The following is a 56,585-nucleotide window of genomic DNA, read 5'->3' on the forward strand; positions in this document are numbered from 1 at the left end:
ACCGGCTACCGGGAACGCCCCCTCGACCGCATCCTCGCCGGCCTCGACCCCTACATGCGCCGCGACGCCTCCGCACGCCCCAGGATCGACGACCACCACCGCCTCGTCCTCGACCCCTCCGTCACCGGATCCGTCCACGTCCAGAACGCCGAGACACACACCCACGGCGTAGGCGCCCCCGACCTCGGCCTCACCGCCTGGCGCAGCGCGAGCATCCTCAACTCCCTGACCGGCAAGGACCCCTACCCCCTGCCCGGCCGAACCGCCTTCACCAGCTTCGGACTCACCCCACAGCCCCAGATCCCGCCCGCCAGGCGACCGAAGACCCTCACACCACTGGTGGCCGACTGAAAAATCAGCCGGCCACCAGAAGCCACCAGAAGAAGGAGACGCGCGCGAACCGCTCTAGAAGACCGGCGTGCCCTCACGCGTCAGCTTCCAGTCCACCGACGCGAACTCCTTCGGATCCAGCGAACCCTTCGCCGTCACCCACTCCGCGATCCGCGTACGGATCTCCGTCGACTCCGCCCACAGTTCCTTCGCCGACGCCACATGCGGGAACGCGCCCCCACCGTTCGCCCGGTAGTTGTTCACCGCGAACACGAACTGCTGCGCGTCGTCCAACGCCGCACCATTGAACGAGAGGTTCTTGATCCGCGACCCCGCCGCCTGCGCGATGTCGATGTCGTACGACAGCCCCGACACGTAGTCGTAGTTGTAGTCCGGCCGGTTGCCCGCGTTCGTCAGCTTCTCCACGTCGACCGCCGCACCGGCCGCCGTCCGCACGAAGTACTCCGCCGAGAACTCCAGATACGCCCGCACCTGCGCACCCGTCAGCAACTTCGCGACCAACGTGTTGTCATACACGTACAGACTCGACAGATCCCGGATCGTCACATCCCCCGCCGGGATCTCCGACGTCCGCGAGAACGGCGACGCCTGCGACAACACCGGCAACGACGCGTACTCCGTACCCGCCAGCGCCGCCTTGACCACGTCCTCCTGGACCTTCGTGATCAGGTCGATGATCGGCGCGTCCTTGTACCGCGCCTCCACCGTCGTCAACGTCTCCGTCGCCGTCCCCACCACCTGGTTCACGTACGCCACGACCACATCGTGCTCGTCCTTCAGCAACTTCGTGATCCGCGGATCGTCCACCACCGCGTTCGAGTTACGGACCGACGCCGCCACCGACTCGACCGACCAGCGGCCCTTCTCGAAAACCAGCTCGAAGTCGAACAGCGAAAGCCGCTCCGCATACGCCAACGGCTCCGACAGCACGACCGTCTTCCCCGACTTCGTGTTCGTCACCTTCAGCTCGGGAATCTCCACATGCGCGTGCCCGACCAGAATCGCGTCGATCCCCGGCACCTGCTGCGCCACCAGAGCCGCCGAATTCTCCACGTACGGCAACTGGTCGCCGTACGACGACGTGCCCGAGGAACCGGAATGCGCGGACACGACCACCACGTCCGCGCCCATCGACCGCAGCTTCGGCACCCACTTCGCCGCCTGCTCCTCAAGCCCCGGGAACACCAGCTTCCCCTGCACATACGCCTTGTCCCAGATCGCGATACCCGGATTGGTCAGACCGAGAACCGCGACCTTGACCGGCGGAGCACCCTTCACATGGAACTTCTTCATGAAATACGGAGGAAAAGCCGGCTTCAGCGTCTTCGCGTCCAGCGCGTTCGCACCCAGCAGCGGGAAACGGCACTGCTGCTCGAACTTCCGCAGCGTCTCGATGCCGTAATTGAACTCGTGATTGCCCAGCGCCACAGCGTCATAGCCGATCGCGTTCATCGCCTGCGCCATCGGGTGCACCGGACCGCCCTTGGCGGTGATCGGATCCACCTTCGCGTAGTAGTACGTCAGCGGCGTGCCCTGAATCGTGTCACCCGCGTCCAGGAGCAGCGTGTTCCCACGGCCCTTCTCCTTGCGCACCGCGTTCACCAGCGTCGAGATACGCGCCAGACCCTGCGCGTTGCCCGCCGCGTCCGTGTACTCCGCGTCCTTGAAGTAGTCCCAGTTGAAGACATGACCGTGCAGATCCGTCGTCCCCATCACCGTCAGCGAGTACCGCTTCGGCTTCGGCTTCCCGTGACCGTGCCCCGTCGCCACCGCGGCCTCCGCGCTCGGCGCCGCGGCCGCACCGGCCAGAGCGACCCCGGCCCCGGTCACAGCGGACTTCTTCAGGAACTTCCGACGGTTCAACGGCATGACGGGCTACTCCTCGGAGGAACGATCAACGACGCGCGTAGATGTGGATACGGCTGTCCACCTGAACTTCAACAACGCGCGTAGATTCTGACCCGAGCACGCCACACAGCAACACCCCCCGCAGGTTTCGATCTGATGACCGGCAGACACCAAGGCATGCACCACGGCAGCTGCCACGGCCGACCCACCGGTGACAGAGTGGTACGCATGACCTCCGCAGCCGAGCAGCCAGGGCACCCCGCGCCCGCCACCCCCTACGGCACCCCCGCGGCCCCCCGCATCGCCGTCCGCGGCGAAGCCCACCTCGAAGTCGACCCCGAGATAGCCCGCATCGGCATCACCGTCAGCGCCCGCGGCACCGACCGCGCAGACGCCCTGAACGACCTCACCCGCCGCAACGCCACCGCCCTCGACCTCATCAAAACCTACGGCGACGCCGTCGAAAAACTCGAAACCGGCGCCTTCTCCATCACCCCCGAACTCACCAAACACGGCCGCGGCGAACGCATCCGCGCCTACCACGGCCGCGTCCACATCACCGCCGAACTCACCGACTTCACCGCCCTCGGCGAACTCACCACCCGCCTCGCCGACCTCGACCTCACCGGCATCGACGGCCCCTGGTGGGCCCTGCGCCCCGACTCACCCGCCCACCGCCAGGCCCGACAGCAAGCGGTACGCGAAGCGGTCCAACGCGCCCGCGAATACGCCGAAGCCCTCGGCACCACCCTCGCCGCGCTCGTCGAACTCGCCGACACCGAAGCCGAGAGCGCGCAGCCCTACGCCATGGCGGCCCCCCAGTTCGCCATGCGCTCCAAAGGCTTCGACGCCGGCACCCCCGAACAGGCCCCCGCCCTCGATCTCGAACCCGAAAGGCAACACGTGTACGCACAGGTCAACGCCCGCTTCACCATGTCACCACCAGCACTCTGAAAGCCCTCCAACGAACTCCCGAAATGCTCATCGGAGCACCCCCGCGCACAATCCAACCCTTGTCAATATCCCTTCACGCAAAGGTTGTTGAGTAGTCATGCAGCGCCAATTCCCTACCCACTGGTAAGCCCTAGGCTCACACCATGCGCCGAGCAAAGATCGTCTGTACATTGGGCCCCGCCACCGACTCCTACGACCAGATCAAAGCACTGGTCGAAGCCGGAATGGACGTAGCCCGCTTCAACCTCAGCCACGGCGGCTACGCCGACCACGAGGAGCGGTACCAGCACGTACGCAAGGCCTCTGACGAGACCGGCCGCAGCGTCGGCATCCTCGCCGACCTCCAAGGCCCCAAGATCCGCCTCGGCCGCTTCACCGAAGGACCCGTACTCCTCGAACGAGGCGACTCCTTCACCATCACCGTCGAAGACGGCGCCCAGGGCGACCGCCAGACCTGCGGGACCACATACGCCGGACTCGCCGCCGACGTCACCACCGGCGAACGCATCCTCGTCGACGACGGAAAAGTCTGCCTCGAAGTCACCTCCGTCGACGGACCCCGCGTCCACACCACCGTCGTCGAAGGCGGCATGGTCTCCGACAACAAAGGCCTCAACCTCCCCGGCGTCGCCGTCTCCGTCCCCGCCCTCTCCGAAAAGGACGAGAACGACCTCCGCTGGGCGCTGCGCACCGGCTGTGACGTCATCGCCCTCTCCTTCGTCCGCAGCGGACGCGACATCGAGGACGTCCACCGGATCATGGACGAGGAGGGCCGCCGCCTCCCCGTGATCGCCAAGGTCGAGAAGCCGCAGGCCGTCGAGAACATCGACGACATCGTCGCCGCCTTCGACGGCATCATGGTCGCCCGCGGCGACCTCGGCGTCGAGATGCCTCTGGAGCAGGTCCCGATCGTCCAGAAGCGCGCGATCAAACTGGCCAAGCGCAACGCCAAGCCGGTCATCGTCGCAACCCAGATGCTCGACTCGATGATCGAGAACTCCCGCCCCACCAGGGCCGAGGCGTCGGACGTGGCCAACGCCGTCATCGACGGCACGGACGCCGTGATGCTGTCGGGCGAGACGAGCGTCGGCAAGTACCCCGTCGAGACAGTCGCCACGATGGCCCGCATCGTCGAAGCGGCGGAGGAGGACATCCTGGCCAAGGGCCTGCCGCCCCTCACCGACCGCAACAAGCCCCGCACCCAGGGCGGCGCGGTCGCCCGGGCCGCCGCCGAGATGGGCGACTTCCTGGGCGCGAAGTTCCTCGTCGCCTTCACGCAGTCCGGCGACACGGTCCGCCGCCTGTCCCGCTACCGCTCGCCGATCCCGCTCCTGGCGTTCACCCCGGACGAGGCGACGCGCTCGCAGCTGAACCTCACATGGGGTGTGGAGACCCTCCTCGGCCCGCACGTCGACTCCACGGACGCGATGGTCGACCAGGTCGACGAACTCCTCCTGAAGCACGGCCGCTGCAAGAAGGGCGACATCGTCGTCATCACGGCCGGCTCCCCGCCCGGAGTCTCCGGCTCGACAAACCTGGTCCGAGTCCACCACATCGGAGAGGACGACAGCCCGAAGTAGGGGGCGGGGGCTCAGTACTTGGGCCCTACGTGGGCGTCCATGAGGGCGACGGAGGCGCGGCGGGCGACGGAGATGTTGAAGGGGTCCACGCCGCGGGCAAGGGTGGTCCATTTGACGCCGACCTTGTCGAGGGTGTCGCTGAAGAGCTTCCGGATGTCGTCCGACTTGTTGGCGAACAGGTAGCGCGGATACTCGTAGCGCTTGCGCTCGCCCGCCACGATTCGGGTCGTCCAGTTGATGATCCGGCATCCGTCGGAGTGGACAAGCCCTCGTACGAACGCCCACGGGTGGGCGTCGACGATGTCCTGCTGCCAGGGTTCGAGGGCGATCCGGCGGTCGTGCTTCTTGCCCGGGCCGTGTTGGGGGAAGAGGCAGGGCAAATGCTTCGAGTAGACCTTCACGTTGCGGCACCCGGTCTTGCGGACGCGGCAGACCGAGTTGTCGGGGAAGACCGTGCGCATGGCCTGCTCGCAGTCGTCAATGAGTCCGGGCCATGATTCGCCGCAGGTGATCATGAGATTGGGTACGCGGTGCGCTGAGTAGCGGCTGATGTGGCCGTCGCCCAGGTACAGACCGAGCAGGTAGCTGTACGCGGACTCGTTCAGCTCCCTGCCATCGCACCGGGGACACGGTGGGTCGTGCTTCCCCGGGCACTCGCCGCGTCTCGCCCGGTCCAGATGCTTCCAGTAACTGATGGTGCCGGGAGGGATGCCGAACGTCCGCGCCACGTCCGCGTTGCTCACGCCGTCCCGCAGGAGCGTGACTGCCTTTTGTCGCACTTCTGTGCTGTGGAGGTTCATGCGGCCACTCTGTGTGACGGATCGCAACCGCACGCAGCAAAAAGCGGATGTTCACGAGAATGGGAACATCCGCTTTACAGTGCTGACCTTGGAATCAAAGGAAAAGTGCCCCAGGTGGGATTCGAACCCACACTGTCCGCTGTTTGAGAGCGGCCTCTCTAACCAGTTGGAGTACTGGGGCCTTGGAAAGGAAGGGTTGCGACCACCCCTCGGCCCACTACCTTACCGTAGCTAGGTAGGCTCTTGGGAGCAGTACCTGCCCCATAAAGAGGAGCCCCCGTGACCGCCCCCGAGTCGCCCCAGCCCGTAGACGCGCCCGACGACGACAAGTCGCACGTGCCTCCGCTGACGACCCGTGTCGTCATCGCCGAGGACGAGGCGTTGATCCGTCTCGACCTCAAGGAGATGCTCGAAGAAGAGGGGTACTCGGTCGTCGGCGAGGCCGGTGACGGTGAGGAAGCCGTCGAGCTCGCCCGGGAGCACCGCCCTGACCTGGTCATTCTCGATGTGAAGATGCCCAAGTTGGATGGGATCTCGGCGGCCGAGAAGATCGCGGAGGAGTCCATCGCCCCCGTGCTGATGCTGACCGCGTTCTCGCAGCGCGACCTCGTCGAGCGGGCGAGGGACGCCGGCGCGATGGCGTACCTCGTGAAGCCGTTCAGCAAGAGTGACGTCGTTCCGGCCATCGAGATGGCTGTCTCGCGGTTCACGGAGCTGAAGGCGCTGGAGAAGGAGATCGAGGATCTCACCCAGCGGCTGGAGACGCGGAAGCTGGTGGACCGCGCGAAGTCGGTGCTGCAGACGGAGTACGGCCTCACCGAGCCGGCCGCGTTCCGGTGGATCCAGAAGACGTCGATGGACCGTCGTATGTCGATGCAGCAGGTCGCCGAGGCGGTCATTCTCGACGCCGACGAGAAGAAAGCCGACAAGAAGGCGTCCAAGGGCTGAGCTGCCCACCCTGCTCGTCGTACGGCTGAGGCCCGCACCCCGGATTCACGGGTGCGGGCCTCAGCCGTACAGCAAGCGAGATCCAGGGACCTCAGTCCTCGCCGAGGTACGCCTTGCGGACGGATTCGTCGGTGAGGAGGTCGCGGCCGGTGCCGGAGAGCACGATGGAGCCGACTTCCATGACGTGTCCGTGGTCGGCGAGGGAGAGCGCCGCCTGGGCGTTCTGCTCGACGAGGAGGATCGTCGTGCCCTGGGACTTCAGTTCCGCGATGGTCGCCATGATCTTCTGCATCATGATCGGCGAGAGGCCCATGGAGGGTTCGTCGAGCATGAGCAGTTTCGGCTGGGACATCAGGGCGCGGCCCATGGCGAGCATCTGCTGCTCACCGCCGGAGAGGGTGCCCGCGGCCTGCTTGCGGCGTTCTCCGAGGATGGCGAAGAGGTCGTACGCGCGCTGGATGTCCTTCTCGATGCCTGCCTTGTCGTTGCGCAGGAAGGCGCCGAGGCGGAGGTTGTCCTCGATCGTCATGCGGGGGAAGATGTGCCGCCCCTCGGGGGAGTGCGCGAGTCCGAGGGAGACGATCTGGTGGGCCGGGGTCTTCTTGAGGGACTTGCCCTGGAACTTGATCTGGCCGCCGATGGGCTTGAGGAGGCCGGAGAGGGTGCGCAGGGTGGTGGTCTTGCCGGCGCCGTTGGTGCCGATGAGGGTGACGACCTGGCCGGCGTCGACCTTGAAGGAGATGCCCTTGACGGCTTCGATCTTGCCGTAGGCGACCCGGAGGTCTTCGACTTCGAGGAGTGCGGTCATCGGTCGGTCTCCTTGCGGGGCGCGGCGTCGGCCTGTGCTTCGGCCGCTTCGACCTCCGCGACTTCGGCTTGGCCGGGTGCGTCTTCGTAGGGTTCGCCGAGGTAGGCGGCGACGACGCGTTCGTCTCCCTGGACGGTTGCGCTGTCGCCTTCGACGAGTTTTTCGCCTTGGACGAGGACGGCGACGCGGTCGCAGAGGTTGAAGATGAAGCGCATGTCGTGCTCGATGACGAGGACGGCGATGCCCATGTCGCGGATGGCGAAGACGAGTTCTTCGGTGGCGCGGGTTTCTTGCGGGTTCATTCCGGCGGTGGGCTCGTCGAGGAGCAGGAGGCCGGGTTCGCTGGCGAGTGCGCGGGCGATTTCGAGCTTGCGCTGTTCGCCGTAGGGGAGGTTCCTGGCGAGGTGGTCCCGTTTGGCGGCGAGGCCGATGAACTCCAGGAGTTCCATGGCGCGTTCTTCGGAGGCTTTTTCGGCTTTCTTGAAGCCGGGGCCGCGTAGGAGTGCGGACCAGAGGCCTTCTTTGGTGCGGGTGTGGCGGCCGACGAGGACGTTTTCCAGGACGGTCATGTTGGCGAAGAGCCGGATGTTCTGGAAGGTGCGGGCGACGCCGGCGGCGGTGACTTTGAAGGATTGTGAGGGGAGGATCTTGCCTTTGTAGCGGACCTCGCCCTCGGTGGGGGTGTAGAGGCCGGTGAGGCAGTTGAAGAAGGTCGTCTTGCCGGCGCCGTTGGGGCCGATGAGTCCGACGATTTCTCCGCTGTTGACGGTGAGGTCGACGTTGCGTACGGCGGTGAGTCCGCCGAAGCGCATGGTGACGCCGCGGGCGTCGAGGACGGTTTCGCCGGGGGCGTGGGGGCCCGGGGCGGTGTCCTTGGTGGTGGTGTCGGTTGTCATGGTGGTCAGGCCCCTGCCTTGCTGAGGACTGTGGGCGCTTCCGCTTCCTCGTGGAATTCGAGCTGGCGCCGCCGGTTGGGGATGAGGCCTTCCGGGCGGAAGCGCATCAGCAGGACGAGCGCGAGGCCGAAGGCGAGGAGCTGGTAGTTGCCGAGGAACTGGAGCTTGGCGGGGATGAGGTAGAGCAGTGCGGCGCCGACGAGGGGGCCGCTGATGGTGCCCATGCCGCCGAGGACGACCGCTGCGAGCAGGAAGGCCGAGTTGGGCGGGACGACGTGGGCGAACTGGTACTGCTCGGGTGTCACGGTGTAGGTGACGTGTGCCTGTACGGATCCGGCGAGGCCGGCGAGTGCGGCGCCGAGGGCGAAGGCGATGAGCTTGACGCGGAAGCCGTTGATGCCCATGGCGAGTGCGGCTGTCTCGTCCTCGCGGATGGCGACCCAGGCGCGGCCGATGCGGGAGTCGCCGCTGCGGCGGAACACGACGACGACGACCAGCGTGATGAGGAGCATCAGCAGGAAGTAGTTGGCGAATCGCGCGATGGTGAAGCCGGCGATGGTGTGTTCCTGGCCGAAGTCGAAGCCGAGGATGTTGAGGTTCGGGATCGAGGAGATGCCGTTGGAGCCGTTGGTGATGTCGGGTCCGCTGGTGCCGTCCGCGTTGAGGACGGTGATCCGGAAGATCTCTCCGAAGCCGAGGGTGACGATGGCGAGGTAGTCGCCGCGCAGTCGCAGGGTGGGGGCGCCGATGAGGACGCCGAAGACCATGGCGACGGCTGCGCCGAGGAGGGCCGCGGCCCAGAACGGCAGGTGGATGTCGAAGGGTGAGGAGGGGGAGCCGGAGACCATGGCCGCGGTGTAGGCGCCGACGCCGAGGAAGGCGACGTATCCGAGGTCGAGGAGGCCGGCGAGTCCGACGACGATGTTGAGGCCGAGGGCGACGGTGGCGAAGATCAGGATGTAGACGCCGATGGTCGCGTACTGGTCGTTGGACTGGGTGAAGGGGAAGGCGGCCGCGGCGACGAACGCGCCGAGCATGGTGACGTTGCGGTGTTTGCCGGTGAGTGCGGAGACCCGGTTGACGAGTCCGGCTTTGGCCGCGGCGGCGAAGCCGAAGCCGGTGGTGATGAGGAAGCCGACGAAGAGTTCGTCGTACTCGGTGCCGATGCCGTAGGTGAAGACGGTCAGGCCGAGGGCGAGTGCCGCGACGATGATGAGTATCTCGGCGTACGCGGGCAGCTTGCGGGCCGGCTTGGTGGTGCCGGAGGCGAAGGCTGCCTTGATGACGGTGCCCGTGTGCCGTGCCTTGTGGCGGAACTGCTCCCAGGCGGTGTCTTCGGGGTCGAAGGGGTCGGGCGCGGGTCGCTCGAAGGGCAGGGAGAGCGCGCCGAGGAGGGCCGCGAGGGTGGCCACGGCCGCGACCCAGCCGCCGGGTTCGAGGTTGGCGAGGCCGCCGAGCTGGGCGCTGATCGCGATGACCGTGTACCAGGTGGTGGCGAAGGCGGCGAGTGCGGCGAGTTTGATGGCGCTGTCGGCGCCGGCGGGTGTCAGCCAGCGCAGGCCCTTGATGCCGTAGGAGGCGAGGGCGAAGAGCGTGGTGAGGAGGCCGCCGATGAGGACGAGGACCTGGAGGCCGCCGGGGTAGCCGTAGTAGGTGAGGTCGCCGGGGAACTCGTCGGTCCAGGTCCAGGCGAGGAAGGTGGAGATGAGGGTGAGGATGCCGCCGCCGGTGGCGAGGGCGCGTCCGATGTGGGGCGGGATGCCGATGAGGCCGGTGGTGTTGCCGGTGGGCTCGTCGGCGGGAGCCTGGGGCGTGTTGGTCTGTGTGGTCATCGGTGTCACGCCCTGTCCGCGACGCGCTCGCCGAGCAGGCCTTGTGGCCTGAAGAGGAGCACGAGGATGAGGAGTACGAAGGCCCAGACGTTGGCCCAGGTCTGGCCGCCGAGCTGTTCCATGCCGGGGACGTCGGCGATGTAGGCGGTGGCGAGGGTCTCGGCGAGGCCGAGGACGAGGCCGCCGATCATGGCTCCGTAGATGTTGCCGATGCCGCCGAGGACTGCGGCGGTGAAGGCCTTGAGGCCGAGGATGAAGCCCATACGGAAGTTGATCTCGCCGTATTTGAGGCCGTAGGCGACGCCTCCGACGGCGGCGAACGCGGCGCCGAGGGCGAACGCGACCACGATGATGCGGTCGGTGTTGATGCCCATGAGCTTGGCCGTGTCGGGGTCCTGTGCGGTGGCCTGCATGCCGCGGCCGGTGCGGGTCTTCATGACGAAGTAGGCGAGGATCGCCATGCTGATGGGTGCGGCGATCAGCAGGAAGACGTCACCGGTCTGGATGGTGACGCTGCCGATTTCGAAGGGGCCTCCGTCGATCTCCGGGAAGGTGATCGGGGAGTCGGCTTCGGGGTACCAGGCCCACACCGCCTGCTGGAGGGCGAGGGAGAGGCCGATGGCGGTGATGAGCGGGGCGAGTCGTGGCGCGGTGCGCAGAGGGCGGTAGGCGAACCGCTCCGCTCCTACGGCGACGGTGACCGAGACCATGACGGCGCCGACGAGCATCAGTGGCAGGGCGAGCCACATGCTGGTGCCGTCGGGCAAAATGTACAGATAGACCGTGAGAGCGCCGAAGGCACCGGTCATGAAGATCTCGCCGTGGGCGAAGTTGATGAGCTGGACGATGCCATAGACCATCGTGTAGCCGATGGCGACCAGCCCGTACATGGATCCCAGTAGCAGGCCGTTGACCAGCTGCTGCGGCAGTTCGTTCACCGCATGTCCTCCGAGCGTTCGGATAGTCGAGGGATGTGACCGGATGTGGGTCCGCGCGGGGCGCCTGTGGTGCGGCGCCCCGCGCGGCTCAGGTGATGCGGGGTGTGGGTCAGCCGGTGTAGGTGCCGGACTTCACCGGCTTCCAGGCACCGCCCTCGACCGAGTAGACGGTGAGCTGCTTGTTGGTGGTGTCGCCGAACTCGTCGAAGGAGACCTTGCCGGTCACGCCGTCGAACGAGACGCCCTGGACGGCTTCGGTGATCTTCGCGCGGGCGTCGTCCGGGAGCTTGCCGTCGTTGTCCTCGACGACCTTCTTCACGGCTTCGATGATCGCCCAGGCGGAGTCGTAGGAGTAACCGCCGTATGCGGCGAAGTCCTCCTTGTAGCCGGCCGCCTTGTAGTTGGCGACGAACTCCTTGGCGGAGGGCAGGTCCTCGACGGGCGCACCGACCGAGGTGGCGAGGTCGCCGGTGCTGTCCTTCCCGGCCAGCTGGATGAAGGTCGGGTCGAAGATGCCGTCGCCACCGACGACGGGGATCTTGGAACCGGCGGCCTTGATCTGCTTGCTCAGCGGGCCGGCCTGCGGGTACTCGCCGCCGTAGTAGACGACGTCCGCGCCGGAGCTCTTGACCTGGGTGGCGACCGCGGAGAAGTCCTTGGAGTCCGGGTCGATGTGCTGGGTTCCGACGACCTTGCCGCCGAGCTTCTTGAACTCGCCGGTGAAGGTGGCGGCCAGGCCGGCGCCGTAGGTCTTCTTGTCGTCGATGACGAAGACCTTCTTCTTCTTCGCGTCGTTGTAGACGTACTGCGCGGCGAACGGGCCCTGGATGGCGTCCGTGGTCGCGGTGCGGAAGTACGACTTGTACGTGCGGACCTTCTTGTTCTGCCAGTCCGTGCCCTGCGTCAGGGTCGGGCCCGTGTTGGCGGGGGAGACCTGGACGAGCTTGGCGTCGTCGAAGACCTTCTGCATGGACTCGGCGACCGAGGAGTTCAGCGGGCCGACGGCGCCGACGACGTCCTTGTCGGCGACGAACTTGACGGCGTTCTGCTGGCCCGAGGAGGGCTGCGCCTGGTCGTCGAGGGCTTCGACCTTGAAGGTGATGCCTTCGACGGTCTTTTCCTTGTTGGCCGTCTTGGCGGCGAGGTCCACGGAGTTCTTGATTCCGAGGCCCAGCGCGGAGAGGTCGCCGGTCAGCGGGGCGTCGACGCCGATGACGACAGTTTTGCCGTCGCTGCCGGAGTCCGAGCCGCCGTCGTCGTCGCGCGAGCCACAGGCGGTGAGGGTGAGTGCTCCCGCCGCCAGCGCGGCGGTGATGGCGATGAGCGAACGTTGACGCACGATCAGCAGTCCTTTCCCTGGCACGGCCGTTCCTCGTGGAACGGGCCGAGTCGAGCGCTGGGCCGAAAATTCTTCGAATCCGATGGCGCGGTGACTGGCCGTGACTCTAAGGGGGTGGGGGGAACGTGGAGGAGAGTCTGAAGAAGGATGTGACGCTCTTGTTATGACACGAGGTAATGCAGAGCGGTACTCGGTGGGTGGATGGGTGGAATTACGGCCGATTCGTCCGGTCCACATTGTGAGAACCCGCAGATCGCGCGACGGTGTTTTCAGTAGCGTTCTAGCGTTTTGCTAGTGACGACGGGTCGTTGCTGCAGGCTACTTGCAGGGCTTCGGACAGGTCGTGCGCATAACGCTCACCCAAGATGTAGCTGTGGTCTTCTATTGCGCGCGTATTACGCAGAGTTACGTCCAGGAAAGGAAGTCCGGCGTTCCGCGGCGTATTCGCGCATTCCGTGACATTCATAGTGACAACGATCTTGTGGCCGAAACCCGTCCTTGTGCGGAACGGCGGTTTGGGCACCGAGGTCAGATTGAGCCCGGCGTAGGGCTGGGAGATCTCCACGACGGTGATGGTGGGGCCGGACAGCGCGGTGACCCGCACCGCGAAGGTGAAGCTGCCCTTCGGCGCGCGCCTGGGGGAGCCCTCCTCGCCCAGGTAGGTGACGTCGACGACCTGGGACGGAAACGGCCCGACGGCGGGCGGCGGTGGCTGCGGCCGGGTCGCGTAGAGGTAGCCGCCGCCCGCGAGGACGGCGGTGGCCGCCGCGGACGCGAGGACCGCGCGGCGGTGGCGGGCGTAGTAGAGGGCCGCCGGGTGTCCCCGGGGCAGGCCGTGGCCGGTCGGCGGGGGAGCTTCGACGTCGTCCCACGCGCGTGTTCCCTCGCCCGGTTCGACCGGACCGACGCCACTCAACTCCAGGGCCCTTCCGTCGGGTTGCCGTTGCGGTACCGCTCCTCGCAGCGCTCGCGCGCGGTGCGGTCGATCAGTTCTCCTGCCGCCTGTGCGCCCTCGCGCCTCTTCTCGGCCCGGGCGGCGTCCACGACGTCCAGCAGGATCTCGTACTGCCTGTTGGACAGGCCCATCGACTGGTAGTCGCCGTAGGTGTCGCCGTCCAGGACCTTGCGCGACCAGTGCGCGACGAGGCGCGCGCACAGGTCCTCGGGCCGGGTCGCAGGGGGTGACGACCGCGTGCCGGGGGCCGTGCGCGTGACCTCCGGCGCGCCGGTCGTGCCGCTCTGTGTGCCGGACCCGCCGCACCCGGTCGCGCCGGTGGCCAGGGCGCCGGTCAGGAGCGCCAGTCCGAGCACCCGCCCCCGCCAGGGGGCCCCACCCGTTCCCATGCCCTGACGCTAGGCCGCCGGGTGCCCGGGATCAACGCCCGCGTCGGACAACGGTTTTCGGACGGGCCCGGCCGGCGGTTCAGCCGGTGGCGCCGACCCGCTCCGCGTCGCTCGGCCGCACATCGCGCAGCAGGCAGGTCAGCCGGGCGCTGCACACCCGCCTGCCGTCCTCGTCGCTGATCACGATCTCGTACGTGGCGGTCGAGCGGCCGCGGTGCAGGGGGGTGGCCACGGCGGTCACGAGGCCGGACGTGGCGCCCCGGTGGTGGGTGCAGTTGAGGTCGACACCGACGGCGATCTTGGAGCTGCCGCCGTGCAGCATGGCGCCGACCGAGCCGAGGGTCTCGGCGAGCACGGCGGAGGCGCCGCCGTGCAGGAGTCCGTAGGGCTGGGTGTTGCCCTCGACCGGCATGGTGCCCACGACGCGGTCCGCGGAGGCCTCGATGATCTGGACGCCCATACGGGTGCCGAGGTGTCCGGCGGAGAACATGGCGACCAGGTCCACGCCGAGTGCCGAGTACTCGTCGATGACCTCTTGCGGGAACTTCACGTGGTGCTGCTCGCCCATGGGTCCGTTTCCTTACGTCGTCGGTCGTGCGTCCGGAGCCCGGGTCCGGAACCCGCGTCTAAGCGAACGCTCAGTTGGTTGCCGATTGTTCCAGACGGACGACGACGGACTTGCTGGCGGGCGTGTTGCTGGTGTCGGCGGTGGCGTCCAGCGGCACCAGGACGTTCGTCTCCGGGTAGTAGGCGGCCGCGCAGCCGCGGGCCGTCGGGTAGTGCACGATCCGGAAACCGGCGGCGCGGCGCTCCACCCCGTCCTTCCACTCGCTGACGAGATCGGTGTACGAGCCGTCGGCGAGACCCAGCTCGCGGGCGTCCTCGGGGTTGACCAGGACCACCCGGCGGCCGTTCTTGATGCCCCGGTAGCGGTCGTCGAGGCCGTAGATCGTGGTGTTGTACTGGTCGTGCGAGCGCAGGGTCTGCAGGAGCAGGCGGCCCTCGGGGAGCTTCGGGTACTCGACGGGCGCGGCCGTGAAGTTGGCCTTGCCGGTGGCGGTCGGGAAGCGCCGCTCGTCGCGCGGGGCGTGCGGGAGGGCGAAGCCCGCGGGGTCGGCCACGCGCGCGTTGAAGTCGTCGAAGCCCGGCACCACGCGTGCGATGCGGTCGCGGACGGTCGCGTAGTCCTTCTCGAACTCCTCCCAGGGCGTGCGGGAGTCCTCGCCGAGGACGCGGCGGGCGAGCCGGCACACGATGGCCGGCTCGGACAGCAGATGGTCGCTCGCGGGGTCCAGACGGCCGCGGGAGGCGTGCACCATGCCCATGGAGTCCTCGACGGTCACGAACTGCTCGCCGCCGCCCTGGAGATCGCGCTCGGTACGTCCCAGGGTGGGCAGGATCAGGGCGCGCGCCCCGGTGACGGCGTGCGAGCGGTTGAGCTTCGTCGACACGTGCACGGTGAGGCGGGCGCGGCGCATCGCGGCCTCGGTGACCTCGGTGTCGGGGGAGGCCGACACGAAGTTGCCGCCCATCGCGAAGAAGACCTTGGCCTTGTCGTCGCGCATCGCGCGGATCGCCCGCACGACGTCGTAGCCGTGGCCGCGCGGCGGGGCGAAGCCGAACTCCTTCTCCAGGGCGTCCAGGAAAGCGGGCGCGGGGCGCTCGAAGATGCCCATCGTGCGGTCGCCCTGCACGTTCGAGTGACCGCGGACCGGGCAGACGCCCGCGCCCGGCCGGCCGATGTTGCCGCGCAGCAGCAGGAAGTTGACGACCTCGCGGATCGTCGGCACGGAGTGCTTGTGCTGGGTGAGGCCCATCGCCCAGCAGACGATGGTGCGCTTCGAGGCGAGGACCATGGACAGCGCCTCGTCGATCTGCGCGCGCGTGAGGCCCGTCGCCGTGAGGGTCTCGTCCCAGTCGGCGGCGCGGGCGGCCTCGGTGAACTCCTCGTAGCCGTGGGTGTGTTCGCCGACGAACTCCTCGTCGACGGCGCCCTCCGTCTCCAGGATGAGCTTGTTCAGGAGGCGGAAGAGGGCCTGGTCGCCGCCGATACGGATCTGCAGGAACAGGTCGGTGAGGGCCGCGCCCTTGAACATGCCCTGGGGGGTCTGCGGGTTCTTGAAGCGCTCCATGCCCGCCTCGGGCAGCGGGTTCACCGTGATGATCCGCGCGCCGTTCGACTTCGCCTTCTCCAGGGCGGAGAGCATGCGCGGGTGGTTGGTGCCGGGGTTCTGCCCGGCCACGATGATCAGATCCGCCTGGTAGAGGTCGTCCAGCAGGACGCTGCCCTTGCCGATCCCTATCGTCTCGTTCAGCGCGGAGCCGGACGACTCGTGGCACATGTTCGAACAGTCGGGGAGGTTGTTCGTGCCGTACTCGCGGGCGAACAGCTGGTAGAGGAACGCCGCCTCGTTGCTCGTGCGGCCCGAGGTGTAGAACAGCGCCTCGTCCGGCGAGCCGAGGCCGGTGAGCTCCTCGGCGATGATGTCGAAGGCACGCTCCCACGGAACCGCCTCGTAGCGGTCGGCGCCCTCCGCGAGATACATGGGGTGCGTGAGGCGGCCCTGCTGGCCCAGCCAGTAGCCGCTGCGGGTCGCGAGGTCGGCGACCGGGTGCGCGGCGAAGAAGTCCGGGGTCACGCGGCGCAGGGTGGCCTCCTCCGCGACCGCCTTCGCGCCGTTCTCGCAGAACTCCGCCGTGTGCCGGTGCTCCGGCTCCGGCCAGGCGCAGCCCGGGCAGTCGAAGCCGTCCTTCTGATTGACCCGCAGCAATGTCAGCGCCGTGCGCTTCACACCCATCTGCTGCTGGGCCATGCGCAGGGAATGCCCGACGGCGGGCAGCCCGGCCGCAGCATGCTTCGGTTCCGCGACCTGCGGGGCGTCCTGAACCGGATCACTCTGGGGCGGCTTGCCGGCCATGTCGGCCTCCTCTTCGAGCACATGTGTGAGGTACGTCTCCGATCCTCCCACGTGGTACTGACACGGATCCTGCCCCGGTCCGGAGAACGGGCGGGAACGGGCGTGGAGGGAGGGGGGAACCGGGGAGAACCGGCACACGGACACCATCGTGGGCGGCGGGGCGGGACCGACTGTCAGTGGGGCGTGGCAGGATCGGGGGTGTGGCAGAGACAGCATCGAAGAAGACCGAGAAGACCTCCGGCGGGGGACGCCCCCGGCTGATGCTCATGGATGGGCATTCGCTGGCGTACCGCGCGTTCTTCGCGCTGCCCGCGGAGAATTTCACGACGGCGACGGGCCAGCCGACGAACGCGATCTACGGCTTCGCGTCGATGCTCGCCAACACGCTGCGCGACGAGTCGCCCACGCACTTCGCGGTGGCGTTCGACGTGTCGCGCAAGACGTGGCGCTCCGAGGAGTTCACGGAGTACAAGGCGAACAGGTCGAAGACGCCCGACGAGTTCAAGGGCCAGGTCGAACTGATCGGCGAGGTCCTGGACGCGATGAACGCCGAGCGGTTCGCCGTCGACGGCTTCGAGGCGGACGACATCATCGCCACGCTCGCCACGCAGGCCGAGGCCGAGGGCTTCGACGTGCTGATCGTCACCGGCGACCGCGACTCCTTCCAGCTGGTCTCCGAGCACACCACCGTGCTCTATCCGACCAAAGGCGTCTCCGAGCTGACCCGGTTCACCCCGGAGAAGGTCTTCGAGAAGTACGGGCTGACGCCGGCCCAGTACCCCGACTTCGCGGCACTGCGCGGCGACCCGTCCGACAACCTGCCGGGCATCCCCGGCGTCGGTGAGAAGACCGCCGCGAAGTGGATCAACCAGTTCGGTTCGTTCGCGGAGCTGGTCGAGCGCGCCGAGGAGGTCAAGGGCAAGGCCGGGCAGAACTTCCGCGACCACCTGGAGTCGGTCAAGCTCAACCGCCGCCTCACCGAGATGGTGCGTGACGTCGAACTGCCGAAGGCGGTCCCCGACCTGGAGCGCGCTCCGTACGACCGCACGGCCCTCGCCATGGTCCTGGACACCCTGGAGATCCGTAACCCGTCGCTGCGCGAGCGGCTGCTCGCCGTCGACCCCGGGGCGGAGCAGGCCGAGGACGCGGCGCCGGTCGCCGCGGGCGTGGCCGTGGACGGCACGGTCCTCGACGCGGGCGAGCTGGGCCCCTGGCTCACCGAGCACGGCACGACCGTCCTCGGTGTCGCCACGGTCGACACCTGGGCGCTCGGTACGGGATCGGTCGCCGAGGTCGCCCTCGCCGCGGCCGACGGGGCGGCGGCCTGGTTCGACCCGTCGCAGCTCGACGAGAGCGACGAGAACGCCTTCGCGCGCTGGATCTCCGATGCCGACAGCCCCAAGGTGCTGCACAACGCCAAGGCGGTCATGCGGGTCTTCGCCGAGCACGGCTGGAGCGTCGCGGGCATCTCCATGGACACCGCCCTCGCCGCCTACCTCGTCAAGCCGGGCCGGCGCTCCTTCGACCTGGACGCGCTGTCCCTGGAGTACCTCGGCCGGGAGCTGGCGCCCGCCGCGACCGCCGACGGACAGCTCGCCTTCGGCGCCGACGAGGGCGCCGAGGCCGACGCGCTGATGGTGCAGGCCCGCGCCGTCCTCGACCTGGGCGAAGCCTTCGGGGAGCGACTGAAGGAGGTCGGCGCGGCCGATCTGCTCCAGGACATGGAGCTGCCCACCTCCGAGCTGCTCGCCCGGCTGGAGCGGCACGGCATCGCGGCGGACAGGGCCCACCTGGAAGCCATGGAGCAGATGTTCGCCGGCGCGGTCCAGCAGGCCGTGAAGGAGGCGCACGCGGCGGTCGGGCACGAGTTCAACCTCGGCTCGCCCAAGCAGCTCCAGGAAGTCCTCTTCGGTGAACTGGGCCTGCCCAAGACGAAGAAGACGAAGACCGGCTACACGACGGACGCCGACGCGCTCGCCTGGCTCGCCGCCCAGACCGACCACGAACTGCCCGTCATCATGCTCCGCCACCGCGAGCAGGCGAAGCTGCGAGTCACCGTCGAGGGCCTGATCAAGACGATCGCCGCGGACGGCCGCATCCACACCACGTTCCACCAGACGGTCGCCGCGACGGGCCGCCTCTCGTCGCAGGACCCGAACCTGCAGAACATCCCGGTGCGCACCGAGGAAGGCCGCGCGATCCGCCGCGGCTTCGTGGTCGGCGAGGGCTTCGAGTCCCTCATGACCGCCGACTACAGCCAGATCGAACTGCGCGTGATGGCCCACCTGTCGGAGGACGAAGGCCTCCTTGCGGCCTTCACGTCCGGCGAGGACCTGCACACCACCGTCGCCTCCCAGGTGTTCTCCGTGGAGCGCGACGCCGTCGACGCGGAGATGCGCCGCAAGATCAAGGCCATGTCGTACGGGCTCGCGTACGGGCTGTCCGCGTTCGGGCTCTCCCAGCAGCTCAACATCGACGCGGGTGAGGCGCGTGGCCTGATGGACACGTACTTCGAGCGCTTCGGCGGGGTGCGGGACTATCTGCGCCGGGCGGTCGACGAGGCGCGGGCGACGGGGTACACGGCGACGCTCTTCGGACGCCGCCGCTACCTTCCCGACCTCAACAGCGACAACCGGCAGCGGCGCGAGGCCGCGGAGCGGATGGCGTTGAACGCGCCGATCCAGGGCACGGCCGCGGACATCGTCAAGATCGCGATGCTGAACGTGGACAAGGCGCTGCGGGAGGCCGGGCTGACGTCCCGGATGCTCCTCCAGGTCCACGACGAAATCGTCCTGGAGATCGCTCCGGGCGAGCGGGCGAAGGCGGAGGAACTGGTCCGCCGGGAGATGGCCGCGGCGGTGCGGCTGCGGGCCCCGCTGGACGTCTCGGTGGGCTCGGGGCGCGACTGGGAGTCGGCAGCGCACTAGCTCCGCAGGGGGCCGGTTGTTCATCTGCGGGCCCGGCGGGGGTTGGCCGCGCAGTTCCCCGCGCCCCTGGGTTGGCCTGGGTGGGGGCTGATCGCGCCGTTCCCCGCGCCCCTGAAGGGGCTGGCTTGGGTTGGGGGTCGGGGGTCGTCTGCGGGCCCGGTGGGGGCTGGTCGCGCAGTTCCCCGCGCCCCTAAAGGCGAAAGACCAGGGCGCAGCCCCGTCTTTCAGGGGCGCGGGGAACGGCGCAGTCTTTTGTCTTTTGGGGGCGCGGGGAACGGCGCAATCTTTTCGTCTTTTAGGGGCGCGGGGAACGGCGCAATCCTTTTGCCCCTCAGGGGCGCGGGGAACTGCGCGATCAGCCCCCACCGGGCCGCAGACTTAACCCAGCCCCCGGACGGCCCGTCACCCGCCTGGACCCCGACCAGGCGCCCCCCGCGGAGCCCCCCGCCAGGATGCGGGCATGGGTCCTCACATACGGAACACGCGGTACGTACCGCAGGTACGACACTGCCGCACCGCCCTCGTCGCAGCCCTGGCCTCGGCCCGCTTCACCCCGGTCCCCGCCGTCTCGGCCACCGCGGCCACCCCCAGATTCCCGTCGGGCACAGCGGGCACAGCGGGCACGTTCGACGGGTCCTGGCCGGCCGACGCCACCAGCCACCGTTTCCTGCCCGACGACCCTGACGACCCGGACGACCCCACCTGCCACGCCCCTCGCCTCGCTGCCCGCCTGTCGCACGACATCCGCGCCGCGCTGTCGTCCAGGCGCGGCACGGTGTCCGTGGCCGTACGCGACGACCTGGGCCTGGTCTGCGAGCTGGCGGGCGAGCGTCAGTACGACTCCGCGGGCATCGCCAAGGTGCTGGTCATGGAGGGGCTCCTGCGGCGGGCGGAGCAACTGGGCAGGTCACTCACCCGCGCCTGCGGACTCGGCCTGCTCGCCGAGGTCCGCGCGGACCGGCGCGGGGGCGTCCCCGCGGGCAAGGGCCATCCCTACCCGGCCCGCCCGGTCGTCGTCCTGACCCACGACAACCCCACCAAGGCGTACGGCGTCCGCACCATCGAGCGCATAGCCCAGGTCGTGCACCGGGGCCTGGGACAGGGCGGCGGCCCCGGCCGCGCAGTCGTCCCGGAGACGCCGGGGACGTCGGGGACGCTGGGAGCACCGGAGATACCGGAGACAGCGGAGGCGCTGCTCAGCGAGGAACCGGATGGTTCGGCTCCGTACGAGCCGCTGCCGGGCCGGGACGAACCGGAGCCGGGCGCCACACCCTGACCGCCACGGCGTACGCGGCGAATCCGGCGGCCAGCCCGGCCCCCGCCCCGAAGCACACGGTGGGAATCAGCTCCCATGGCTCGGCCCGCGACCCCCAGTAGTCCCACCAGCGCGTCGCCCGCTGTACGGCCGCCACCGCCGCGCAGCCGCCGATCAGGGCCCCCGCGAGCCACCGGTCACGCACCGAGAGCGCGGGAACGCCCACCGGCTCGGCGGCAGGCTGCCGCCGCAGGGCCACCACCAGGAACACCGCGATCACCACGGCCGCGAGCGCCGAACCGCCGTACTGCAGATACCAGTACAAGGGCGATCCCGCGATCTCCCGCCCCAGGACGGGCAGGACCCGCATGCCCCACCGGTCGAGATGTGTGAACGCGTCCCACACGACATGGGTGAGCGCCCCGGACACCGCCGACACGTACCACCACAGGGCGAGTGGGAGGCGCGGACGGGCGGGCGGCGCACCGCAGCGCAGGAAGGCGCCGACCCTTCCCTGCCGACTGCGCGGCAGCAGCGCCACCAGCGGCTCCCGCAGCACCAGCCAGGCGCCCACGAGCGCCCAGGCGACCAGGACGTCGAAGGTGAACACCCCGGTGAAGGAGTGCGTGAAATCGCCGAACTCCATTGCCTCCGGCAGCACACTCGCCGCGTAATAGGTCATGTCGGGCGCGAACGAACCGGCCACGAGTACGGCAGGAACCAGCCGGCCCCGTCCGGACCCGTCGGCGCGCACCGCCGGCAGGACGGCGGCGGCATGACTGAGAGTGAACGGCAACTGGGCTCCAAGCGAACAGTATTGACCGGGCCGGAGGGCCTCATGATCGGTGACGTCCGGTATGTGGAAACGGTTCCCGGATCCACGGCATGGCGAGCAGCCGCCGGGGAAGGACAAACGGGATATGGCCAACCGGTGAAGACCGGTCCCGAACAGGTGTCTGCGCGGCAGAAGTTGTCGTAGGGTCGCCTGGGTCGCCGTATGGGGGGCATACGGCCGCACGACCGGACAGCAGGGGAACGCGCGGAGCACGGACGGACGTCCACGGGAGGGGTTCACGCAATGGCGGCGCAATTCGGCAGGCGAGTCGTCAAGGGGGCGGCGACGACCGCCGTGGCCGCACTCGCGGTCGCGGCTCTGTCCGCATCCCAGGCCCCGGGTGTCACGGACACCCCCCAGGGCAGGCAGAACGCCAACTCCCAGCCCTCGCCCGATGTGAACGCCGACGACAGCGCGACCGGCAACTCGCCGTACTACACGGACCTCCCGCCGCTGAACACCCCGAACCCGTCGCCCAGCGAGAGCAGTGACATCCCCGGTTCCGGCGGCGACACCGAAGGCGGCATACCCGCGACCGTCCTCGCCGCCTACAAGAAGGCCGAGACGTCGCTGGCCGGGTCCAAGCCCGGGTGCAACCTCCCCTGGCAACTCCTCGCGGCCATCGGCAAGGTCGAGTCAGGGCACGCCCGCGGCGGCCGCCTCAACGCCGACGGGACGACCAGCTCGCCCATACTCGGCCCGGTCCTCAACGGCGTCGGCTTCGCGCGGATCACCGACACCGACGGCGGCGCGTACGACGGGGACACCACCCACGACCGCGCCGTGGGCCCCATGCAGTTCATCCCCTCCACCTGGGAATGGTCGGGCCGCGACGGCAACGGCGACGGCAAGAAGGACCCCAACAACATCTACGACGCGGCCCTCGCGGCCGGCCACTACCTGTGCCGGTTCAACTGGGACCTGTCCGACAGCGCCGACCTCAGGCGCGCCATCCTCAGCTACAACAACTCGACGGACTATCTGAACACCGTCCTGACGTGGCTGGAGTACTACCGCAAGGGCACCCACGAAATTCCGGACGGCACGGGCTCGCTGCCTTCCCACCGCAGCGACAACGGCACCGGCAGCGGCGGCGCGAGCCCCGGTCCGACGTCTCCGGCCGCCACCCCGCCCAGCAGCCAGAGCCCGGGTGGCGGCACCACGAGCCCGAAGCCGAAGCCGCCGACCACGACCCCGCCCACGACGCCTCCGCCCACCACGACGCCTCCGACGACCCCGCCCCTCACGCCCACCGAGACGGTGGACCACCTGGAGGACGCGGGCACCGGGAAGCTCACCGCGACCGCGGGCGACACCTTCGCCGAGAAGATCAGCGCCCGTACGGAGACCAAGGCCGGCAAGGCCGTCGCGAAGGTCCGGGTCCGGTTCACGATCACCGGCGACACCGACACGACCTTCACCGGCGGCGAGAGCGTCGCGACCGTCGTCACCAACGCCTCCGGTGTGGCGACCGCGCCCGCGCTGAAGGCGGGCGAGAAGACCGGCGCCTTCAAGGTGCGCGCCACCGTCGTCGGCCGTACCGTCTCCGGCCTCGACTACGCGGCGACGGTCACCGCCCGCCAGGCCGACGCCCTCGCGCGCACCACCGACACCGCGCTGACCTGCGTGCCGGGCGGCGAGTTCGCGGACCTGGTCGAGGTGAAGGCCACCTACAAGGGCGCCGCCGCGGACGGTGTCGCCGCGACCGCCACGCTCATCAAGGCGGCGGACGACGCCACCGAGAACGACAAGGGCCCGTACTTCAAGGACGCGGATGAGAAGGCGGTACGCACCCTGGCCGGCCTCAAGACCGGCAAGGACGGCCTGCTGAAGCTGCCGAAGCTGTACGCGGACGACACGGAGGGCACGTACCTGCTGCGGATCACCACGACCGGCGGCGCCACCCTGACCGTCGAGCTGAAGGTGGCGGCGGCCGCCTCGTAGCCCCGAAGACGCCTCGACCGCGCCCCCTCACCCGTCGGTGAGGGGGCGCGGTTCGTTGTGTGCGCAACGTGTTCTCATCTGGCCCGCCCGTTGCTACGGTGCCCGACCTGACGATGTATCAGTTCCACGGGCCGGTTCCGCTCGGTCCCGCTCCATGTCCTCGGTTCCGCCTGTGCCGGGAGGCCCGCATGCGCGCCCTGATCGCCGCCGCGACCGGTCTGGTCCTCGCGTTCGCGCTGGTCCTCCTCATCACGGCCATGGGTTCGCCGTCGGCCGAGACCTCACCGGAACCGCTGCTCACCACCGTCCCGAGCCACCCGTAGCGCACACCCGTGACGCACATCCACCACGCACAGGGAGGGCCGCCGAGATGCGCCGCAAGGCCAGCCTGATCCTGCTCGCCCTCGCCGTGTTCTTCGCGGCGCTGTCCCCGCTGCTGCGCTGGTACGCCTTCCCGCGCGTGGCCAAGGTCCCTGCCGACCAGTACCAGGACATGGTCCTGGAGGCGAAGGACGCGACCCTCCTCGACTACGGCTCGATGACGGCCAAGAAGGTCGACAAAGTCACCGTCGTGCAGACCCTCAAGGGCAACGTCGAGGCCTCCGAGAGGATCGAACGGACCGCGAACCGCGATGTCGTCGTCTGGGACGGCCTCTCCTACGTCCAGGGCCCCGACGGCGAGATGGTCTCCCGGATCCCCGAGCGGTACATCTTCGACGCGCACACCCAGGAACCCGTCCACGCCACCGGCGAGAGCGTCGACGGCGACCCCGTCCGGCGCGAGGGCATCGAGTTCAAATGGCCCTTCCTCACGGAGAAGAGGGACTACGAGTACTTCGACGCGCAGGCCCGGATCACCGAACCCATCCACTACAAGGGCACACAGAACTTCCGAGGCGTCGACGTCTACTACTTCGAGCAGACCATCCCCTGGACCAAGGTGCCCTTCCCGAAGGTCATGCCCGTCGAAGGCATCACCGCGGAGTCGGTCGCAAAGACGGGCACGACCCGCTGGTACACCACGGTCCGCAAGTTCTGGGTCGAACCCGTCACCGGAGCACCCGTCTACGGAGAGGAGATCCACCGGGAGGAGCTGCGCGGCGGCACCCTCCTGGGCGACCGGGACAAGGTGACCGCCTTCGCCGGACACGTAAAAATGCGTGAGGACTACATCCGCTCGACCGTCGACCTGGTCAAGTCCCAGCGGCTCCTCGTCGCGCTGATGTCCTCGTACCTGCCCTGGGGCTTCCTCGTCCTGGGCGTCGGACTCCTGGCCCTCTCCCTCTACCTGGAGGCCCGCAGCCGCCGCCCCGGCGACCCGTCACCGACGCAGAGCCGGGAACCGGAACCGCTGAGCGCCTGAGGCGGGTTCAGGGTCTGTTGCTGCGGGCGGTCGTGTGCCGGGTCGGCCGTGCGCCCGCCGGGTCCTCGGGCCAGGGATGCTTCGGATACCGCCCGCGCAACTCCGCCCGTACGCTCCGGTAGCCGTCCTTCCAGAAGGACGCGAGGTCCGAGGTGACGGCGGCCGGGCGCCCCGCGGGCGACAGAAGATGCACCTGTACGGGCACTCCCGCGACCGTCGGCGACTCCTGTGCCCCGAACATCTCCTGCAGCTTCACCGCGAGCACCGGGCGCTCGGGATCCGCGTAGTCGATCCGGATCCTGGACCCGCTCGGCACCTCGAACCGTTCCGGCGCCAGCTCGTCGAACCGGGCCGCCGCCCCGGACGCCCACGGCAGCAGGCGGCCCAGTGCCTGCCCGGCCTGGATGCGCTCCAGATCGGCCCTCCGCCGTGCCCGGCCCAGCTCCGGTTCCAGCCACTCGTCCACGCGCGCGTGGAGCGCGTCGTCCGACACGTCGGGCCAGGGGGTGCCGACCTGCCGGTACAGGAATCCGAGCCGCTGCCGCAGCACCCCGGCGTCCCGGGACCACCGCAACAGCCCGAACCCCTCGGCCGCCAGCCCTTCGAGCAACGCCTCCCGTACGAGTGCGGGATCGGGGGCGCGCAACGGCCGTACCGCCAGCTCCACGGCTCCCAGCCGCCGGACCCGGCGCGCGACGACGTCCCCGCCGTCCCAGCGGACCTCGTCGCCCTCCGCGTACAGGGCTCCGGCCGCCTCGCGTGCGACCTCCTCGTCGACCACGGCCCCGAGCCGCACGCGCGCGTGCCCCGCGCCCACCGGCCGGTCGGCGACCGCAACGGCGATCCAGGAGGCATCCCGCAGCCCACTGCCCTCCCCGACCTCGGCACGGGTACCGGACACCATGAGAAAGGACCCCCCTTGCCGCCGAGCAAGCCGCTCAGGAAAAGCAAGCGCAGCAACGAGCCCGGCAGCATGGTCGTCGCCGATGCCCCTCGCCCCAGCGCCGGGCGCCCCGAAAGGGGCGCGGGGAACGGCGCGCTCAGCCACGACGGACCCGCACCCGTCGACAGACGCGTCCCCGCCAGGGGCGCGAGGAACGGCGCGACCGGCCACGGCGGACCCGCGGCCGTCGACGGACCCTCCCGCCGCGACGGGCGCAGCCCGGGACGGGACCGCGGCCCGCAGCCGCCGAACCTCCGCCCGCCACTGCCCGGCATACGCGTCACCCCCACGACGCGCGGCCCGCAACGCGGCGGCGAGGTCGTCCCCGTACGACCGCGGCGGCTCCTCGCTGAGCAGCGCGACCACCTCGGCCGCCCGCTCCGCACCGACGGCGTCCGCCGCGTCCAGCAGCGCCCGCCCCAGCCGCGGATGCACCCCGAGCCGCGACATCCGTACACCGCGATCCGTCGGACGCCCGTCCGACCCCACCGCGCCGACGGCCGCCAGGACGCTCCGCGCGGCCGCCATGGCGCCCGCCGGCGGCGGGTCCAGGAGAGACAGCCCCGAGGCGTCGGGATCGCCCCAGCAGGCCGCCTGGAGGGAGAACGCCGTCAGGTCGGCCACCTTGATCTCCGGCGAGGGGAAACGCGGCAGACGCCCGTCCTCCGCCTCCGTCCAGCACCGGTACACCGTCCCCGGAGCCTCACGCCCCGCCCGCCCGGCCCGCTGCCTCCCGGCGGCCTGCGAGGCCCGTACGGTCGTCAGCGCGCTCAGGCCGCGCGCGTGGTCCACCCTCGGCTCGCGCGCCAGCCCGGAGTCCACGACCACGCGCACCCCCGGAACGGTCAGCGACGACTCGGCCACCGACGTGGCGAGGACGACCCGGCGCCGCGTACCGCCGGACAGCACCGCGTCCTGCACGGCCATCGGCGCCCGCCCGTGCACCTGCAGCACCTCGACATCGCCGAGTCCGCCGAGCTGCCCGGCGACCCGCGCGATCTCCCCGACCCCGGGGAGGAAGCACAGGACGTCCCCGTCGCGCTCGGAGAGTGCCCGGCGCACCACCGACGCCACATGGGTCAGCAACACAGGATCCACCCGCATCCCATGGGGTGGCCGCACAGGGCGTACGGACGGCGCCCACACCACCTCTACCGGATGGGAGACGCCCGCCGCCTCGACCACGGGCACATCGCCCAGCAGCCGGGCCCAGCCCTCGGCGTCGGTCGTCGCCGAAGCGGCCACCAGCCGCAGCTCGGGGCGGAGCGCGGCCCGGACGTCCAGCAGGAACGCCCCCGCCGTGTCCGCGTCCAGATGGCGTTCGTGGCACTCGTCGAGCACGACCACGTCGACGCCCGCCAGCTCCGGGTCCCGCTGCAGCCGTTGCAGCAGCACCCCGGTCGTGACGACCTCCACGCGCGCGCGTGGCCCGACCACCCGCTCCCCGCGGACGGTGAATCCGACGCTCTCCCCGACCTTCTCGCCGAGCAGCCACGCCATCCGACGCGCGGCGGCCCGTGCCGCGATCCGCCGCGGCTCGGCCACCACGACCCGCCGCGCCGGCTCGTCGCCGACGAGCCCGGCGAGCACCAGCGGCACGAGGGTCGTCTTGCCCGTGCCGGGCGGCGCGACGAGCACCGCCGCGCCCCGGTCCTCAAGGGCGTCCCTCAGACCGGGCAGCGCGCCGCGTACGGGCAGCGAGTCCAGGGCGTCATGACGGATCACACGATCACATGCTCGGTACGGGTCACCCGCTCAGTCTCCCCCGGCCTCCGGCCGGGGGTGTCCCGTCTAGCTTCGCTCGCACACGAAGATCGCCGTGCCCGGGATCAGATTTCCCCGGAGGGGCGACCAGCCGCCCCACTCCTGGGTGTTCCAGGCGGGCCACTCGGGCTCGACCAGGTCGACCAGCCGGAAACCGCCCGCCACGACGTCCCGGACGCGGTCGCCGACCGTCCTGTGGTGCTCGACGTACACCGCGTTCCCGTCGTCGTCCTGTTCGACGTACGGCGTGCGGTCGAAGTACGAGGAGGCCACGCTCAGCCCCTCGGGTCCCGGCTCGTCGGGGAAGGCCCAGCGGACCGGATGCGTGACGGAGAAGACGAACCGGCCGCCCGGCCGCAGCACCCGGCGCACCTCCCGCAGGACCGTCACGGGCTCGGCGACGAAGGGCAGCGCCCCGTACGCGGAGCACGCGAGGTCGAAGGAGCCGTCCGCGAAGGGCAGCGCCGTGGCGTCCGCCTCCACGAGCCGGACGGTGTCGGCGCCGATCCGCAGCGCGTGCTGGAGCTGCCGGTGCGAGAGGTCCAGGGCGACCGGACGGGCCCCCTGGGCGGCCAGCCAGCGCGAGCACTGCGCGGCCCCCGCGCCGATCTCCAGGACGTCCTTGTCCTTCAGGTCCTCCATCGGACCCAGCAGCTCGGCCTCGATCTCGTCGAGACCCTCGGGGCACCACACGAAACGGTCGTCGCCGAGGAACGTGCCGTGCTCGACCTGGTAGTCGTCCGCGTTCCGGTCCCACCAGCCGCGATTGGCACGGGAGCTCTCGGAGCCCCCCGCCGCGCGTCGGGTCGCCTCGGGCTCGGACGGTTCGGGCTCTTGGATGATCGGCTCCCTCGTATTAATGTGCGGTCACTTCCGTGCGGTCCGTCAGGGCGGCGGTCACGAAAGTGGCACCACGGAATCCGCGTGACCCCGTGGCGTTGCCTGATGTACGGCTGCCGCCGCGTGGGTCCTGTGCCGGGTATGCGGCGATCCGCCCCGGGTGTGCGCCTTCGCGCATTGACCCTGTCCGGCTGCCCCCGTATGCTACAAGTTGCGCTGCGGGCCTGCGCTCCTCAGACGTAGCAGGCTGCGCTCGCATCTGTCGTATGTCCCCTCGGTTTTCGAGGCGCCACCGGCGAGTGTTCTCATCGAACACGGCCCGGATTCGGCGCTTCCTTGGCTGTCCGGCCTTCTTCAGAGCGAAACGGGCTCCCGGCGTAAGCAGTACCTACGACTCACTGTCCGTACCGGAGCCCTTTCCCACATGACGAGCAGCACCGAGACCACCTCTACCACGCCGCAGGTAGCGGTCAACGACATCGGCAACGAGGAAGCCTTCCTCGCCGCGATCGACGAGACGATCAAGTACTTCAACGACGGCGACATCGTCGATGGCGTCATCGTGAAGGTCGACCGGGACGAGGTCCTGCTCGACATCGGTTACAAGACCGAAGGTGTCATCCCGAGCCGCGAGCTCTCGATCAAGCACGACGTCGACCCGAACGAGGTCGTCAAGGTCGGCGACGAGATCGAAGCCCTTGTTCTCCAGAAGGAGGACAAGGAAGGCCGCCTGATCCTCTCGAAGAAGCGCGCCCAGTACGAGCGCGCCTGGGGCACCATCGAGAAGATCAAGGAAGAGGACGGCATCGTCACCGGCACCGTCATCGAGGTCGTCAAGGGTGGACTCATCCTTGACATCGGCCTCCGTGGCTTCCTGCCGGCATCTCTCGTCGAGATGCGCCGTGTCCGTGACCTCCAGCCCTACGTGGGCAAGGAGCTCGAAGCCAAGATCATCGAGCTGGACAAGAACCGCAACAACGTGGTCCTGTCCCGCCGTGCCTGGCTGGAGCAGACCCAGTCCGAGGTCCGCCAGACGTTCCTCACCACCCTCCAGAAGGGTCAGGTCCGTTCCGGCGTCGTCTCCTCGATCGTCAACTTCGGTGCCTTCGTGGACCTGGGTGGCGTCGACGGCCTGGTGCACGTCTCGGAGCTCTCCTGGAAGCACATCGACCACCCCTCCGAGGTTGTCGAGGTCGGCCAGGAAGTCACCGTCGAGGTCCTCGACGTGGACATGGACCGCGAGCGTGTCTCCCTGTCGCTGAAGGCGACGCAGGAAGACCCGTGGCAGCAGTTCGCCCGCACCCACCAGATCGGCCAGGTCGTGCCCGGAAAGGTCACGAAGCTGGTTCCGTTCGGTGCGTTCGTCCGCGTGGACGAGGGCATCGAGGGTCTGGTGCACATCTCCGAGCTGGCCGAGCGCCACGTGGAGATCCCGGAGCAGGTCGTCCAGGTCAACGACGAGATCTTCGTCAAGGTCATCGACATCGACCTTGAGCGCCGTCGCATCAGCCTCTCGCTGAAGCAGGCCAACGAGTCCTTCGGCGCCGACCCGGCCTCGGTCGAGTTCGACCCGACGCTGTACGGCATGGCCGCGTCGTACGACGACCAGGGCAACTACATCTACCCCGAGGGCTTCGACCCCGAGACCAACGACTGGCTCGAAGGTTACGAGTCCCAGCGTGAGGTGTGGGAGAACCAGTACGCCGAGGCGCAGACGCGCTTCGAGCAGCACCAGGCTCAGGTCATCAAGTCCCGCGAGGCGGACGCCCAGGCCGAGGCCGAGGGTGTCGCCACCCCCGGTGCGGCTCCGGCCGCCTCCGGCGGCAGCGGTGGCGGCGGTGGCGGTTCGTACTCCTCGGAGTCGGACGACAACTCCGGCGCCCTGGCGTCGGACGAGGCCCTGGCGGCTCTGCGCGAGAAGCTCGCCGGCGGCCAGAGCTGAAAGCTCACCGCCAGCGGTAGCTAGCTGGTATCCGCGGGCCCGCACCCTCCTTGGGTGCGGGCCCGCGGTGCGTCCGGGTGCGGGCCCGCGGTGCGTCGGCACCGGCAGCCGGTGCCGACGCCCTCATGCCGTGGGCATGAGAAGCCGGCAAGACGCGCAGCGAAGCGGCGTGAACCGGGAATGCCCATCTCCCGGCTCGTGTTGTCGATTAGGAACACGAGGAGGAGCGGTCACAGTGCTTGATCCGCAGGGTTTGTACGCATGGGAGCCGAAGGGCCTGGCCGTGGTCGACGTGGCACTCGCCCAGGAGTCGGCCGGTCTTGTCATGCTCTACCACTTCGACGGATACATCGACGCGGGCGAGACCGGCGACCAGATCGTCGACCGGGTACTCGACTCGCTGCCCCACCAGGTCGTCGCGCGCTTCGACCACGACCGGCTCGTGGACTACCGCGCCCGCCGCCCGCTGCTGACGTTCAAGCGCGACCGCTGGGCCGACTACGAGGAGCCCACGCTGGACGTGCGGCTCGTCCAGGACGCCACCGGCGCGCCCTTCCTGCTGCTCTCCGGGCCCGAACCGGACGTGGAGTGGGAGCGCTTCGCCGCAGCCGTCCAGCAGATCGTGGAGCGCCTCGGCGTCCGGCTGTCCGTGAACTTCCACGGCATCCCCATGGGCGTCCCGCACACCCGCCCCGTGGGCCTCACCCCGCACGGCAACCGCACGGACCTCGTCCCCGGCCACCGCAGTCCCTTCGACGAGGCCCAGGTGCCCGGCAGCGCCGCGTCCCTGGTCGAGTACCGCCTCATGGAGGCCGGACACGACGTCCTCGGAGTCGCCGCGCACGTGCCCCACTACATCGCCCGCTCCCCGTACCCGGACGCCGCGCTGACGGTCATGGAGTCGATCACCGCCGCGACCGGCCTGGTCCTGCCGGGCATCGCGCACGGGCTGCGTACCGAGGCGCACCGTACGCAGACGGAGATCGACCGGCAGATCCAGGAGGGCGACGAGGAACTCGTCGCCCTGGTCCAGGGACTTGAGCACCAGTACGACGCCGCCGCGGGCGCCGAGACGCGGGGCAACATGCTGGCCGAGCCGGTGGACATTCCGTCCGCGGACGAGATCGGGATGGAGTTCGAGAAGTTCCTCGCCGAGCGCGAAGGTGATGCGTAGCTCGCTCTTTGTGAGCGGCTACGTGGTGTCGCTCCGCGAGGGGCGGGGCGGGGGGTTGTTTTTGGGTGCGGGCCGGTGGGGGCTGGTCGCGCAGTTCCCCGCGCCCCTGAAAGGCGCCCGGGCTTATGCTGCTGGGCATGTTGAAGGTGGGGCTGACCGGTGGGATCGGGGCCGGTAAGAGTGAGGTGTCGCGGCTGCTCGTGGAGCACGGGGCCGTGCTGATCGACGCCGACAGGATCGCGCGGGAGGTCGTCGCGCCGGGAACACCCGGGCTGGCGGCCGTCGTCGACGCCTTCGGTAAGGAAGTGCTCACCGCGGACGGCACCCTCGACCGGCCGAAGCTCGGTTCCATCGTCTTCGCGGACCCGGACCGGCTCGCCGTGCTGAACTCGATCGTGCACCCCCTGGTGGGCGCCCGCTCCCGCGAGCTCGAAGAGGCCGTCTCGGCGGACTCCGTGGTCGTGCACGACGTCCCCCTGCTGACGGAGAACGGCCTCGCGAAGCTGTACGACCTTGTGATCGTGGTCGACGCCGGTACGGAGACACAGCTCGACCGGCTCGTCCGGCTGCGCGGTATGACCGAGGAGGACGCCCGCGCGCGTATGGCGGCCCAGGCCACCCGCGAGGAGCGCCGGGAGATCGCCGACGTCGTCATCGACAACGACGTGCCCCTGGAAGACCTGCGGCGACGGGTACGGGACGTGTGGGCGGACCTGGAGCGACGGGCCCGGCCGGCCGGGGAGCAGCAGGCGTCCTCGGAATAGTGGGTGTCCGCCAGGCGTTGACTCCCCGCAGCGAGGGAAGGAATGTGCCGTGCCCGAGACCAGCGGATTCGCCGGACGTACTCCGGAGACGCATGTCATCGACTTCCGTGCCGCCGAGCAGCTGCTCGCCGCACGGGACCCCAGGGGCGCGGTGAAGCTGCTCGACAACGTCATCGCCGCGTACCCGGAGAACACGGCCGCACGGCTGCTGCGCGCGCGTGCCTTCTTCGCCGCGGCGCAGCTGCGCCCCGCCGAGCTGGAGTTCACCATCGTGCTGGAGCGCGAACCGGACAACGCGTTCGCGCACTTCGCGCTCGCCCGCACCTACGAGCGGTCCGGGCAGCCGGCGCAGGCCAAGCGCCACTTCCGGCTCGCGGCGGCGCTGGACCCGCAGCCGGAGTACCTGGCAGCGGCACGGTTCGACTCCTGAGGCGGGGCCGCTTCCGATCGGTTCACTGCCCGTACGCACAGGGATCACCTCTGCTCCCGGAAAAACGTACTCTTCGTAGTGCACATTTCACCTGGGGCGGGCGAGCGAGCGGACGGGGAGCGGCTGTGCTGGTGGAGGAGCTGCGGGCGGACGAGAAGCTCGCCGGATGGCTGAGGGACCTGGAGAGCGGCGGCGCACCGCGTACGGAGGCGGTCCTTCCCGACGCGGTCGAGCTGCCGGACGTCCTGCTCGACCTGGCGATACCGCACGAGTGCGTCAACGAACTGGTCGCACTGCGCGCCCGGCTGGCGGCGGACCCGGAGGCGTTGACGCTGCTCGGGCTGTGCGTCGACCGGTTCGTACGCGACATGGGGGAGATCGGCGGGGGCTGGGAACCGCCTGCGTTCCCGGAGTCCACCGGGGCGCTGGGCCGTACCTTCCAGGTGTTCGTCTTCATCGCCGCGCTGCCGTATGTGCGTGCCTACCACCGGCAGCGGGACATCCCGGCGGACGTGTCCCGGCGCACCCTCGCGGACCTGGGCCGGAACCTGGCCGTGCACCGGCGGCGGACCGGTACGACGGGGCTGCTGGTGCCGTGGTGGATCGGGCTGCACTTCCACGGGGAGCTGTACCAGCTGGGGCGGCTGCAGTTCCAGCGTGCCCGGCTGGGCGGACGCACCGGGCAGGCGGCGGCGGACGCGGGGCTCGCCACAGGGCCCGGTGAGCCCTGTCTGAGTCTGCACATCGCCGACTTCCGGGGGCCGCTGTCACCGGAGGCCTGCGACCGGTCGCTGGACCTGGCGCGGGAGTTCTTCGCGCGCCACTACCCGGAGGAGCACCACGCGGTGGCGGTCTGCCACTCCTGGCTGCTCGACGGGCAGTTGACGCGGTATCTGCCCGCCGGCTCGAACATCGTGCGCTTCCAGGAGCGGTTCCACGTCGCCTGCGAGGAGACCAAGGCCGACGACAAGGCACCCGTCGCGTTCGTCTTCGGCGACCCCGAGCTTCCCGCGGCGGACCTGCCGCGGCGGACCGGTGTGGAGCGGGCGGTGGGGGACCATCTGCGGGCCGGCGGTCACTGGTACGGCGGCCACGGGTGGTTCGCGCTCTGACCGTCGGCCCGGCGGCCCCCAGCCCCGTGTCCCGAGCGCGGCTCACTCGAACGGGTGAGATGGGCGGGTAGGGGAACGAGCTTGCGGGCGTGGGCCGTTGGGCGGGTATGACGATCGAGATGCGTGAGGGGTACGAAGGGACGGGGCCCGGCGCCATCACGCCGGACGGCTGCGCGGTGGAGCTGTATACGCGGCTGTCCGTCGGGGACGAGCCGGACATCATCGCCTCGGCCGTGCCGGCGGGGGCACACATCCTCGAACTGGGCAGTGGAGTGGGGCGTATGACCCATCCGCTCCTGGAGCGGGGTTTCACGGTGACGGCCGTGGACGAGTCCGCCGAGATGCTGGAGCGGGTGCGAGGGGCGCGCACGATACGCAGCGCCATCGAGACGCTCGACCTGGGCGAGAGGTTCGACGTGGTGATGCTCGCGTCGTTCCTCGTGCACGCCGGGGACGTGGAGGTGCGGCGCGGAATGCTGGAGGTGTGCCGGAGCCATGTCGCGGAAGGCGGCTGCGTGCTGATCCAGCGCGAAGGCGAGAACTACCACACCGACCTGCCGCGCGAGCGGCTCGATCCGAGCGGGTTCACGATCCGGATGCTGTCCGCGGAGCCGGTGGGGGACGGGGTCAACTCGGTGCGGGCGGAGTATGTGTTCCCGGACGCGGTGTGGACGCAGACGTTCCTCGCCAGGCCCCTCAGCAAGGAGCAGTTCGAGGCGGCGCTGGGAGAGGCGGGGCTGCGCGTCGACCGGCATCTCACGGAGGACCGGGTGTGGGTGAGGGCGGTGCCGGTGGAGGCGTGACCTTCCCGGTCTCCGGGCCGAGTTGTCGTGGGGCGATGAGTTTCGGAAGGCGGGTCGGTCTACCTCTGTGACAGCAGCGCGAGCCGTTGCACCCGGATTCCCAGGAGAACCCCATGTCCGAGACCACCGCCTCCACCGCCCCTGCCGCCTCCGCCCCGGTCGTCGCGTCCGTCCCGGTCGTCGCCGAGTCGGCGACCGCCCGTGGGCGCCGCGCCCGCCTCGCCCTGAAGGGGCTGCAGATCCTGCTCGCGCTCTTCTACGTGGTCGCGAGCGCCCTGCCCAAGCTCGTCGCGCACTCCTCGGCGGTCGAGTCGTTCGACGAGATCGGCTGGGGCAGCGCCGGGATGTACACCATCGGACTGCTCGAACTGGCCGGCGGCATCGCGCTGCTGATACCCGTGCTGGCCTCCGTGGCCGCCGTGTCGCTGGGCGCGCTGATGGTGGGCGCGTTCATCACCCAGCTCACCGTGTTCGACGGGGAGTACGCGGCGACCCCGCTCATCCTGATGGTGCCGCTCGCACTGATCGCCTGGGCTCGACGGGGACAGGTGCCCGGTGGCGGCTTGTCGCGTCCCTGAGCGGGGCGCGCCTCCGGGAGATGAAAGCCGGCGCGCAGCCCGGCTTTCATCTCCCAAGGACGCGGGGAACTGTGCGACCGACCTCCGCGCATGGCTGTTCGGGTTACTCGGGCGAGCCGAGACCCCGCAGGCGTTCCAGATCGCGGCGGTCACGCTTGGTGGGGCGGCCCGCGCCCCGGTCGCGGATGCCCGCGGGGGCGACGGCCTCGCGGGGCGGGGGCGGGGGACTGTTGTCGACGTAGCACTCGGCGGCGACCGGGGGCCCGACCCGCTTGCGGATCACGCGCTTCACGATGACGATCCGCTCCCGGTCCGCGTGCCGGAGGCGGACCTCGTCGCCGACGCGGACGGCGTAGGCGGGCTTGACCCGTTCGCCGTTCACCCGGACATGGCCGCCACGGCAGGCGGTGGCGCCCATGGAGCGGGTCTTCACCAGGCGGACGGACCAGATCCAGCTGTCGACGCGCACGGTCTCGCCGTTCGCGGGCGCGGCGGCCACGGCGTCGGTCACGGCGGCGGTCGTGTCCCCGGTCGCGTTGCCGGTCGAGGAAGCGGCCGTCGTGGCATCGACGCCACTGCCGGCGCCGTCCATACCGACACCGACACCGGCGCCGTCGGCAGCGTCCGGCCCGGCATCTGCGCGCCGCCCCGTCTCGTTCCTCTGAGTCCCCGACCGAGTCCCTGAAGCCATGGTCCGACCTTAGCCCTCGGCGGGCGTGGGGCCGGAATCGTTTTCCGTCGCGTGGAGCCGGGATCTCGCCAGGCATAGCGTGGCGGCATGAAGCAGGAGCGCAGCCTGGCAGAACTGGACCGGCGGATCGCCGGATGCCGAGCCTGCCCGCGGCTCGTCGACTGGCGGGAGGAAGTGGCCCGCACGAAGCGGGCCGCCTTCGCGGACTGGACGTACTGGGGCCGCCCGGTGCCGGGGTTCGGACCACCGGACGCCTCGCTCCTCGTGATCGGGCTCGCGCCCGCGGCGCACGGCGGGAACCGGACCGGCCGGATGTTCACGGGAGACAGGTCCGGGGACGTGCTGTACGCGGCGCTGCACGACGTGGGCCTCGCCTCGCAGCCCACGTCCGAGAGCGCCGACGACGGGCTGGCCCTGTACGGCGTCCGCGTCACGTCGCCCGTGCACTGCGCGCCGCCCGCCAACAAGCCGACGCCAGAGGAACGGAACACCTGCCGCCCCTGGCTCGTGAACGAACTGCGGCTGCTCGCCCCCACCCTCCGCGCGGTCGTCGTGCTCGGCGGTTTCGGCTGGCAGGCGGCGCTGCCCGCGTTCACCGGGGCGGGCTGGCAGGTGCCCCGGCCCCGCCCGGCCTTCGCCCACGGAGCACGGGTCGTCCTGGAGGGCGAGGCCCCGCAGGCCCACCCTCTCCAGCTCTTCGGCTGCTACCACGTGAGCCAGCGCAACACCTTCACCGGCCGGCTGACCCCGGAGATGCTCAGGGACGTGCTGCGTACAGCGGCCGGGGCGGCGGGCTTGCCGACGGCCAAGTACCCGAGCTAGGGCCGCGCGGGCCGGGGCAGCGCCCCGCCCGAGGGGCGCGGGGAACTGCGCGCCCAGCCACGGACGGCCCGCAGTCTCGCACCACCCCGGCCCCGCCCCACACTCCCCACTTCCCGCCCCGGGCGCGCGGCTACCGACGCGCCCGGTCCCGTTCGCCCGCCGACTGGACGAACTGCATTTCCAGGGTGGCCGGGGGAGCGGTGATGCCGGGGCCGCCGGATTCCGCCCAGCGGAGTATCTCGTCGGTGCAGTCGTCGCCCATCGACCAGCCGATCCAGACGGCCTTGCCGCCCCGCCTGCGGCCCTCGCCCGACGGCTGAACGACGATGATGTTGGCCTGGTCGCAGGGGCCGAGGCAGTCCGCCGTACGGACAGCCAGGCGGCCACCGGAGGCGTCGGCGGCGGCGCGCAGGCGGTCCAGTTGCCAGTCGTGGTCGTAGCCGGGGTACTTGCGCGCGTCGCCGCAGCAGCAGCCGCGGCAGACGACGAGCGTGCAGGGCCGGGTCCTCGCGGCACCGATCGCCGTACGGGCAGTCACACTTCTCCTTCGAGTCTGTCGGATCCGGATCCTTCGACATCCGTACCGGTGGGGACGGGGGACCGGACGGGGATGTCCGTGTCGCCGAAGAGGTGCCGCACCGTCGAGCGGTGGTTGGCCCGGACGTGGGCCAGGGCGTGGGTGCGGGCCCGTTCGCGGTCTCCGGAGGCGATGGCCTCGTACAGCTCCCGGTGTTCGGCCAGGAGTTGCGGCCACTCCTCGTTCTGGCGGGTGAGCCAGCGCAGGCGGCCGTCGACCGGTTCCATCACGGAGATCAGCAGGCTGTTTCCGGCCGTCGCCAGGATCCGGTCGTGGAAACGGGTGTTGATGTCGGTGATCGTCTCCGCGTCGTCGGCGGCGGTCGCGTCCGCCGCGCGGTCGAGGAGCTCGTCGAGTTCGGCCAGGTCGGCCCGGGTGGCGCGCTGGGCGGCCAGCCCGGTGGCGTACACCTCAAGGGCCTCGCGGAGTTCGAAGAGTTCCGTGACGTCCGTGCGGGTCAGCCGGCGTACGACCGCGCGGCGCGGGGTCTCGAAGAGGACGAAGCCCTCGGTGACCAGCGCCCGGATCGCCTCGCGGACCGGTACCCGGGAGACCCCGAACCGCTCGGCCAGCTCGCGCTCGACCAACCGGTCGCCGGGCAGCAGCCGCCCCGCGATGATCTCCTGCCGCAGCGAGCCGAGTACCCGCTCGCGCACCGCCCCCAGCGGTTCCACCGTCGTCATGCGTCCATCCTCGCCGACCCCGGGACTGTTTTACCGAGCTGTTACCGCCCGGACATGGCCAGATGTCGTCGGGAGCGGGACCATGACCACAGTTTGGTATACCAAAACACGGTCTGCAGCCGCCCCAGCCCTCCCGTCGTCCCCGACCACGCTCATGGAGGCCCTGTGTCACTCGCCGATCCCGCCGCAGCCACCGGCGCACCAGCTTTCGTCCCCGATCCCCGGCTCACCAACGAGGACCTCGCCCCCGCTGGCAAGCGCAACTGGAAGGTCTTCGACCTCTTCGCCATGTGGATGTCCGACGTCCACAACCTCGGCAACTACACGTTCGCGGCCGGGCTGCTGGTCCTCGGCATGAACGTCTGGCAGATCTTCACGTCCCTGCTCGTCGGCTTCGTGCTCATCTACATCGGCATGAACTGGATGGGGAAGATCGGACAGCAGCACGGCGTGCCCTTCCCGGTCATCAGCCGCATCAGTTTCGGCGTCTGGGGCGCCAACATCCCGGCGCTGATCAGAGCCGTCATCGCCATCATGTGGTACGGCATCCAGACCTATCTGGCGTCCGTGGCCGTCAACATCATGCTGCTCGCGGCCTGGCCGGGGCTGGAATCCTGGACCCACAGCTCCTTCCTCGGGCTCCACGCGCTCGGCTGGCTGTCCTTCGTCTCGCTGTGGCTGGTCCAGGCGCTGATCATCAGCCAGGGCATGGAATCCGTACGGAAGTTCCAAGACTTCTGCGGTCCCGCGATCTGGCTCGTGATGATCGCCCTCGCCGTCTGGATCCTCGCGAAGGCCGGCTGGACCATCTCCCTCACCTCGACCCCGAACCCGGTCTCCGTGGGCGAGCAGTGGCGGCAGTGGTTCGGCGCGATCGGCCTGATCCTCGCCACGTACGGCACGCTGATGCTCAACTTCTGCGACTTCTCCCGCTTCGCGCCCAGCTACCGGACCGTCAAGCGCGGCAACTTCTGGGGGCTGCCGATCAACTCGACCGCCTTCGTGATCGTGTCGGTCATCGTCACGGCCGGTTCCATCGAGGTGTTCGGCAAGGCCATCACCGACCCCGCGCACCTCGTCGCCGAGATCGGCAACAAGTGGGTGCTCATCCTGGGGGCGCTGACCTTCGCCATCGCCACCATGGGCGTCAACATCGTCGCCAACTTCGTCTCGCCCGCGTACGACCTGGCCAACGTCTGGCCGCAGAAGATCACCTTCAAGGTCGGCGGCATGATCAGCACGGTCGCCGCGCTGGTCGTGACCCCGTGGAACCTGTTCTCCAACCCCACCGTCGTCAACTACTTCCTCGGCGGCCTGGGCGCCTTCCTCGGCCCGCTGTTCGGCGTGATCATGCTCGACTACTTCTGGGTCAAGCACGGCCGCATCGACGTGAACGAGCTCTTCAACGCCGAGCCCGGTTCGCGCTACTACTACCGCAAGGGCGTCAACCCCAAGGCCCTGTGGGCGTTCCTGCCCGCGGCGGCGGTCTCGGCGGTCCTCGCGCTGGTGAAGACCTTCAGCGACGTGGCCCCGTACTCCTGGTTCATCGGTACGGCGCTGGCCGCCGGGCTGTACGCGCTGCTGTGCCGCTCCGAGCGCGCCGCCAGCGTGGAAACGGGTCCCGCCCCGGCCCAGGCTTCCGCTCCCGCGCCTCAGGAGGGCTGAGCGTGCGGATCGTCGTCACCAACTGCAATACGACGCAGTCGATGACCGAGGAGATCGTGCGAGGTGCCCGGGCCGCCGCAGGCCCGGGCACCACCGTGCTCGGACTCACCCCCGCCTGGGGCCCCGAGTCCGCGGAGGGCTGGCTCGACAGCTATCTGTCGGCCGCCGCCGTCCTCGACACCCTGCGCACGTACGAGGGCCCGTACGACGCCGTCGTCATGGCCGGTTTCGGGGAACACGGGCGCGAGGGCGTACGGGAACTCGTGGACGTACCCGTCGTCGACATCACCGAGGCCGCCGCCCATCTCGCGTGTCTGCTCGGACGGCGGTACGGGGTCGTCACCACGCTGGAGCGCTCGGCCGGACAGATCGAGGACAGCCTGTACACGGCGGGAGTCGCCCGGAACTGCGCCGCCGTCGTGGGTACGGGGCTCGGTGTGCTCGACCTCGTCGACCGGGAGCGTACGGAAGCGGCCTTCGTCGCCGCAGCCGAACGGGCCCGGGACGCCGGCGCCGAGGTCCTGGTCCTCGGGTGCGCCGGGATGACCGGTCTGCAGCGGGCCGTGGGGGAGAAGCTGGGGCTGCCCGTCGTCGACGGGGTGGGCGCCGCGGTGAAGCTCGCCGAGTCGCTCGTGTCGCTGGGACTCACGACGAGCCGCGCGGGCGGCTACGCGAAGCCGCTGCCGAAGCGGCGCATCTGGGCGCCGCCGTCGGAGTGACGGTGCAGACGGGCGCCGCCGTCGGAGTGACGGCGGAGACGGGCGCCGCCGTCGGAGTGATTCCGGCTGCGACGGCGGCGGCGGGCGCGGTGGCGGCTCGCGGGGGACCGCAGACTCCGGGAGAGAGCCGCCGGCACCCGGCCGGCCGCTCGCGGACGAGCCGCCGCCGGTAGCGCGGCGGCGGGAACGGAGTCGGTCGTGCCCTCAGTCGTCGGTGCCCGTTCCCGCCTCCGGCCCCCTCTCCGGAGCGGGGGCCGGAGGCGGATGTTCGCTGTCGGGCTGGTCGCGTGGGGAGTGGCCGTGTCTTCCGGTCTGTGGGGCGGCGAGGGTCCGGGCGCCGAAGCCGAGCCCGCCCTCTGGGTGAACCCCGAGTCCGGCGCCGCCAGGCAGGCAGCCGAATGGAGTCGTACGGGACGGACCGCCGACGCTTTGCTGATGGAACGCATCTCCACCCGCCCCCAGGCCGAGTGGCTGGCCGGCCCGGAGCCTCGGGCCGTCGTGGAGGCCCGTACCACCGCCGCCGCACGGGAAGGGCGTACGGCGGTACTCGTCGCCTACTGGATCCCGTACCGCGACTGCGGCTCCTACTCGGGCGGCGGAGCCCGGAGCGCGACGGAGTACCGGGCGTGGGTCGACGCGTTCGCGGCGGGACTCGGGGACCGGGGCGCGTACGTGATCGTCGAACCGGACGCGGTGGCGCACAGCGTGGACGGCTGCGGCCCCGTAGTACCGCAGGAGCGGTACGCGCTGCTGGCGTACGCCGTCGACCGGTTCAAGCGGCAGGCGAACACGCGTGTCTACCTCGACGCGGGCAACCCCGCCTGGCACCCGGACACGACGAGGCTGATCGCGCCGCTGCGGCAGTCGGGCATCGCCCACGCCGACGGCTTCGCGCTGAACGTCTCCAACTTCCGGACGGATGCCGACAGTTCGGCGTACGGCGCCAAGCTGTCCGCGGCTCTCGGCGGCAAGCACTTCGTGATCGACAGCAGCCGCAACGGCAACGGGCCCCGGACCGGCACGGATTCCTGGTGCAACCCGCCGGGCCGGGCCCTGGGCGTGGCGCCCACCACCGTCACGGGCGCGCCGCTGATCGACGCCTATCTGTGGATCAAGCGGCCGGGCGAGTCGGACGGCACCTGCCGGGGCGGCCCGGCGGCCGGCCAGTGGTGGCCGTCGTACGCGCTGGAGCTCGCGCGCAATGCCCGGGGGTGAGCGGCGCCGCGACCCAGCGGAACCTCAGCGGGCCTCGGCGGGCCTCGGCGGGCCTCAGCGGAACCTCTGCGGGCCTCAGCGGTACCTCAGTGGGCCGAGGGGCCGTCCTCGATGACGCGGTCGTCGAGGTGGGCGCCGAAGTGGCCGGGCTGCCGGGCCATGATGTCCCGCATCGAGGTGCCGCGGGGGACGCCGTAGACCGTGCCGGGGAAGTCCAGTTCCCTCTGCACCTCCCACAGTTCGTCGTGCCGGTCGGGTGAGAAGAGCTGCGCCCGCGGTGCTCCGGCCGCGATCCAGCCGATGGGGACGACCGTGCCGGGCGGCAGCACCGAGTTCGCGTGCAGCACGCTGTTGATCCGCAGCTCCGAACCGGCGCCCACGACGGCCCCGGGGAAGACGGAGGCGCCGGTGGCCACGAAGACCTCGTCCTCGATACGGGCGCCGTTGACGTGGGCGTGCGGGCCGACGAGTACGGCGTCCCCGATGATCGCGGGGTGCCGGCGGCGGCCCCGTACCAGGGCGTTCTCCATGACGACGACGTCCGCGCCGGTCCGTACCTCGCCGTCCTCCGCCGTCAGTACGGCCCCGTGCAGGACGCGGGCGCCCTCACCGAGGACGACGGCGCCGCAGGGGACGGCCGACGGGGCGACGTAGGCGGAGGCCGGGACTATGGGGCGCTGCCCGCGGTGCTCGATCAACATGGGACGACTCTAGGCGCGTTCGCCGTCGTGACCCGGGCTCCGGCCGGAGTCGGGGACCACGGCCGTCGCCGTGATCTCCACGAGCTGGCCCGGATAGCCGAGGCAGGCGACGCCGAGGAGGGTGGAGGAGTGCGGGCCGACGCTGAGCCGGGAGGCCTCCACGACGTTCCAGACCTCCGAGAGCACGGCGGGATCGGCGCTCACCACGTACACGTCGGTGTACGCGACATGCTCGAAGTCGCTGCCGACCGCCCGGAGCTGCTCACGCAGGTTCGCGATGACCTGCTCGGCCTGCCGTACGGGGTCGCCTGGGCCGACGAGTTCGCCGTCCGCGGTGAGGGGCACGGACCCGGCGAGCAGCGCGAGGCGCGTGCCGGCCTCGACCACGGAGGCGTGGGAGTAGGCGGGCGGCGCGAAGAGGCTGGGGACGGTGACGCGCTTCAGCACGAGAGGTGACCTTCCAGGACGGGGGCGGGCGCGGGTGCGGGGCGGGACAGCGGGCGGCGGACAGGGGGACAGCTGGGCCGATGATGCGGTCCCGGCGCACGGCACCGCATCCGAATATCTGCCCGGTCGCCGACCTATGATCCTTTGCGTCTTTGCACCTTCAAACGTGGCAGGAACGACCGGCAAGACCAAAGGAACCCCCATGACTGTTCCCTCCCTTCCTCCCGCCTCCCACCGCGCCGGGTCACGCGTCACACGGCGCGGGCTGATCGGCGCCGCGGGAGCGGTCGCGGCGGGCGCCGCGCTCGCTCCCGCCGCGAGGGCCGGCACCTCTTCGGAAGCGGCCGCCGCGGACACCGCCGCGCCTGAACCCGGCACGAAGTCCGAGACGTTCCCCAGCACGCGCGCCGAGACGGCCACCGGCGAGGCACCCGTGGAGGCCGCCTTCCCCATCGGTTACGTGGGGGTGCGCTGGACCGGCCCCCGCGAGGCGGCCGGCGGTGGCATCCGGCTGACCGGCGCCGACGGCGGCAAGGGCGCCTGGCAGGCCCTGAGCGACGACGGCTGCTCGGACGGCGACGGCGGCGCGCTGCTCATCCCCGTGGACCGGGCCTCGGGTTACGAGCTGAGGGCCCCGGACGGTGCCACGGATCTGCGGTCGATGGCCATCGAGACGACGAGGGGTCCCGCGCGCAAGGTCGCCGTGCCGCAGGACACCACACGGGTGCGCGGTGTCGCCTATCTGACACGGGCCGCCTGGGGCGCGGACGAGAAGCTCCGCTTCGGATCGGACGGCGCGGAGATCTCACCGCAGACGTACCACCCCTTCCAGACCCTCACGGTCCACCACACCGCCACGGCCAACGGCGACCCGGACCCGGCCGCCACGGTGCGCGCGCTCTACCACGTGCACGCGATCACCAACGGCTGGGGCGACATCGGCTACCACTTCCTCATCGACGAGGGAGGACAGATCTACGAGGGCCGGTACTCGGGCGAGTCCGCCACCCCGGCCCACGACGACGGCGGCAAACTCGTCACGGGGTTCCACGTGCTCAGCTTCAACCCGGGCAACCTCGGCATCGCGCTCCTCGGCAACCTGACGAAGCAGGGCCCGACCGCCGCCGCCCGCGACGCCCTCACCAACCTGCTGCGGTCCATGGTCCGCATGCACGGGGTCGACCCGGAGTCCAAGGTCACGTACACCAGCCCGACCACCGGCAGGACGCGGGAGGTCCACGAGATCGGCGGCCACCGCGACTGGATGGCGACGGAGTGCCCGGGTGCGGTGATGCACGGAGAGCTGGCGGCTCTGCGGAAGGCGGTGGCGGCCGGCAGCTGAGCCGGCGGAGGGCGCGCCCCAGGCGGACGCGCCCTCCTGGTGCGGGGTTGCCGACCGTGCCGCTCCCGCTACCGTGGGTACCCGGACGTGCGACGAAGGGGGCCCGATGGAAGCGGAGTTGGCGGCGCTGGCGGCGGCGGGGGCGACGGCTCTCGTGCAGCAGATGGTGACCGACGGGTGGGGGAACGTACGGGACCGGGTCGTCGCCCTCTGCTCGCGGGGGCGGGACGAGGAGGTCGTCGAGGGGGAGTTGGAGGAGTCGCGCGCCGATCTGGTCGCGGCGCGGGACGCCGACGACGAGGACGCCGAGAACGATGTACGGGCGTCCTGGCGGGTCAGGCTCCGGCGGACGCTGCGCGACGATCCGGAGACGGTGGCGGAACTGCGGGCGCTTCTGGACGAGTTGAGCCCCCGGGCCACGGGCCCCACCGCGCTCACCGTCCACAACACCGTCAGCGGCGGGGCGTCCGGTGTGGTGGTCCAGGGAGGCACGTTCAACGGAGGGCAGACGATCGGGGAGCCCTGGCGCCGCACATGACGCGGCTCGTCGAATAACCCTTCGATCAACCCCCGTCGGCACTGCTACCGTCACCGACGTGGCGAAACTCAATCAGATCATCGCAGTGGAGAAGGGCGTCAAGTCCAAGTCGCATCAGGACCTGACGGCCGCGCATCACGGGCTGCAGAAGCCTGCCCTGCTGGCGGGAATCTCGCGTACGTACCAGCCCAAGGACGAGGAGGGCGAGCAGTTGCCGCCCGAGTCGACCCGGGTGCAGGTGCAGGCCGAGAACGTGCTGCGGGACACCGCGGCCACGCTGACCCGGCTCTTCGACGTGACCGCCACCAAGGACTGGGCCAACTGCACGGCCCGCGCGGACGTGAGGGTCGACGGACGGGTGCTCGTCGCCGACGTCCCGGTGTCGTACCTGCTCTTCCTTGAGAAGCAGCTCACCGACCTCAACACCTTCGTGCGGAAGCTGCCGGTGCTCGACGCCTCCGAGTCGTGGGTCCAGGACCCGTCGACCGACGCGTGGAAGACGGAGCCGGTACGGACGCTCCGTACGAAGAAGGTCCCGCGGAACCACGTCAAGGCCGAGGCCACCGACAAGCACCCCGCCCAGGTCGAGGTGTACTACGAGGACATCCCCGTCGGGTACTGGACGACCGTGAAGTTCTCCGGCGCCCTGCCCGCGCGGCGCGTCAACGAGCTGCTCGACCGGGTCGAGAAGCTGCAGCAGGCCGTCAAGTTCGCCCGGGAAGAGGCGAACGGCGCGGAGGTCACCGACGAGCGTGTCGGAGACGCCGTGTTCGGCTACCTGTTCGGGTAGCCTCAACAACTCCCCGGTCATCGCCTATGAAGGTCGGCGGCCGGGGTGCGCGAGGAGCGCAAGCTGAACCTGAAGCTTGTCGTGACCGCGCGGTTCCAGTGGAGGTTCAAATCCTCCCCGCGGCACTCTTCGCGCCGCGGTAGCCCAATTGGCAGAGGCAGACCGCGCTCAATCTCAGACTATTGCTCCAGACTCAGCATTCGCCGCCGATCGCCGGATCGACCGGACCCAGGCTCCGGGCGTCGAAATGCCGGTTCAAGTCCGGCCCGCACAGCTCGATGTGCGGTGGTCCAAAGGCAGGACGCGGCGACATGAAACTGACCTGGGTCCTCAAGCGTGCCGGCGTGCCGCATGGGTGGCATCACAGGGCTCGGGGGCCGGCTACGCCCCCGGGCCCGCTCCCTTTTCCGGCCCTGCTCGGCCTGGCCCGACCGGGCCGGCGCTCGCTCTCGCGTTCGCATCGGCGCTCGAACCGGCACCCGCGCTCGCTCTCGCACTCGTGCTTGAGATTGCGTTCATAAAGAACCCGGGTCCCGCCGAAATCGTCACACCGTGGAAACGCTCATGTCCGGTTTCGCCGCCGGACGCGATCTACCGTGGAGGACCGGTCCTCCGTAATGACCGGTCCTCCGTAAGAACCGGTCCTCCGTTAAGAAGCAAGCACCGCACAGACACCGCCCGGCCGACGTCGCCCGAAGGCATGCCCCGCAATCGCCCTCGTCCCGACAGGAGCCCCGTGCCCGTGCCCGTGCCGCGACCGTTGCTCAACGTCCTTCCCGTCGTCCTCCCGCCCTGGCTCACCCACGCGCTGCGCGCGCAGCGGGGGCCCGTGCCGTGGAACGCCGTGCTGCGCGGGGTGCTCGCCGCCGGGCCCCTGCTCGTCGTGGCCGTTGCCGTCGGGCGTGAGCCCCTGGGTGTCATGGCCGCGCTCGGAGCCATGTTCGCCGGGATCAACGACCGGCCGGGGAGCCGGCGCACCGCCGTGCCCCGGATCGGCGTACCCGGGCTGGCCGGAGCCGCCGGGATCGCCGTCGGCACGTACGCCGGGGAGGGCCTCGGCGCCGCCCCGCTGACCCTGACGCTCACCGCGCTCGGACTGCTCGCCGGGGCCGTCAGCGCGGTGGGACCCGTCGCGTCCGGGGCCGGGACCCAGCTGCTCGTCGCCGCGGCCATCGGCGCCGGGATGCCGTTGCCCGAACCCGGCTGGCAGCGGGCCCTGTTCTTCCTCGCCGGTACCGGCTGGCTGATCGCGCTGCGGCTCGCGCTGCCCACGCCCGGGGCCCTGGCCAACGACTTCCGCTTCGACGGGGAGCGCGCCGGGGTCGCCGGTGTGTACGACGCGATCGCCGATCTGCTCGCCGCCGTGGGCGGGCAGCAGGCCGGTGGCCGGCGCGCCGCCCTGACCGCCGCGCTCGACCACGCGCAGGACGCGCTCGCGGGGCCACGGCTGCGGCGGTACGCCACTTCCGCGGCCGAGCGGCGGCTGCGGGCCCAGTACGCCGCCGCGCTGCCGCTCGCCGAGGCTGCGACCGCGCTGGCCTGGGCCGGTGAGGCACTGCCCGCCCGCACGGCCCAGGGGCCGCGGCGGCTCGCCGTCGCCGTGCGGACCGGGGAGCCCTGCGGGCCGCTGCCCGCACCCGCCCGGACCGTCCCCGGACTGCGCGCCCTCGACGACGCCCTGCTGCACGCAGCCGAGACCTTCGACCGCGGCGGCCCGCGCCCCCGGAAGGCGAGCGGCAGTCATCCTCTCGGGCTGGGCGCCGAGCGGACCGCCCACAAGGGCCTGCATCTGCGCCCCCTGCGGGCCAGGGCGCTCCTGCATGCCGTCACCGGCAGCGGAGGGCGGGAGTACGGCCTCCGCGTGGCCCTCTGCTACGGCGCCGCCGTCGCCGTCGCGCAGGCACTGCACCACGTCCACTGGTACTGGCTTCCCGCGACCGCCGTGTTCCTCGTGAAGCCGGATCTCGGTCCGCTGGTCTCGCGCGCTCTGAACCGGGCGGCCGGAACCGTCCTCGGGGCCCTCGTCTTCGCGGGGTTCGCGGCTGTGCTGCCCCGGCCCGAGGGTCTGATCGCGCTCGTGGCGATCAGCGGGGCCCTCATTCCCGTCGCCACCCGGCACTTCGCCGCGCAGACCGCTGTCGTGACCGTCCTCGTGCTCGCCCTCGTCATGGTCGGCGGTGAGCCGGAGGCCTCCTGGAGCCGGATCGGCGAGACGCTGCTGGCCTGCGCGATCGTGCTCGTCGTCGGGCATCTCCCGGCGCCGGGGCAGCGCGGCGGGAACGTACGGGCCCGGCTGACGGCCGCCACCGACGCGGCGCACGCGTATCTCACGCATGTCCTGAGCGGCGTCGACGGTGTTGGCGGCGGTGCCGGTGGAGTCGCCGACGGTGTTGCTGTGGGGGGCACCGACCGCGGTGTCGCCGACCGGGGCGGTGCCGACCGGGCCACCCGCTGGGCGTTGCGGCGCGAGGCCTATCGGACGCTGGCGGAGGCCCGCGCGGCGATCGACCGGTCCGCCGCCGAGCTTCCTGCCCTGGCCCGGCACACGGCGGGCACCGACGAGGTCGCGGCCACCCTGGAACTGCTCGTGGACACCACCACCGCCTGCGCCGTGCATCTCGACGACACGGGGCGGCTCACTCCGCGGCACACCGAGCGGCTTGCCGTGCTCCTCGACGAACTCGTGGATCGGCGGGAGGATGCCGGGCTGCGCATCGCCTGAGCCCGGAGACGTTGTCTGCGGGTGCGTTGTGGCTGGTCGCGCCGTTCCCCGCGCCCCTACGGGGCGCTGCCGGGCCGCTCAGGGCGCTATCCGTGCCCACACCGGTGCGTGGTCCGAGCCGACGGCGTCCCGGCGGTCGCCCGGATCGTCGTCCACCGACGGCAGCGGGGTCTCCTGGAGCGGAGCCCCCGTGCCCGCCCCGGTCACCCGGTCGAGGAGGCGGTGGCTGACCAGGATGTGGTCGATCAGTTCCGGGCGCCCGGAGTGAACGCGGGAGAAACGCTGCTTCTCCGGGATGAGAGGAGCGATGTTCCACAGCCGCGCCGCGTCACCCCGGTCGGGCCGGTCGAAGCCGGGAGTGCCGATCTCGGAGCCGGGCGGGCCCTGCAGGATCTGTGTGGTCGCGGCGGTGACCTCGTCGTTGAGGTCGCCGAGCACGGCCACGTCCCGCTCCGTGCCCCTGCCGTCCAGGAGGCGGTCGGCGACGGCACGCAGCGCCGTGGCCTCGGCGGCGTGGCCTCGGCGGCCCGCCGGTACAGGGCGTACGCGCCGTAGCGGGCCCGCTCGCCCTCGTTCCGTGGCTGGAACCGCCCGCCCGGATACGTCAGCAGCTTCGACTTCAGATGGCAGACCGCCACCGACAGGGTCACGCCCGTGCCCGGAAGCACCGCCTCCACCGCCAGGAAGCCGCGGCCCGTCCGGGGCACCGGCTCGCGGTCGTCGTCACCCTGGACGGGCCGCAGCGGCGCGGGGAACTCGTTGGTGTCGATGAGCGTCCGCGGCGCCGGCCGGCTGAGGAAGCCGACCCGGATGCCCCGGCCGTCCGGATGCGCCGACAGCACGATGTGCCAGTCGCCGTCCAGCATCCTGGCCAGGTCCTCCAGCGCGGCCGGGTCGCCGACCTCCTGCACACCGAGCAGCGTGGGATCGAGTTCCCTGATGACCCCGGCCAGCGTCGTGAGCTTCGCCTTGTACGCGACCTCGGTACGCGGGCCGAACGCCCCGCCGGGCCGGTACAGGTTCCAGGTTCCAGGTGCCGAGGAGCATGCCGGGCTCCTTCCCGGACGAGCCTTCCCAGGGGCGCCGCCCGTCGATTGGTGAGGCCGAGGGACGGTCTTCGGCCGTCGAATGGTGGTGCCGAGGGACGGTCCTCGGGCTCAGAGTGCGCGCGAAACCGCGCCCGGGACAGGGCGGGGACAGGATGCGCGGTTCACGTCACCCGGTGGCACGATCCCGCCGTACCGTGGCGTGATGACCTCGCCCGAGCCCACGCCCGACGCGAAGACCGACCCACCGGGTTCCCCGGCCGCCCGCGCGCCGGGCGCCGCCGATCTCGTCATCACCGGGTGCACCGCCCTCGTGCACGACGAGCGCGAACAGATCCGCTTCGTCGAGGACGCCACCATCGTCGTACGCGGCGGCCGTATCGAGACGATCACCAGCGACCCGGCCGACCTCCTCTCAGCCGGCCCCGCCGACGCCGTGCACATCGACGCCCGCGGCCAGGTCGCGATGCCCGGCCTCGTCAACTGCCATACCCACACCCCGATGGTGACCCTGCGCGGCATCGCGGAGGACCTGCCCCTCGACGAGTGGTTCAACGACGTCGTCTGGCCAATCGAGTCCAATCTCCAGGAGCGGGACATCGAGTTGGGGGCGCGGCTGGCCTGCGCCGAGATGATCCGCGGCGGGGTCACCTGCTTCGCGGACCACTACTTCTCGATGGACACCGTCGCCGCCGTGACCGCCGAGAGCGGTCTGCGCGCCAACCTCGGGCAGGCCTTCTTCTCCTCCCAGGGGGCCGAGGGCCGTGAGCGGTCGCTCGACTTCGCCCTGAGGCACCGCGACACCGCCGGCGGCCGGATCACCACCTCGCTCGCCCCGCACGCGCCCTACACCGTGGACGACGCCGACCTCGCCGCGACCGCCGGGCTCGCCCGCGAACACGGCCTGCTCGTGCACCTCCACGCCGCCGAGAACCGCGACCAGACCGACGCGAGCCTCGCCCGCCACGGCCGTACACCGGTCGAGATCCTGGCCGGGGCCGGTCTCCTCGACACGGATCTGCTCATCGCGCACGGCACCGGCATCGTGGAGCGCGACCTGCCCGTCCTCGCCCGCGCGACCGGCCGTATCGGGGTGGCGAGCGCGCCCCGCGGTTACCTCAAGTTCGCCTGGCCCACGACCACTCCGGTACGCGCCCTGCGTGAACTCGGCATTCCGGTCGGGCTCGCCACGGACGGGGCCGCCTCCAACAACTCCCTGGACGTATGGGAGTCCATGGCGCTCACCGCGCTGGCGCAGAAGTTCACCGAGGGCGACCCGCGCCGGCTCACCTCCCGGCAGGCCCTGCACCACGCGACGCTGCAGAGCGCGCGGGCGGTCGGGCTCGGTGAGCGGATCGGCAGCCTCGCACCGGGCCGCAGGGCCGACATCGTTCTGGTCGACCTGAGCGGCCCGCACACCCAGCCCGTGCACGATCTCGCGGCCACCCTCGTGCACAGCGCACGCTCCGGTGACGTACGCACGACGATCGTCGACGGGCGGATCCTCATGCGCGACCGGGAACTCCTGACCGTCGATGTCCCGGCGGTGGTAAGGGAGATGAACGAACGCATGCCCGCCCTGACCGACCGCGCCCACGGCAGGCGGATCCAGGAGTACGACACCTGAGACGCGCCCCCGCCCCTCCATCGATCACCGGTGGGCCGCTCATCGGTGGGCCCGGAAAAGAATCTCCCGAAGAGAATTTCCGGCCCACCGATGAGTTCCGGCGCTCGCTGCGGTCCACCCCTGACAAGGCACCGCACCGAAGGAGTAGCGATGACGCTTCCGCGGATCGTGTCGCGCGAACAATGGCAGGCCGCGCGCGAGGAACTGCTGGTCAGGGAGAAGGCCGCGACCCGGGCCCGGGACGCGCTCAACGCCGACCGGCGGCGGCTGCCCATGGTCGAGATCGACAAGGAGTACGTCTTCGAGGGCGGCGACGGCAAGGCGACGCTGCTCGACCTCTTCGAAGGGCGGCAGCAACTCGTCGTCCACCACTTCATGTTCGCCCCCGAGTGGGACGCGGGCTGCCGCAGCTGCTCGGCCTTCGTCGACCAGATCGGGCACCTGGCGCATCTGCGCGCGCGGGGCACCGAGTTCGCGCTGATCTCCAGGGCGCCGTACACGAAGATCCTGCCCTTCAAGGCGCGGATGGGGTGGACGCTGCCCTGGTACTCGGCGTACGACAACGACTTCACCTACGACTTCCAGGCCTCGTTCGAGACGGGCGCGGGGGACGACGGCCAGGAGCCCTACGAGCGGCCCGGGGTGAGCTGTTTCCTGCGGGAGCGGGAGCGGATCTTCCACACGTACTCGACGTACGCGCGCGGACTCGACGGGCTGGGCTCCACCACGAGCCTCCTGGACCTCACGGCGCTCGGCCGACAGGAGGAGTGGGAGAAACCCGAGGGGCGCGCGTCGGCACTGGGGGCGCCCGCGGGCAGCGAACGCATCCGATACCACGACGAGTACGAGGACTGAGCGCGGTCGTCCGGATGTTCCCCCATCCGTTGTGACCGTGTGTCGACTACGTCTCAGTAACGTCACTTCGCGAGACCTTCACCCCATGATGAGCGTTTAACTCTTCAAGGGCTCTCACGAGAGCAGCGCTACATGGAGGTACAGGATGGTGAACGGTCGAACGGTGCTGGAGCGTTTTCCGGCCGGTGGGCCGCGTGGTTCCTGGCCCGCGGAGGAGTTCGCGCAGGCGCGCCGCCTTGAGGGACAGCACGTGGACGTCGTGATGGACCTGTCGACGGACACCTTCCTGGTCGTCGTGCGGGAACTCGTCGAGTAGGCCGGCCGAGCGTGCGCCGACGGGTCGGCCGAGTCAGGCCGGCGATCGGGTCGGCCGCCGTGGGCCTCACCCCGCCTTGGGCGCGGGCACCTGCACAGAGAACTGCCCGGCCTGCAGCCCGTACAGCTCGGCGTAGACGCCGCCCCGGGAGAGGAGCTCGTCCGGAGTGCCGGATTCCACGAGACGGCCCTGGTCGAGTACGTGCACCAGATCGGCATGGCGCACCGACGCCAGCCGGTGCGTGATGAGAATGACCGTCTGACCGGTACCCGCCAGGGCCCGGATCTTCTCGAAGACCTCCAGTTCGGCGCGTGCGTCGAGGGCCGCCGTCGGCTCGTCCACGACCAGGATCGCGCCCCGCCGGTACGCCGCCCGTGCGATACCGAGCCGCTGCCACTGGCCGCCCGACAGCTCGTGCCCGCCGCTGAACATCCGGGCCAGCAGTGTGTCGAGGCCCCGCGGCAGATCCGCCACCACGTCCTCGGCGCCCGCCTCCGCGACGGACGTGCCCAGCCGCTCGTCGGTCAGCGGCGCCGAGGCCCGGCCGATCGCGACGTTCACCCGGGCCGTGAAGGGCCACCGTTTGAAGTCCTGCGCCACCATCGCGATCCGCTCCGCGAGCTGATGCCGGTCGGCGTCCGCCGCGTCCACGTCGTCCCACAGGATCCGGCCGCGCTGGGGGGCGTACAGGCCGGACAGCAGTTTGACCAGGGTGGTCTTCCCGGAACCGTTCTCGCCGACGAGTGCCACGATCTTGCCGAGCGGCACGTTGAGCGTCAGGTCCGACAGCGCGGGCCGGGCTGCGCTGCCCGGATAGGTGAACGTGACGTTCTCGAAGCGGATCTCGCGCGGCTCCTCGGGCAGCACCGCGCCGCCGACCGGGATCGTGCGCTCCGCCGCCTCCACGTACAGGCGCTGCAGATCCCCGACGAACAGGGCCTCCTCGTGGAGGGTGTTGACCTCCAGGACGAGCGTGTCGAGGTTCGCGGAACCGGTACGGATCGCGATGACCGCCGTACCCGCCACCGACAGCGCCATCGCGCCGGCCAGCAGCAGCCCGCCGAGGGTCGCGTACGTCGCCACGGTGGCCAGGCCTGTCCAGGCGGCCGCGATCAGCCCGGTCCGCGCCTCCAGACGGGCGAGCCTGGCCTGCTCGGCCTCGGCGGCCTCCGACATCGCGCGGAAGTGCCGCAGCAGGAACGGGCCGACGCCGTGGACACGGATCTCCGGCGCGGCGGCGGGCTCGGTGAGCAGATTGCCGATCAGCCGGCCAGCCCGGGCGTGCTGCACCCAGGCGTGCCACGACGCGTACCGGCGCCGGGCGATGGTCAGCGCGCTCCAGGCGCTCGGCAGCGTCATCGTCATCAGCAGGGGCAGCAGCGCCGGGTGCAGCACGGTGAGGACACCGGCCGCCGCGATCAGCGAGATCATCGCGTTCACCACGCGCGTGGCGATCCCGATCATGCGCCGGGCGGACGAGGCGCCGTACTGCGCGGTGTCGAGCAGCTTGTGGAACGCCTCGTCCTCGATCGCCGACAGTTCGACCGTCGCGGCCCGCTCCAGGTACAGCTCCGTCGCGACGCGCTCCACCTTCGGTTCGAGGCGGCCGGTCGCGTACGTGGAGGCGCCCCGCAGCAGCGCGGCGAGGAGCGTCACCACGGCGACCGTGACGAGTGCGGGTGCCGCGTCCCGCAGCCGGTCCGCGACCGGTCCGCTCGCCATCAGCCGGCCCAGGACGCTGTTGACCGCCAGCAGGCTCACCGCCTGGGCCAGACCGCGGCCCACCTCCGCGCCCAGCACGGTCCGCGCGGCCCGGCGGTCCGCCTGCCGGGCCAGCCGGAAACTGACCGCGAGCAGGGCCGGCAGCCGCGTCACCATGGCGCGGAAGTTCAGTTCCATGAACGCGTCGGAATGCTGCGACCAGCCCATGTCGTAGCGGAGCGGACCGCCGAACAGAAGCCGCTCGGACTCGGAGGGCTCCGGCCCGTCCGTACCGGGTTTCTCGCTGTCGCGCGTGACCTTTTTCGACGATCCCGCCGACTCGGCAGACCCCACCGATGACCTCCCCGATCGAGGGCGAACGGCCACTATCGCGGTGCCGGGCGCTCTCGGGCAGGGCGCGTGCCCGTTCCCGCACGGCGTATCCGGAGCACGCCCGGCGCTCGTGGCCGCGCGAGGTGCCATCCCCTGGAACGCGTGCTTCCACGCACCGGGGGGTCAGGGGAATGACCGGAACGACCGCGACGAGCGCACGGCCGCACAGCGGAGCGGCCCGTCGGACAGAGGCAGCCCCCACGAGTCGGCGTACGGGTGGCTCAGTCCGTACCGATCACGCGCTGACCGGCCGGGACCAGGCCGGCGGCGTCCCGGTCACCCGGCACAGGGCCAGGTAGAGAGGGATCGGCGGGGTGTACGGCAGCGTGCCGTCCGGTGTGTGGATCAGCCCGGGGAAGGTGGGCGAGGCGGGCACGAGCGCTCCCGTGGCGTAGTGCGCGGGCGAGGGCCACTCCAGGGCGACATCCGAGTCGGAGGGCACGAGCCACCACCAGTGCGTGCTGTCGGCGTACACACAGCCGACGCGCGGCAGGCGGGGCATCAGCAGCGGGCCGAGTCTCGCGGGTATCGCCACCGCGTCGCAGCCCAGCGGGGCCTGCATGCCCTCCGGCACCGCCAGCGGCCGCGAAGCGCCCGGGCCCGACGCCGTCCGGCCGCGCTCGATGCGGACCAGCGTGTTCAGGTTCAGCACCCTTGGCGTACCGGCCGAGGTAGCCCTCACACCCATGCAGCCCCCGCTCGTGTTCCCAATGTCTTCGGTCCCGTCCGTATGTCTTCGGTACCGTCCGTCCGGTCCTGGCTCTTCGCGATCGTCCGGTCCTGGTCTTCGCGATCCAGGTCAGAACCATTCGTTCCCGGCCGGGGGTATGTGGACCCCCGTCGGCGAGGAGCCGGCTGGGGCCGGCCGGCTCCTCGCACTCCAGCCCAGGTCCGACCGCGACTCGACGCCGTTGTTCGCCGTCCGCGGCAGTTCCGCCCAGACCAGCAGTCCGGGACCGGTTTCCTGGGCGCCCCAGGCAGTGCACATCGCCGCCACGAGGAGCAGTCCCCTCCCATGCTCCTCATCGGGACGCTGTGGCGACGGGTGGGGCTCACCCGGCGCACATCCCTCGTCACGGACGGCTATCCGGACCAGGTCCTCGCCGTCGTGCAGCTCGCACACCACATGGCGGCTCGCCGTGTGCACGATGGCGTTGGTGACCAGTTCGGAGACGATGAGCTCTGCCGTGTCGCAGGTGTCCTCGCAGACCGCCCAGCCCGACAGCCGGGCCCGCGTCAGGTGCCGGGCCTGTGCCGCTGAGCCCGGGTGTGCGGCCAGCTCGAAGCGGAACCGGCGCTCGGCCGCCGTGTCGGGGCGTACCCCGGCGGTGGCGGTAAGACGGTCTCGGTTCACGGCTGCGGCTGTTCCTAACGGCGCGGACGGAATCACGTTTGCCACTATCTCCCCGTCGTGAACACTTGGCAAGTGTCACTCTGAAAATTGCAGAGTGCAGTGTTCTGAGCGGTATGGCCATGGCACACTGCTCGCAACAGCACGTGGCGCGGCGTCAGTTGGGTACCCGTACAGGGCCCGAACGGGCGCCGCCCCGGCTGTCTGGACAAAAGTGGAGGTGGACGTGAGCGAGCCGCGGTCCGCGCCGACGGTCGGGCAGGTCGTCCTCGGACGGCGCCTGCTGGACCTGCGGGAACGCGCGGGGCTCAAGCGTGAGGAGGCGGCACGCATTCTGCGTGTCACCGCCGCCACCGTCCGCCGTATGGAGATGGCCGAGGTAACCCTCAAGATCCCGTACCTCCAGCTCCTGCTGAAGTCGTACGGCGTCTCCGACGACGAGGCCGACGCGTTCGTCATGCTCGCCGAGGAGGCGAACCAGCCGGGGTGGTGGCAGCGTTTCCACGACATCCTGCCGGGCTGGTTCTCGATGTACGTGAGCCTGGAGGGCGCGGCCGCCCTCATCCGCTCGTACGAGCCCCACTTCGTGCCCGGAGTGCTGCAGACCGAGGAGTACGCGCGTGGCGTCCTGCATTCCGGCGCCGTCGGCCAGACCAGACCCGAGGACATCGAGCGGCACGTGGCGCTGCGCATGCAACGCCAGGAGCTGCTGACGCGCGAGGGCGCGCCCCGGTTCTGGGCCGTGATGGACGAGACCGCCCTGCGCCGCCCGGTCGGCGGCCCCGAGGTCATGCGCGGCCAGATCGACAGACTGCTGGAAGCCACGGCACTGCCCAACGTGACGCTGCAGATCGCCCCCTTCTCCTCGGGGCCGCACGCGGGCACGTACGGGCCGTTCGTGCTCTTCCGCTTTGCCATGCCCGAACTGCCGGACATGGTCTACAGCGAGTACCTGACCGGCGCCGTCTACCTGGACGCGCGTACCGAGGTGGCAACCCACCTTGAGGTCATGGACCGCATGGCGGCTCAGGCCGCCACGGCACATCGCACGAAGGAGATCCTGCTGGATCTCCGCAAGGAGCTGTGAATGGATCGCATCAAGTCCCGGATACGCCTCGCGCGGATCTACAACGGCATGCCCGCCAGGGAGCTGG

General features: G+C 70.5%; 51 protein-coding genes, 1 tRNA gene and 1 pseudogene (2 of these 53 cut by a window edge). 29 read left to right on the top strand and 24 right to left on the bottom strand.

The window, feature by feature from the left end; genetic code table 11:
* Positions 1–351: the 3' end of a lysine N(6)-hydroxylase/L-ornithine N(5)-oxygenase family protein gene (locus tag C6Y14_RS17085; protein WP_107017555.1), read on the top strand. Its footprint begins 1,077 nt before the window's first position; the window shows 351 of its 1,428 coding nt (coding positions 1,078–1,428); its start codon lies beyond the left edge, outside the window; the stop codon is at positions 349–351.
* A 54-nt stretch (positions 352–405) separates the two neighbouring features.
* Here the strand turns inward: C6Y14_RS17085 and C6Y14_RS17090 are convergent, their stop codons facing one another.
* Complete coding sequence (locus C6Y14_RS17090; protein ID WP_107017556.1) at positions 406–2,220, bottom strand: bifunctional metallophosphatase/5'-nucleotidase; 1,815 nt, start codon at positions 2,218–2,220, stop codon at positions 406–408.
* Between the two features lie 207 nt (positions 2,221–2,427).
* Between C6Y14_RS17090 and C6Y14_RS17095 the strand changes: the two genes are divergently transcribed.
* Complete coding sequence (locus C6Y14_RS17095) at positions 2,428–3,153, top strand: SIMPL domain-containing protein (protein WP_107017557.1); 726 nt, start codon at positions 2,428–2,430, stop codon at positions 3,151–3,153.
* Between the two features lie 143 nt (positions 3,154–3,296).
* Entirely contained in the window at positions 3,297–4,733 is a 1,437-nt protein-coding gene (pyk, locus tag C6Y14_RS17100; RefSeq protein ID WP_107017558.1) for a pyruvate kinase, read from the top strand.
* Between the two features lie 11 nt (positions 4,734–4,744).
* Here the strand turns inward: pyk and C6Y14_RS17105 are convergent, their stop codons facing one another.
* Together C6Y14_RS17105 and C6Y14_RS17110 are read right to left on the bottom strand one after the other, a co-directional pair.
* The gene (locus C6Y14_RS17105; protein WP_107017559.1) at positions 4,745–5,533 is read right to left on the bottom strand and encodes a helix-turn-helix domain-containing protein; all 789 of its coding nucleotides are present in this window, start codon (positions 5,531–5,533) and stop codon (positions 4,745–4,747) included.
* A gap of 106 nt (positions 5,534–5,639) precedes the next feature.
* A tRNA-Leu gene (locus C6Y14_RS17110) sits at positions 5,640–5,714 on the bottom strand.
* Between the two features lie 98 nt (positions 5,715–5,812).
* On the opposite strand from C6Y14_RS17110, the gene C6Y14_RS17115 reads away from it, so the two are divergent.
* Complete coding sequence (locus tag C6Y14_RS17115) at positions 5,813–6,481, top strand: ANTAR domain-containing response regulator (protein WP_107017560.1); 669 nt, start codon at positions 5,813–5,815, stop codon at positions 6,479–6,481.
* Between the two features lie 91 nt (positions 6,482–6,572).
* Here the strand turns inward: C6Y14_RS17115 and C6Y14_RS17120 are convergent, their stop codons facing one another.
* From C6Y14_RS17120 to C6Y14_RS17160, 9 genes are all read right to left on the bottom strand, one after another.
* A complete protein-coding gene (locus C6Y14_RS17120) occupies positions 6,573–7,289 on the bottom strand; it encodes an ABC transporter ATP-binding protein (RefSeq protein ID WP_107017561.1) in 717 nt (238 codons plus the stop codon).
* A complete protein-coding gene (locus C6Y14_RS17125) occupies positions 7,286–8,185 on the bottom strand; it encodes an ABC transporter ATP-binding protein (protein WP_107017562.1) in 900 nt (299 codons plus the stop codon). Before C6Y14_RS17125 ends, C6Y14_RS17120 begins: the two co-directional genes overlap by 4 nt.
* Before the next feature lie 5 nt (positions 8,186–8,190).
* Positions 8,191–10,017 carry a branched-chain amino acid ABC transporter permease gene (locus C6Y14_RS17130; protein WP_107017563.1) on the bottom strand — a complete coding sequence of 609 codons (1,827 nt, stop codon included), beginning with the start codon at positions 10,015–10,017 and terminating at the stop codon, positions 8,191–8,193.
* Positions 10,018–10,022: 5 nt separating this feature from the next.
* Positions 10,023–10,955 (bottom strand): branched-chain amino acid ABC transporter permease, encoded by a 933-nt coding sequence (locus C6Y14_RS17135; RefSeq protein ID WP_107017564.1) that lies wholly within the window; start codon positions 10,953–10,955, stop codon positions 10,023–10,025.
* Positions 10,956–11,064: 109 nt separating this feature from the next.
* The gene (locus tag C6Y14_RS17140; RefSeq protein ID WP_199854763.1) at positions 11,065–12,294 is read right to left on the bottom strand and encodes a branched-chain amino acid ABC transporter substrate-binding protein; all 1,230 of its coding nucleotides are present in this window, start codon (positions 12,292–12,294) and stop codon (positions 11,065–11,067) included.
* A 280-nt stretch (positions 12,295–12,574) separates the two neighbouring features.
* Positions 12,575–13,210: a Tat pathway signal sequence domain protein gene (locus tag C6Y14_RS17145; RefSeq protein WP_107017566.1), complete on the bottom strand. Its 636-nt coding sequence runs from the start codon at positions 13,208–13,210 to the stop codon at positions 12,575–12,577.
* Positions 13,207–13,638, bottom strand: coding sequence for a hypothetical protein (locus tag C6Y14_RS17150; protein ID WP_107017567.1), 432 nt, complete (start codon positions 13,636–13,638; stop codon positions 13,207–13,209). Before C6Y14_RS17150 ends, C6Y14_RS17145 begins: the two co-directional genes overlap by 4 nt.
* Before the next feature lie 79 nt (positions 13,639–13,717).
* On the bottom strand, positions 13,718–14,206 hold the full coding sequence (locus C6Y14_RS17155; RefSeq protein ID WP_107017568.1) for a PaaI family thioesterase: 489 nt from the start codon (positions 14,204–14,206) through the stop codon (positions 13,718–13,720).
* 70 nt (positions 14,207–14,276) lie between these two features.
* Complete coding sequence (locus tag C6Y14_RS17160; RefSeq protein WP_107017820.1) at positions 14,277–16,556, bottom strand: FdhF/YdeP family oxidoreductase; 2,280 nt, start codon at positions 16,554–16,556, stop codon at positions 14,277–14,279.
* Between the two features lie 200 nt (positions 16,557–16,756).
* On the opposite strand from C6Y14_RS17160, the gene polA reads away from it, so the two are divergent.
* On the top strand, positions 16,757–19,483 hold the full coding sequence (gene polA, locus C6Y14_RS17165; RefSeq protein ID WP_107017569.1) for a DNA polymerase I: 2,727 nt from the start codon (positions 16,757–16,759) through the stop codon (positions 19,481–19,483).
* Positions 19,484–19,943: 460 nt separating this feature from the next.
* Entirely contained in the window at positions 19,944–20,759 is an 816-nt protein-coding gene (locus C6Y14_RS17170) for a serine hydrolase (protein ID WP_107017570.1), read from the top strand.
* Here the strand turns inward: C6Y14_RS17170 and C6Y14_RS17175 are convergent.
* Positions 20,680–21,534 carry a DUF4184 family protein gene (locus C6Y14_RS17175; RefSeq protein ID WP_107017571.1) on the bottom strand — a complete coding sequence of 285 codons (855 nt, stop codon included), beginning with the start codon at positions 21,532–21,534 and terminating at the stop codon, positions 20,680–20,682. The two genes, C6Y14_RS17170 and C6Y14_RS17175, sit on opposite strands and share 80 nt — an antisense overlap.
* Before the next feature lie 282 nt (positions 21,535–21,816).
* On the opposite strand from C6Y14_RS17175, the gene C6Y14_RS17180 reads away from it, so the two are divergent.
* The 3 genes from C6Y14_RS17180 (at position 21,817) to C6Y14_RS17190 (ending at position 24,880) form a co-directional block, all read left to right on the top strand.
* Positions 21,817–23,517, top strand: a complete 1,701-nt coding sequence (locus C6Y14_RS17180) for a lytic transglycosylase domain-containing protein (RefSeq protein WP_107017572.1) — start codon at positions 21,817–21,819, stop codon at positions 23,515–23,517.
* Between the two features lie 188 nt (positions 23,518–23,705).
* Entirely contained in the window at positions 23,706–23,840 is a 135-nt protein-coding gene (locus C6Y14_RS17185) for an SPW_0924 family protein (protein ID WP_107017573.1), read from the top strand.
* Positions 23,841–23,887: 47 nt separating this feature from the next.
* Complete coding sequence (locus tag C6Y14_RS17190) at positions 23,888–24,880, top strand: DUF3068 domain-containing protein (RefSeq protein ID WP_107017574.1); 993 nt, start codon at positions 23,888–23,890, stop codon at positions 24,878–24,880.
* A gap of 7 nt (positions 24,881–24,887) precedes the next feature.
* Here the strand turns inward: C6Y14_RS17190 and C6Y14_RS17195 are convergent, their stop codons facing one another.
* Both C6Y14_RS17195 and C6Y14_RS17200 read right to left on the bottom strand, forming a co-directional pair.
* Positions 24,888–27,548 (bottom strand): ATP-dependent RNA helicase, encoded by a 2,661-nt coding sequence (locus C6Y14_RS17195; protein ID WP_107017575.1) that lies wholly within the window; start codon positions 27,546–27,548, stop codon positions 24,888–24,890.
* 66 nt (positions 27,549–27,614) lie between these two features.
* Entirely contained in the window at positions 27,615–28,448 is an 834-nt protein-coding gene (locus C6Y14_RS17200; RefSeq protein ID WP_107017576.1) for a class I SAM-dependent methyltransferase, read from the bottom strand.
* 403 nt (positions 28,449–28,851) lie between these two features.
* Here C6Y14_RS17200 and rpsA point away from each other — a divergent pair, with 403 nt between their 5' ends.
* From rpsA to C6Y14_RS17235, 7 genes are all read left to right on the top strand, one after another.
* Positions 28,852–30,369 carry a 30S ribosomal protein S1 gene (rpsA, locus tag C6Y14_RS17205; RefSeq protein WP_107017577.1) on the top strand — a complete coding sequence of 506 codons (1,518 nt, stop codon included), beginning with the start codon at positions 28,852–28,854 and terminating at the stop codon, positions 30,367–30,369.
* Positions 30,370–30,604: 235 nt separating this feature from the next.
* Entirely contained in the window at positions 30,605–31,543 is a 939-nt protein-coding gene (locus C6Y14_RS17210) for a PAC2 family protein (protein ID WP_107017578.1), read from the top strand.
* A gap of 137 nt (positions 31,544–31,680) precedes the next feature.
* Positions 31,681–32,307: a dephospho-CoA kinase gene (gene coaE / locus C6Y14_RS17215; protein WP_107017821.1), complete on the top strand. Its 627-nt coding sequence runs from the start codon at positions 31,681–31,683 to the stop codon at positions 32,305–32,307.
* Positions 32,308–32,356: 49 nt separating this feature from the next.
* Entirely contained in the window at positions 32,357–32,737 is a 381-nt protein-coding gene (locus C6Y14_RS17220; RefSeq protein ID WP_107017579.1) for a tetratricopeptide repeat protein, read from the top strand.
* 179 nt (positions 32,738–32,916) lie between these two features.
* On the top strand, positions 32,917–33,849 hold the full coding sequence (locus tag C6Y14_RS17225) for an acyltransferase domain-containing protein (protein ID WP_404828804.1): 933 nt from the start codon (positions 32,917–32,919) through the stop codon (positions 33,847–33,849).
* A 119-nt stretch (positions 33,850–33,968) separates the two neighbouring features.
* Positions 33,969–34,652 carry a class I SAM-dependent methyltransferase gene (locus C6Y14_RS17230; RefSeq protein WP_107017822.1) on the top strand — a complete coding sequence of 228 codons (684 nt, stop codon included), beginning with the start codon at positions 33,969–33,971 and terminating at the stop codon, positions 34,650–34,652.
* 113 nt (positions 34,653–34,765) lie between these two features.
* Complete coding sequence (locus C6Y14_RS17235) at positions 34,766–35,230, top strand: DoxX family protein (protein WP_107017581.1); 465 nt, start codon at positions 34,766–34,768, stop codon at positions 35,228–35,230.
* A 103-nt stretch (positions 35,231–35,333) separates the two neighbouring features.
* Here the strand turns inward: C6Y14_RS17235 and C6Y14_RS17240 are convergent, their stop codons facing one another.
* Positions 35,334–35,822, bottom strand: a complete 489-nt coding sequence (locus tag C6Y14_RS17240) for an RNA-binding S4 domain-containing protein (protein ID WP_107017582.1) — start codon at positions 35,820–35,822, stop codon at positions 35,334–35,336.
* A 186-nt stretch (positions 35,823–36,008) separates the two neighbouring features.
* Here C6Y14_RS17240 and C6Y14_RS17245 point away from each other — a divergent pair, with 186 nt between their 5' ends.
* Entirely contained in the window at positions 36,009–36,743 is a 735-nt protein-coding gene (locus C6Y14_RS17245; protein WP_107017583.1) for a uracil-DNA glycosylase, read from the top strand.
* Between the two features lie 130 nt (positions 36,744–36,873).
* Here the strand turns inward: C6Y14_RS17245 and C6Y14_RS17250 are convergent, their stop codons facing one another.
* Together C6Y14_RS17250 and C6Y14_RS17255 are read right to left on the bottom strand one after the other, a co-directional pair.
* The gene (locus tag C6Y14_RS17250) at positions 36,874–37,281 is read right to left on the bottom strand and encodes a hypothetical protein (protein WP_107017584.1); all 408 of its coding nucleotides are present in this window, start codon (positions 37,279–37,281) and stop codon (positions 36,874–36,876) included.
* Entirely contained in the window at positions 37,278–38,003 is a 726-nt protein-coding gene (locus C6Y14_RS17255; protein ID WP_107017585.1) for a GntR family transcriptional regulator, read from the bottom strand. Before C6Y14_RS17255 ends, C6Y14_RS17250 begins: the two co-directional genes overlap by 4 nt.
* Positions 38,004–38,168: 165 nt before the next feature.
* Here C6Y14_RS17255 and C6Y14_RS17260 point away from each other — a divergent pair, with 165 nt between their 5' ends.
* From C6Y14_RS17260 to C6Y14_RS17275, 3 genes are all read left to right on the top strand, one after another.
* Positions 38,169–39,668, top strand: coding sequence for an NCS1 family nucleobase:cation symporter-1 (locus tag C6Y14_RS17260; protein ID WP_107017586.1), 1,500 nt, complete (start codon positions 38,169–38,171; stop codon positions 39,666–39,668).
* A 2-nt stretch (positions 39,669–39,670) separates the two neighbouring features.
* Positions 39,671–40,387 carry an aspartate/glutamate racemase family protein gene (locus tag C6Y14_RS17265; RefSeq protein WP_107017587.1) on the top strand — a complete coding sequence of 239 codons (717 nt, stop codon included), beginning with the start codon at positions 39,671–39,673 and terminating at the stop codon, positions 40,385–40,387.
* A 264-nt stretch (positions 40,388–40,651) separates the two neighbouring features.
* Positions 40,652–41,602 carry a glycoside hydrolase family 6 protein gene (locus C6Y14_RS17275; protein WP_107017588.1) on the top strand — a complete coding sequence of 317 codons (951 nt, stop codon included), beginning with the start codon at positions 40,652–40,654 and terminating at the stop codon, positions 41,600–41,602.
* Positions 41,603–41,688: 86 nt separating this feature from the next.
* On the opposite strand, the gene C6Y14_RS17280 is transcribed toward C6Y14_RS17275, so the two are convergent.
* Both C6Y14_RS17280 and C6Y14_RS17285 read right to left on the bottom strand, forming a co-directional pair.
* A complete protein-coding gene (locus tag C6Y14_RS17280) occupies positions 41,689–42,303 on the bottom strand; it encodes a gamma carbonic anhydrase family protein (RefSeq protein ID WP_107017589.1) in 615 nt (204 codons plus the stop codon).
* A gap of 9 nt (positions 42,304–42,312) precedes the next feature.
* Entirely contained in the window at positions 42,313–42,750 is a 438-nt protein-coding gene (locus C6Y14_RS17285) for a RidA family protein (protein WP_107017590.1), read from the bottom strand.
* Positions 42,751–42,952: 202 nt separating this feature from the next.
* Here C6Y14_RS17285 and C6Y14_RS17290 point away from each other — a divergent pair, with 202 nt between their 5' ends.
* From C6Y14_RS17290 to C6Y14_RS17305, 4 genes are all read left to right on the top strand, one after another.
* A complete protein-coding gene (locus tag C6Y14_RS17290) occupies positions 42,953–44,092 on the top strand; it encodes a peptidoglycan recognition protein family protein (protein ID WP_107017591.1) in 1,140 nt (379 codons plus the stop codon).
* A 106-nt stretch (positions 44,093–44,198) separates the two neighbouring features.
* Positions 44,199–44,630: a hypothetical protein gene (locus C6Y14_RS17295; RefSeq protein ID WP_107017592.1), complete on the top strand. Its 432-nt coding sequence runs from the start codon at positions 44,199–44,201 to the stop codon at positions 44,628–44,630.
* A gap of 58 nt (positions 44,631–44,688) precedes the next feature.
* On the top strand, positions 44,689–45,420 hold the full coding sequence (locus C6Y14_RS17300) for a DUF7873 family protein (RefSeq protein ID WP_107017593.1): 732 nt from the start codon (positions 44,689–44,691) through the stop codon (positions 45,418–45,420).
* 700 nt (positions 45,421–46,120) lie between these two features.
* Positions 46,121–48,142: an FUSC family protein gene (locus C6Y14_RS17305; protein WP_107017823.1), complete on the top strand. Its 2,022-nt coding sequence runs from the start codon at positions 46,121–46,123 to the stop codon at positions 48,140–48,142.
* A 78-nt stretch (positions 48,143–48,220) separates the two neighbouring features.
* On the opposite strand, the pseudogene C6Y14_RS17310 reads toward C6Y14_RS17305, so the two are convergent.
* Positions 48,221–49,189: pseudogene (locus C6Y14_RS17310) on the bottom strand (endonuclease/exonuclease/phosphatase family protein).
* 204 nt (positions 49,190–49,393) lie between these two features.
* On the opposite strand from C6Y14_RS17310, the gene C6Y14_RS17315 reads away from it, so the two are divergent.
* From C6Y14_RS17315 to C6Y14_RS17325, 3 genes are all read left to right on the top strand, one after another.
* Positions 49,394–50,815, top strand: coding sequence for an amidohydrolase (locus tag C6Y14_RS17315; RefSeq protein ID WP_107017594.1), 1,422 nt, complete (start codon positions 49,394–49,396; stop codon positions 50,813–50,815).
* A 150-nt stretch (positions 50,816–50,965) separates the two neighbouring features.
* Positions 50,966–51,670, top strand: a complete 705-nt coding sequence (locus tag C6Y14_RS17320) for a DUF899 domain-containing protein (RefSeq protein WP_107017595.1) — start codon at positions 50,966–50,968, stop codon at positions 51,668–51,670.
* Positions 51,671–51,815: 145 nt separating this feature from the next.
* Positions 51,816–51,986, top strand: coding sequence for a hypothetical protein (locus C6Y14_RS17325; protein ID WP_188114180.1), 171 nt, complete (start codon positions 51,816–51,818; stop codon positions 51,984–51,986).
* A gap of 66 nt (positions 51,987–52,052) precedes the next feature.
* Here C6Y14_RS17325 and C6Y14_RS17330 read toward each other — a convergent pair whose 3' ends face one another.
* From C6Y14_RS17330 to C6Y14_RS17340, 3 genes are all read right to left on the bottom strand, one after another.
* Positions 52,053–53,915 carry an ABC transporter ATP-binding protein gene (locus C6Y14_RS17330; RefSeq protein ID WP_107017825.1) on the bottom strand — a complete coding sequence of 621 codons (1,863 nt, stop codon included), beginning with the start codon at positions 53,913–53,915 and terminating at the stop codon, positions 52,053–52,055.
* Positions 53,916–54,315: 400 nt separating this feature from the next.
* Positions 54,316–54,768: a hypothetical protein gene (locus tag C6Y14_RS17335; RefSeq protein WP_107017596.1), complete on the bottom strand. Its 453-nt coding sequence runs from the start codon at positions 54,766–54,768 to the stop codon at positions 54,316–54,318.
* 111 nt (positions 54,769–54,879) lie between these two features.
* A complete protein-coding gene (locus C6Y14_RS17340; RefSeq protein WP_107017597.1) occupies positions 54,880–55,479 on the bottom strand; it encodes an ATP-binding protein in 600 nt (199 codons plus the stop codon).
* A gap of 178 nt (positions 55,480–55,657) precedes the next feature.
* On the opposite strand from C6Y14_RS17340, the gene C6Y14_RS17345 reads away from it, so the two are divergent.
* Together C6Y14_RS17345 and C6Y14_RS17350 are read left to right on the top strand one after the other, a co-directional pair.
* Positions 55,658–56,518, top strand: a complete 861-nt coding sequence (locus C6Y14_RS17345; RefSeq protein WP_107017826.1) for a helix-turn-helix domain-containing protein — start codon at positions 55,658–55,660, stop codon at positions 56,516–56,518.
* Positions 56,519–56,585, top strand: the beginning of a protein-coding gene (locus C6Y14_RS17350) for a DUF397 domain-containing protein (protein WP_107017598.1). Its footprint extends 197 nt past the window's final position; the window shows 67 of its 264 coding nt (coding positions 1–67); it begins with the start codon at positions 56,519–56,521; its stop codon lies off the right edge, out of view.

This window comes from Streptomyces dioscori (genome assembly GCF_003024195.1).
Taxonomy (GTDB): Bacteria; Actinomycetota; Actinomycetes; order Streptomycetales; family Streptomycetaceae; genus Streptomyces; species Streptomyces dioscori.

Bases quoted from the DNA above. Each gene is read 5' to 3' on its own strand.
- C6Y14_RS17090 (WP_107017556.1), bottom strand. From the start codon at position 2,220: ATGCCGTTGAACCGTCGGAAGTTCCTGAAGAAGTCCGCTGTGACCGGG.
- C6Y14_RS17095 (WP_107017557.1), top strand. From the start codon at position 2,428: ATGACCTCCGCAGCCGAGCAGCCAGGGCACCCCGCGCCCGCCACCCCC.
- pyk (WP_107017558.1), top strand. From the start codon at position 3,297: ATGCGCCGAGCAAAGATCGTCTGTACATTGGGCCCCGCCACCGACTCC.
- C6Y14_RS17105 (WP_107017559.1), bottom strand. From the start codon at position 5,533: ATGAACCTCCACAGCACAGAAGTGCGACAAAAGGCAGTCACGCTCCTG.
- C6Y14_RS17120 (WP_107017561.1), bottom strand. From the start codon at position 7,289: ATGACCGCACTCCTCGAAGTCGAAGACCTCCGGGTCGCCTACGGCAAG.
- C6Y14_RS17125 (WP_107017562.1), bottom strand. From the start codon at position 8,185: ATGACAACCGACACCACCACCAAGGACACCGCCCCGGGCCCCCACGCC.
- C6Y14_RS17130 (WP_107017563.1), bottom strand. From the start codon at position 10,017: ATGACCACACAGACCAACACGCCCCAGGCTCCCGCCGACGAGCCCACC.
- C6Y14_RS17150 (WP_107017567.1), bottom strand. From the start codon at position 13,638: ATGGGAACGGGTGGGGCCCCCTGGCGGGGGCGGGTGCTCGGACTGGCG.
- C6Y14_RS17155 (WP_107017568.1), bottom strand. From the start codon at position 14,206: ATGGGCGAGCAGCACCACGTGAAGTTCCCGCAAGAGGTCATCGACGAG.
- C6Y14_RS17160 (WP_107017820.1), bottom strand. From the start codon at position 16,556: ATGGCCGGCAAGCCGCCCCAGAGTGATCCGGTTCAGGACGCCCCGCAG.
- C6Y14_RS17170 (WP_107017570.1), top strand. From the start codon at position 19,944: ATGGGTCCTCACATACGGAACACGCGGTACGTACCGCAGGTACGACAC.
- C6Y14_RS17180 (WP_107017572.1), top strand. From the start codon at position 21,817: ATGGCGGCGCAATTCGGCAGGCGAGTCGTCAAGGGGGCGGCGACGACC.
- C6Y14_RS17185 (WP_107017573.1), top strand. From the start codon at position 23,706: ATGCGCGCCCTGATCGCCGCCGCGACCGGTCTGGTCCTCGCGTTCGCG.
- C6Y14_RS17190 (WP_107017574.1), top strand. From the start codon at position 23,888: ATGCGCCGCAAGGCCAGCCTGATCCTGCTCGCCCTCGCCGTGTTCTTC.
- rpsA (WP_107017577.1), top strand. From the start codon at position 28,852: ATGACGAGCAGCACCGAGACCACCTCTACCACGCCGCAGGTAGCGGTC.
- coaE (WP_107017821.1), top strand. From the start codon at position 31,681: ATGTTGAAGGTGGGGCTGACCGGTGGGATCGGGGCCGGTAAGAGTGAG.
- C6Y14_RS17230 (WP_107017822.1), top strand. From the start codon at position 33,969: ATGCGTGAGGGGTACGAAGGGACGGGGCCCGGCGCCATCACGCCGGAC.
- C6Y14_RS17235 (WP_107017581.1), top strand. From the start codon at position 34,766: ATGTCCGAGACCACCGCCTCCACCGCCCCTGCCGCCTCCGCCCCGGTC.
- C6Y14_RS17240 (WP_107017582.1), bottom strand. From the start codon at position 35,822: ATGGACGGCGCCGGCAGTGGCGTCGATGCCACGACGGCCGCTTCCTCG.
- C6Y14_RS17245 (WP_107017583.1), top strand. From the start codon at position 36,009: ATGAAGCAGGAGCGCAGCCTGGCAGAACTGGACCGGCGGATCGCCGGA.
- C6Y14_RS17255 (WP_107017585.1), bottom strand. From the start codon at position 38,003: ATGACGACGGTGGAACCGCTGGGGGCGGTGCGCGAGCGGGTACTCGGC.
- C6Y14_RS17275 (WP_107017588.1), top strand. From the start codon at position 40,652: ATGTTCGCTGTCGGGCTGGTCGCGTGGGGAGTGGCCGTGTCTTCCGGT.
- C6Y14_RS17280 (WP_107017589.1), bottom strand. From the start codon at position 42,303: ATGTTGATCGAGCACCGCGGGCAGCGCCCCATAGTCCCGGCCTCCGCC.
- C6Y14_RS17290 (WP_107017591.1), top strand. From the start codon at position 42,953: ATGACTGTTCCCTCCCTTCCTCCCGCCTCCCACCGCGCCGGGTCACGC.
- C6Y14_RS17295 (WP_107017592.1), top strand. From the start codon at position 44,199: ATGGAAGCGGAGTTGGCGGCGCTGGCGGCGGCGGGGGCGACGGCTCTC.
- C6Y14_RS17305 (WP_107017823.1), top strand. From the start codon at position 46,121: ATGCCCCGCAATCGCCCTCGTCCCGACAGGAGCCCCGTGCCCGTGCCC.
- C6Y14_RS17315 (WP_107017594.1), top strand. From the start codon at position 49,394: ATGACCTCGCCCGAGCCCACGCCCGACGCGAAGACCGACCCACCGGGT.
- C6Y14_RS17320 (WP_107017595.1), top strand. From the start codon at position 50,966: ATGACGCTTCCGCGGATCGTGTCGCGCGAACAATGGCAGGCCGCGCGC.
- C6Y14_RS17325 (WP_188114180.1), top strand. From the start codon at position 51,816: ATGGTGAACGGTCGAACGGTGCTGGAGCGTTTTCCGGCCGGTGGGCCG.
- C6Y14_RS17330 (WP_107017825.1), bottom strand. From the start codon at position 53,915: ATGGGCTGGTCGCAGCATTCCGACGCGTTCATGGAACTGAACTTCCGC.
- C6Y14_RS17335 (WP_107017596.1), bottom strand. From the start codon at position 54,768: ATGGGTGTGAGGGCTACCTCGGCCGGTACGCCAAGGGTGCTGAACCTG.